Source organism: Actinoplanes sp. NPDC049548, assembly GCF_040676695.1.
Lineage (GTDB): Bacteria > Actinomycetota > Actinomycetes > Mycobacteriales > Micromonosporaceae > Actinoplanes.
In genome coordinates this window covers 1-57,671 of record NZ_JBFAPM010000003.1, presented here as the reverse complement: position 1 = coordinate 57,671, position 57,671 = coordinate 1, and the positions used below count along the sequence as shown (strand labels likewise).

General features: G+C 70.4%; 48 protein-coding genes, 1 tRNA gene and 1 pseudogene (1 of these 50 running past the window's edge). 36 read left to right on the top strand and 14 right to left on the bottom strand.

What is annotated here, in order from left to right:
* Together pyk and AB0J80_RS07430 are read left to right on the top strand one after the other, a co-directional pair.
* Nucleotides 1–829 carry the 3' portion of a pyruvate kinase gene (gene pyk / locus AB0J80_RS07435; protein WP_364701436.1) on the top strand. Its footprint begins 608 nt before the window's first position, so the window shows 829 of its 1,437 coding nt (coding positions 609–1,437); its start codon lies beyond the left edge, outside the window; the stop codon is at nt 827–829.
* On the top strand, nt 826–1,707 hold the full coding sequence (locus AB0J80_RS07430; RefSeq protein ID WP_364701434.1) for an acyl-CoA thioesterase II: 882 nt from the start codon (nt 826–828) through the stop codon (nt 1,705–1,707). The genes pyk and AB0J80_RS07430 overlap by 4 nt, the downstream gene beginning before the upstream one ends.
* A gap of 3 nt (nt 1,708–1,710) precedes the next feature.
* On the opposite strand, the gene AB0J80_RS07425 is transcribed toward AB0J80_RS07430, so the two are convergent.
* The 3 genes from AB0J80_RS07425 to AB0J80_RS07415 all read right to left on the bottom strand — a co-directional run bounded on the left by AB0J80_RS07425 (nt 1,711) and on the right by AB0J80_RS07415 (nt 3,758).
* Complete coding sequence (locus tag AB0J80_RS07425) at nt 1,711–2,964, bottom strand: hypothetical protein (protein ID WP_364701432.1); 1,254 nt, start codon at nt 2,962–2,964, stop codon at nt 1,711–1,713.
* 91 nt (nt 2,965–3,055) lie between these two features.
* Entirely contained in the window at nt 3,056–3,508 is a 453-nt protein-coding gene (locus tag AB0J80_RS07420; RefSeq protein ID WP_364701430.1) for a hypothetical protein, read from the bottom strand.
* A 176-nt stretch (nt 3,509–3,684) separates the two neighbouring features.
* Nucleotides 3,685–3,758: transfer RNA gene (locus AB0J80_RS07415), tRNA-Leu, on the bottom strand.
* A 135-nt stretch (nt 3,759–3,893) separates the two neighbouring features.
* Here AB0J80_RS07415 and AB0J80_RS07410 point away from each other — a divergent pair.
* The 5 genes from AB0J80_RS07410 (at nt 3,894) to AB0J80_RS07390 (ending at nt 8,728) form a co-directional block, all read left to right on the top strand.
* A complete protein-coding gene (locus AB0J80_RS07410; protein ID WP_364701428.1) occupies nt 3,894–4,514 on the top strand; it encodes a response regulator in 621 nt (206 codons plus the stop codon).
* A gap of 160 nt (nt 4,515–4,674) precedes the next feature.
* Nucleotides 4,675–5,958 carry a branched-chain amino acid ABC transporter permease gene (locus AB0J80_RS07405; protein ID WP_364701426.1) on the top strand — a complete coding sequence of 428 codons (1,284 nt, stop codon included), beginning with the start codon at nt 4,675–4,677 and terminating at the stop codon, nt 5,956–5,958.
* A 10-nt stretch (nt 5,959–5,968) separates the two neighbouring features.
* Entirely contained in the window at nt 5,969–6,958 is a 990-nt protein-coding gene (locus AB0J80_RS07400) for a branched-chain amino acid ABC transporter permease (RefSeq protein ID WP_364701424.1), read from the top strand.
* Nucleotides 6,948–7,916 (top strand): ABC transporter ATP-binding protein, encoded by a 969-nt coding sequence (locus tag AB0J80_RS07395; RefSeq protein WP_364701422.1) that lies wholly within the window; start codon nt 6,948–6,950, stop codon nt 7,914–7,916. Before AB0J80_RS07400 ends, AB0J80_RS07395 begins: the two co-directional genes overlap by 11 nt.
* A 2-nt stretch (nt 7,917–7,918) precedes the next feature.
* Nucleotides 7,919–8,728, top strand: coding sequence for an ABC transporter ATP-binding protein (locus AB0J80_RS07390; RefSeq protein ID WP_364701420.1), 810 nt, complete (start codon nt 7,919–7,921; stop codon nt 8,726–8,728).
* 305 nt (nt 8,729–9,033) lie between these two features.
* Here AB0J80_RS07390 and AB0J80_RS07385 read toward each other — a convergent pair whose 3' ends face one another.
* Nucleotides 9,034–10,305, bottom strand: coding sequence for an ABC transporter substrate-binding protein (locus AB0J80_RS07385; RefSeq protein WP_364701418.1), 1,272 nt, complete (start codon nt 10,303–10,305; stop codon nt 9,034–9,036).
* 263 nt (nt 10,306–10,568) lie between these two features.
* Here AB0J80_RS07385 and polA point away from each other — a divergent pair, with 263 nt between their 5' ends.
* The 3 genes from polA (at nt 10,569) to AB0J80_RS07370 (ending at nt 15,467) form a co-directional block, all read left to right on the top strand.
* Nucleotides 10,569–13,259, top strand: coding sequence for a DNA polymerase I (polA, locus tag AB0J80_RS07380; protein WP_364701416.1), 2,691 nt, complete (start codon nt 10,569–10,571; stop codon nt 13,257–13,259).
* 575 nt (nt 13,260–13,834) lie between these two features.
* Complete coding sequence (locus AB0J80_RS07375) at nt 13,835–14,482, top strand: hypothetical protein (protein WP_364701414.1); 648 nt, start codon at nt 13,835–13,837, stop codon at nt 14,480–14,482.
* Nucleotides 14,483–15,101: 619 nt separating this feature from the next.
* Nucleotides 15,102–15,467: a metalloregulator ArsR/SmtB family transcription factor gene (locus AB0J80_RS07370; protein WP_364701412.1), complete on the top strand. Its 366-nt coding sequence runs from the start codon at nt 15,102–15,104 to the stop codon at nt 15,465–15,467.
* Between the two features lie 643 nt (nt 15,468–16,110).
* Here the strand turns inward: AB0J80_RS07370 and AB0J80_RS07365 are convergent.
* The 3 genes from AB0J80_RS07365 to AB0J80_RS07355 are packed head-to-tail and all read right to left on the bottom strand — an operon-like array spanning nt 16,111 to nt 17,469.
* Nucleotides 16,111–16,437: a DUF3140 domain-containing protein gene (locus tag AB0J80_RS07365; protein ID WP_364701410.1), complete on the bottom strand. Its 327-nt coding sequence runs from the start codon at nt 16,435–16,437 to the stop codon at nt 16,111–16,113.
* The gene (locus tag AB0J80_RS07360) at nt 16,427–16,633 is read right to left on the bottom strand and encodes a DUF2945 domain-containing protein (RefSeq protein WP_364701408.1); all 207 of its coding nucleotides are present in this window, start codon (nt 16,631–16,633) and stop codon (nt 16,427–16,429) included. Before AB0J80_RS07360 ends, AB0J80_RS07365 begins: the two co-directional genes overlap by 11 nt.
* A 20-nt stretch (nt 16,634–16,653) precedes the next feature.
* Nucleotides 16,654–17,469 carry a class I SAM-dependent methyltransferase gene (locus AB0J80_RS07355; RefSeq protein ID WP_364701407.1) on the bottom strand — a complete coding sequence of 272 codons (816 nt, stop codon included), beginning with the start codon at nt 17,467–17,469 and terminating at the stop codon, nt 16,654–16,656.
* Between the two features lie 431 nt (nt 17,470–17,900).
* On the opposite strand from AB0J80_RS07355, the gene rpsA reads away from it, so the two are divergent.
* The 5 genes from rpsA to AB0J80_RS07330 all read left to right on the top strand — a co-directional run bounded on the left by rpsA (nt 17,901) and on the right by AB0J80_RS07330 (nt 26,034).
* Complete coding sequence (rpsA, locus tag AB0J80_RS07350) at nt 17,901–19,412, top strand: 30S ribosomal protein S1 (RefSeq protein ID WP_364701405.1); 1,512 nt, start codon at nt 17,901–17,903, stop codon at nt 19,410–19,412.
* Between the two features lie 173 nt (nt 19,413–19,585).
* Complete coding sequence (gene coaE, locus AB0J80_RS07345; protein WP_364701403.1) at nt 19,586–20,794, top strand: dephospho-CoA kinase; 1,209 nt, start codon at nt 19,586–19,588, stop codon at nt 20,792–20,794.
* 282 nt (nt 20,795–21,076) lie between these two features.
* Nucleotides 21,077–23,209 (top strand): excinuclease ABC subunit UvrB, encoded by a 2,133-nt coding sequence (gene uvrB, locus AB0J80_RS07340; protein ID WP_364701401.1) that lies wholly within the window; start codon nt 21,077–21,079, stop codon nt 23,207–23,209.
* An 83-nt stretch (nt 23,210–23,292) separates the two neighbouring features.
* Complete coding sequence (locus tag AB0J80_RS07335) at nt 23,293–24,384, top strand: N-acetyltransferase (RefSeq protein WP_364701399.1); 1,092 nt, start codon at nt 23,293–23,295, stop codon at nt 24,382–24,384.
* A gap of 654 nt (nt 24,385–25,038) precedes the next feature.
* Entirely contained in the window at nt 25,039–26,034 is a 996-nt protein-coding gene (locus AB0J80_RS07330) for a TerC family protein (protein WP_364701397.1), read from the top strand.
* A 37-nt stretch (nt 26,035–26,071) separates the two neighbouring features.
* Here AB0J80_RS07330 and typA read toward each other — a convergent pair whose 3' ends face one another.
* Nucleotides 26,072–27,937, bottom strand: a complete 1,866-nt coding sequence (gene typA / locus AB0J80_RS07325; protein WP_364701395.1) for a translational GTPase TypA — start codon at nt 27,935–27,937, stop codon at nt 26,072–26,074.
* A gap of 162 nt (nt 27,938–28,099) precedes the next feature.
* On the opposite strand from typA, the gene AB0J80_RS07320 reads away from it, so the two are divergent.
* On the top strand, nt 28,100–28,891 hold the full coding sequence (locus tag AB0J80_RS07320) for a lytic transglycosylase domain-containing protein (RefSeq protein ID WP_364701393.1): 792 nt from the start codon (nt 28,100–28,102) through the stop codon (nt 28,889–28,891).
* A gap of 185 nt (nt 28,892–29,076) precedes the next feature.
* Nucleotides 29,077–29,502, top strand: coding sequence for a 50S ribosomal protein L11 (locus tag AB0J80_RS07315; RefSeq protein WP_364701391.1), 426 nt, complete (start codon nt 29,077–29,079; stop codon nt 29,500–29,502).
* Nucleotides 29,503–29,559: 57 nt separating this feature from the next.
* Here AB0J80_RS07315 and AB0J80_RS07310 read toward each other — a convergent pair whose 3' ends face one another.
* Nucleotides 29,560–30,168, bottom strand: a complete 609-nt coding sequence (locus tag AB0J80_RS07310; protein WP_364701389.1) for an ATP-dependent Clp protease proteolytic subunit — start codon at nt 30,166–30,168, stop codon at nt 29,560–29,562.
* Between the two features lie 130 nt (nt 30,169–30,298).
* On the opposite strand from AB0J80_RS07310, the gene AB0J80_RS07305 reads away from it, so the two are divergent.
* The gene (locus AB0J80_RS07305) at nt 30,299–30,919 is read left to right on the top strand and encodes a cysteine hydrolase (protein WP_364701387.1); all 621 of its coding nucleotides are present in this window, start codon (nt 30,299–30,301) and stop codon (nt 30,917–30,919) included.
* A gap of 6 nt (nt 30,920–30,925) precedes the next feature.
* On the opposite strand, the gene AB0J80_RS07300 is transcribed toward AB0J80_RS07305, so the two are convergent.
* Both AB0J80_RS07300 and AB0J80_RS07295 read right to left on the bottom strand, forming a co-directional pair.
* Entirely contained in the window at nt 30,926–31,579 is a 654-nt protein-coding gene (locus AB0J80_RS07300; RefSeq protein ID WP_364701385.1) for an MBL fold metallo-hydrolase, read from the bottom strand.
* Nucleotides 31,580–31,581: 2 nt separating this feature from the next.
* Nucleotides 31,582–32,289, bottom strand: a complete 708-nt coding sequence (locus AB0J80_RS07295; protein ID WP_364701383.1) for a maleylpyruvate isomerase family mycothiol-dependent enzyme — start codon at nt 32,287–32,289, stop codon at nt 31,582–31,584.
* 130 nt (nt 32,290–32,419) lie between these two features.
* Here AB0J80_RS07295 and rsgA point away from each other — a divergent pair, with 130 nt between their 5' ends.
* From rsgA to AB0J80_RS07250, 9 genes and pseudogenes are all read left to right on the top strand, one after another.
* The gene (rsgA, locus tag AB0J80_RS07290) at nt 32,420–33,460 is read left to right on the top strand and encodes a ribosome small subunit-dependent GTPase A (protein WP_364701381.1); all 1,041 of its coding nucleotides are present in this window, start codon (nt 32,420–32,422) and stop codon (nt 33,458–33,460) included.
* 25 nt (nt 33,461–33,485) lie between these two features.
* Entirely contained in the window at nt 33,486–35,270 is a 1,785-nt protein-coding gene (locus AB0J80_RS07285; RefSeq protein WP_364701379.1) for a hypothetical protein, read from the top strand.
* A gap of 109 nt (nt 35,271–35,379) precedes the next feature.
* On the top strand, nt 35,380–38,337 hold the full coding sequence (gene uvrA / locus AB0J80_RS07280) for an excinuclease ABC subunit UvrA (protein WP_364701377.1): 2,958 nt from the start codon (nt 35,380–35,382) through the stop codon (nt 38,335–38,337).
* Nucleotides 38,338–38,862: 525 nt separating this feature from the next.
* Complete coding sequence (locus AB0J80_RS07275; protein ID WP_364701375.1) at nt 38,863–39,417, top strand: Rieske (2Fe-2S) protein; 555 nt, start codon at nt 38,863–38,865, stop codon at nt 39,415–39,417.
* A gap of 415 nt (nt 39,418–39,832) precedes the next feature.
* Nucleotides 39,833–42,025 (top strand): annotated as a pseudogene (gene uvrC / locus AB0J80_RS07270) (excinuclease ABC subunit UvrC); the annotation flags it as partial.
* Between the two features lie 730 nt (nt 42,026–42,755).
* Nucleotides 42,756–43,652 carry an RNase adapter RapZ gene (gene rapZ, locus AB0J80_RS07265; protein WP_364702591.1) on the top strand — a complete coding sequence of 299 codons (897 nt, stop codon included), beginning with the start codon at nt 42,756–42,758 and terminating at the stop codon, nt 43,650–43,652.
* Nucleotides 43,649–44,830: a 2-phospho-L-lactate transferase CofD family protein gene (locus AB0J80_RS07260; protein ID WP_364701373.1), complete on the top strand. Its 1,182-nt coding sequence runs from the start codon at nt 43,649–43,651 to the stop codon at nt 44,828–44,830. Before rapZ ends, AB0J80_RS07260 begins: the two co-directional genes overlap by 4 nt.
* Nucleotides 44,831–44,902: 72 nt before the next feature.
* Entirely contained in the window at nt 44,903–45,883 is a 981-nt protein-coding gene (gene whiA / locus AB0J80_RS07255; RefSeq protein ID WP_130511592.1) for a DNA-binding protein WhiA, read from the top strand.
* 28 nt (nt 45,884–45,911) lie between these two features.
* On the top strand, nt 45,912–46,505 hold the full coding sequence (locus AB0J80_RS07250; protein WP_364701371.1) for a hypothetical protein: 594 nt from the start codon (nt 45,912–45,914) through the stop codon (nt 46,503–46,505).
* Here AB0J80_RS07250 and AB0J80_RS07245 read toward each other — a convergent pair.
* Together AB0J80_RS07245 and AB0J80_RS07240 are read right to left on the bottom strand one after the other, a co-directional pair.
* Nucleotides 46,495–47,676 carry an MFS transporter gene (locus tag AB0J80_RS07245; protein WP_364701369.1) on the bottom strand — a complete coding sequence of 394 codons (1,182 nt, stop codon included), beginning with the start codon at nt 47,674–47,676 and terminating at the stop codon, nt 46,495–46,497. The genes AB0J80_RS07250 and AB0J80_RS07245 overlap by 11 nt on opposite strands.
* Entirely contained in the window at nt 47,673–49,919 is a 2,247-nt protein-coding gene (locus tag AB0J80_RS07240; protein ID WP_364701367.1) for a glycoside hydrolase family 3 C-terminal domain-containing protein, read from the bottom strand. The genes AB0J80_RS07245 and AB0J80_RS07240 overlap by 4 nt, the downstream gene beginning before the upstream one ends.
* Nucleotides 49,920–49,980: 61 nt before the next feature.
* On the opposite strand from AB0J80_RS07240, the gene AB0J80_RS07235 reads away from it, so the two are divergent.
* The 6 genes from AB0J80_RS07235 (at nt 49,981) to AB0J80_RS07210 (ending at nt 54,821) form a co-directional block, all read left to right on the top strand.
* On the top strand, nt 49,981–50,643 hold the full coding sequence (locus AB0J80_RS07235; RefSeq protein ID WP_364701365.1) for a helix-turn-helix domain-containing protein: 663 nt from the start codon (nt 49,981–49,983) through the stop codon (nt 50,641–50,643).
* Nucleotides 50,644–50,936: 293 nt separating this feature from the next.
* On the top strand, nt 50,937–51,932 hold the full coding sequence (gap, locus tag AB0J80_RS07230) for a type I glyceraldehyde-3-phosphate dehydrogenase (protein WP_364701363.1): 996 nt from the start codon (nt 50,937–50,939) through the stop codon (nt 51,930–51,932).
* A gap of 5 nt (nt 51,933–51,937) precedes the next feature.
* Complete coding sequence (locus AB0J80_RS07225; RefSeq protein WP_364701361.1) at nt 51,938–53,143, top strand: phosphoglycerate kinase; 1,206 nt, start codon at nt 51,938–51,940, stop codon at nt 53,141–53,143.
* 2 nt (nt 53,144–53,145) lie between these two features.
* The gene (gene tpiA, locus AB0J80_RS07220; protein ID WP_364701359.1) at nt 53,146–53,937 is read left to right on the top strand and encodes a triose-phosphate isomerase; all 792 of its coding nucleotides are present in this window, start codon (nt 53,146–53,148) and stop codon (nt 53,935–53,937) included.
* Nucleotides 53,938–54,035: 98 nt separating this feature from the next.
* Nucleotides 54,036–54,293, top strand: coding sequence for a preprotein translocase subunit SecG (gene secG, locus AB0J80_RS07215; RefSeq protein ID WP_364701357.1), 258 nt, complete (start codon nt 54,036–54,038; stop codon nt 54,291–54,293).
* A 180-nt stretch (nt 54,294–54,473) separates the two neighbouring features.
* Nucleotides 54,474–54,821 carry an RNA polymerase-binding protein RbpA gene (locus AB0J80_RS07210; RefSeq protein WP_364701355.1) on the top strand — a complete coding sequence of 116 codons (348 nt, stop codon included), beginning with the start codon at nt 54,474–54,476 and terminating at the stop codon, nt 54,819–54,821.
* Here AB0J80_RS07210 and AB0J80_RS07205 read toward each other — a convergent pair.
* Entirely contained in the window at nt 54,818–55,438 is a 621-nt protein-coding gene (locus AB0J80_RS07205) for a GNAT family N-acetyltransferase (protein WP_364701353.1), read from the bottom strand. The genes AB0J80_RS07210 and AB0J80_RS07205 overlap by 4 nt on opposite strands.
* A gap of 519 nt (nt 55,439–55,957) precedes the next feature.
* Here AB0J80_RS07205 and AB0J80_RS07200 point away from each other — a divergent pair.
* Genes AB0J80_RS07200 through AB0J80_RS07190 form a run of 3 tightly spaced genes read left to right on the top strand, consistent with a single transcriptional unit; the run spans nt 55,958 to nt 57,549 of the window.
* The gene (locus AB0J80_RS07200) at nt 55,958–56,545 is read left to right on the top strand and encodes a sigma-70 family RNA polymerase sigma factor (protein WP_364701351.1); all 588 of its coding nucleotides are present in this window, start codon (nt 55,958–55,960) and stop codon (nt 56,543–56,545) included.
* The gene (locus tag AB0J80_RS07195) at nt 56,542–57,102 is read left to right on the top strand and encodes a hypothetical protein (RefSeq protein ID WP_364701349.1); all 561 of its coding nucleotides are present in this window, start codon (nt 56,542–56,544) and stop codon (nt 57,100–57,102) included. Before AB0J80_RS07200 ends, AB0J80_RS07195 begins: the two co-directional genes overlap by 4 nt.
* Before the next feature lie 39 nt (nt 57,103–57,141).
* Nucleotides 57,142–57,549 carry a VOC family protein gene (locus AB0J80_RS07190; RefSeq protein WP_364701347.1) on the top strand — a complete coding sequence of 136 codons (408 nt, stop codon included), beginning with the start codon at nt 57,142–57,144 and terminating at the stop codon, nt 57,547–57,549.
* The last annotated feature ends 122 nt before the right edge of the window (nt 57,550–57,671 follow it).

Genomic DNA, 57,671 nt, shown 5'->3' with positions numbered 1-57,671 from the left:
CGTGCACCAGATCATGGCCGAGGAGGGCAAGCACGTCCCGGTCATCGCCAAGGTCGAGAAGCCGGAGGCGGTCACCCACCTCGAGGCGATCGTGCTGGCCTTCGACGGCGTGATGGTCGCGCGTGGCGACCTCGGCGTCGAGCTTCCGCTGGACGAGGTGCCCCTGGTGCAGAAGCGCGCCGTGCAGCTCTGCCGGGAGAACGCCAAGCCGGTCATCGTGGCCACCCAGATGCTCGACTCGATGATCGAGAATTCGCGCCCGACCCGCGCCGAGGCCTCCGACGTGGCCAACGCGGTCCTCGACGGCGCCGACGCGGTGATGCTCTCCGGCGAGACCTCGGTCGGTAAGTATCCGGTGCTCACCGTCAGCACGATGGCGAAGATCGTGACCACCACGGAGAACGGCGCGCTCGGCGTGCCGGTGCTGCAGCACGACCCGCGTACGCACGGTGGCGCCCTCACCGTCGCGGCCTCGCGCATCGCGCGCAACATCGGTGCCAAGGCGCTCGTCGCGTTCTCGCAGACCGGCGACACCGTGCGCCGCCTCTCCCGGCTGCACTGCGAGCTGCCGCTGCTCGCCTTCACACCGGTGCCCGAGGTCCGCGACCAGCTCGCGCTCTCGTGGGGTGTCGAGACGTTCCTGACGGACTTCGTCGAGCACACCGACGACATGTTCCGCCAGGTCGACCAGGCCATGCTGGGCCTCGGCCTGGCCAAGCCGGGCGACTACGTCGTGGTCGTGGCCGGCAGCCCGCCGAACGCCCCCGGCTCCACCAACACCCTGCGGGTCCACCAGCTCGGCTCGCTCGTCGACCCGAGCACCGTGTGACCTCCGCACCGCTGGAGGGACAGGCCGCCGTCGACCAGCTGCTCGAGGTCCTCGACCTCAAGCAGCTGGACGAGGCCCGGTTCCAGGGGGAGAGCCCGCAGGTCGGCGCGCAGCGCGTCTTCGGCGGGCAGGTAGCGGGCCAGGCCCTGGTCGCCGCCGGCCGCACGGTCGCGCCCGACCGGCACGTGCACTCCCTGCACGGCTACTTCGTGCGCCCGGGCGACCCGACCGTCCCGATCGACTTCACGGTCGAGACGATCCGCGACGGGCGCTCGTTCTCCGTACGCCGCTCCACCGCCCAGCAGCACGGCAAGACCATCTTCTTCATGTCGGCGTCGTTCCAGGTGACCGAGCAGGGCCTCGACCACCACTCGCCGCCGCCGGAGGGCGTTCAGGGGCCCGAAGAGACGCCGACGATGCGCGACTGGCTCGCCAAGTATCCGCAGCGCAAGCGCGCCTTCAACGCCGCGCCGCAGGCCATCGACGTCCGCTACGTCAACACGCCGGGCTGGGTGCCGCCGGGCGACCGGGACGCGGCCGAGCAGCAGCGCGTCTGGATGCGCATCAACGGCAAGCTCCCGGACGACCCGCTGATCCACGCCTGCGCCCTGACGTACGCGTCGGACCTCTCCCTGCTGGACTCGGTGCTCTCGGTCCACGGCGAGGTGTGGGGCCCGGGCGGCGTCATCGGCGCGAGCCTGGACCACGCGCTGTGGTTCCACCGGCCGTTCCGCGCGGACGAGTGGCTGCTGTACGACTGCACCAGCCCGTCGGCCAGCGGGAGCCGTGGGCTCGCGAGCGGGCGCCTGTTCACCCGCGACGGGGTGCACATCGCCAGCGCCGTCCAGGAAGGCCTGCTGCGCCGCGTCGGTGCGTGACGCTCAGTCCCTGTGCGGCATGGCCGCTCGCGCGGCGCGCGCCGCCGGGTCCATCGGCATCGCACCCTGGTCATCCTGCTGCTGCGCAGCGGCGGCCGGGCTTCCAGCGGGGTGCTGCCAGATCGGCATCGCGGCGCCTGTCTGAGCGGCGGTGGGCGCGGTGGCGCTCCCGTTGTCGGGGTGCATCGTCACGCCTTCCGGCCCGTGCGTTGCGGCGCCTTCCGGCCGTACGGGCGCCGCCGAGAGCTGCGCCTGGCCGGGAAGTTCCGCTCCCTCGGCGGTGTCCGGGACCTCGACCTGCGCCGCCTCGGCCGCCTGTGCCGCGGCGCCCGGTGTCGCGGCGCCCGTGACCCCCGCCAGCGCCAGCATGGCGTCCAGGTCCGCGGTGGTACGCAGCACCTCGTCGTGGAAGCTGCCCGACCCGGAGGACCCCGGGTTGGGCGTGGCCGTGGCCAGCGGGGACGCCGACCCCGCACCGGAGAGATCCGTCATCCCCGCGGCCGACCCGCGCGGCACGGCCCGGTGCCGCGGCCGCGACGACCGCGACGGCGCCTCCTCGAAGTCGGTGATGCCCGCCGCGTAGCCGGCCACCCCGACCGCCCGCTCCGGCGGCAGCTCGAGCAGCCGTTCCGCCCGTGCGATGGCCGACGCCTCCCGCAGGCGCAGCGAGGAGACGAGGTCGGCGACACCCCGGATCACGGCGGCACCGCCCAGGATGACGGCGACCGCTTCCGCCGTACGGGCGAAGGAGCCGGCGGCGAAGAATCCCAGGCCGAGCTCCGTCAGGCCGACGACGGTGAGCAGCCCCCACACCCGGTCGGTCTCCCGCGTCCCGTCCAACCGCCCCACCGCCGCCCCTGACCGGACTGAAGGCGGCATCATCGAGATGGCGATGTCGGCGGCGCCGCGCACCAGCAGGTACCAGCCGATGAGCGCGGCGGGCGTGGTCCACGTGTCGGCCCGGTCGGTCATCAGCACCGCGCCGGTCGCGGCGAACAGCAGCGCCATGCCCGCGTTCAGCCACCAGGTCCGGGGACCGGCGACGGCTCGCACGACCTCGGTCGCGGCGGCGAACAGCAGCACCGGCCCGGCCACGTCGGCGATGTCGGCGGGCTCGAGCCGCAGCACACTCCAGCCGATCGCCAGCCACGCCACCCCGGTGAGCAGAAGCAGCCCCCACATGGCGTGACGCACGATGGTCAGGGGCGACGAGCCGGACCACAACATGAAGCCTCCTGGCAGTGCTGGTACTGCCATGACAACACCGACGCGACCGGTGCAGCGGCCTTTCCCGCAAAAACGCCGGACCCGCACATTGATGCGGGCCCGGCGTGTCGTCAGCGGTGGCTCAGCACGTGACGGACGTGATGACCACGTCCTTGGTGGCGCTGTTGATCTTGATCCACAGGTGGTCCTTGCCGCGCCGGTCGTAGGCGTAGGTGGCGCCGTTCTCCTGGACCTTGGTGAAGCAGCCGGCGTCGGCGCGCCACGCGTCCACGTCGTAGTAGTACTTGCCGAGGTTCGTCGACGTCTGGCCCTTGGTGATGAACCACGAGGCGCTGTACTTGTACTGGGAGACGACCTTGACGCAGGGCGGCTGCGCGCCGACGTACGTCGCGGTGGTGCCCCAGCAGTTCGACACCGACACCTGACGGCTGGCCACGTTGCGAATGACGCCGCCACATCCGGCAGTCGTACAGGTGCCCGCCATCGCGGGAGACGCCTGCGCGACGGTGAGGCCACCCACGAGCGCGGCCAGAGCGCCGGCCGATGCCATGAGCTTGCCGAGTTGCTTCCTCATCAACGTTCCTTCCGCCGCCTCCCGGGCGGCCTCAGTCCGCCGGAATGGGGGTATTCCGGCCCGGATCGAGGATGCATTTTTCGGCAAGCCGCCCGGACGCGTCATCGACCATCCCGGCGACAATCCTGGCCAGGAGTGGCGAATCGGACATCGCCACGGCGGTGAGTGATGGTGGGTGTCCCCGGTGGGATTCGAACCCACACTGAATGGATTTTGAGTCCATCGACTCTGCCGATTGGTCTACGGGGACGTGAGCCGGCACGTACCGCGGACCGAGTTGGTCACGGCGCTACGAGCAAGACACACCCTACCCACTACGCTGTCAGGGGTGACACCCAGATACCCGGGTGTCGCGTCTTCACAGAGCGTTGGGGGTAGGGGTTCCGTGGCCGACACGCAGGCGGGTGCCGAGCGCAGGCGGGTTCTGATCGCCGAGGACGAGGCGCTCATCCGGCTGGACCTGGCCGAGATGCTCGTGGAGGAGGGGTACGACGTCGTCGGGGAGGCCGGTGACGGCGAGACCGCCGTGCGGCTGGCCGAGGACCTGACGCCCGACCTCGTCATCCTGGACATCAAGATGCCGATCATGGACGGCCTGGCCGCGGCGGAGCGGATCGCCGGCGGGCGGATCGCGCCCGTGGTCATCCTGACCGCCTTCAGCCAGCGCGACCTGGTGGAGCGGGCGCGGGCCGCCGGCGCGATGGCGTACCTGGTCAAGCCGTTCCAGAAGTCCGACCTCGTGCCGGCCATCGAGATCGCGCTCTCCCGTTACTCGGAGATCGCCGCCCTGGAGTCCGAGGTCGCGGGGCTGACCGACCGGCTGGAGACCCGCAAGTCGGTAGAGCGGGCCAAGGGCGAGCTCATGACGAAGTACTCGATGACCGAGCCGCAGGCGTTCAAGTGGATTCAACGCACCGCGATGGACCACCGCATGACGATGCGTGAGGTCGCCGACCGGATTCTGGCCGAGTCCGAACCACCCGACCCGGCGGCTCAGCCCAGCTGAACGGCGCTTTTCCGGGTCCTACGCCGCTGTCGTCTCGGTTAAAGGCGAATAACGGCTTGGACACAGAACGTTGATGTCGTGTGACGCAGGCTATGATCCGCCAGTCCCGGGGTGCAACATCCCTCGGGGCGACCTGCCATGACGTCAATGAGGAGCAGCGTTGCGTAGAGCCGTGATGATGATCACGGCCTTCCTGGCAAGCATGTTGTTCGTCCTCGGCATCGGTGCCACGAGCGCCTCCGCCGACGGCGAAGGGCTGCGGGGCACCTTGATCAGCCAGAACCAGCCGGTCGCTGGGGTCTCGATCAAGGTTTCCAGCCAGGACGGCCAGTCGATCGGTCAGACCAAGTCGGGAGCGGACGGCAAATGGGCCGTGGCTGTGCCCAGAGCCGGCACCTATAAGGTCGATCTCGACGTCGCGACCCTGCCCCCGGGCATCGTGCTGCTCAACAACCGGCCGAGCCTGACCCTCCAGGTCTTCGAGGGATCGGTCCGGACCGCGCTGTTCCCGGTGGGGCCGCAGTCCACCGGTTCGGAGACGGCGGAGGACAGCAGTCCCGGGACCTTCGAACGCGTGATGGACCTGGCGTACACAGGCATCCACATCGGCCTGATGATCGCCCTCGCGGCGCTCGGCCTGTCGCTCATCTTCGGCACCATGGGCCTGACCAACTTCGCCCACGGCGAGCTGATCACGTTCGGCGCCATGATGGCCTTCATCTTCAACGTCTTCGTCGGCCTGCCCGTCATCGTGGCCGGCGCGATCGCCGTCCTCCTCGGCGCCGCCTTCGGCTGGTTCCAGGACAGGTTCTTCTGGGGCTGGCTCCGGCAGCGCCGGACCGGCCTGATCGGCATGATGATCATCTCGATCGGCCTGGCGCTCTCGCTGCGCTACATCAACCTCTACTGGTTCCGCGGCGAGACCCGGCAGTACTCGGAGTACGTGGCACAGCCGGGCATCGACCTCGGCGTGATCGACGTGGCGCCGAAGAACCTGGTGATGGACCTGATCGCGATCGTGGTGCTGGTCGCCGTCTCCCTCGCCCTGGTGATGACCCGCCTCGGCAAGGCGACCCGCGCGGTGTCCACGAACCCCTCGCTGGCGGCCGCCTCCGGCATCAACGTCGACGCGATCATCCGCCTCGTCTGGACCATCGGTGGAGCCCTCGCCGCGCTCAGCGGCGTCATGCTCGGTGTCTTCCAGGGCATCAACTACCAGATGGGGTTCCAGATCCTGCTCCTGGTCTTCGCCGCCGTCACGCTGGGTGGTCTTGGTACCGCCTTCGGCGCGCTGCTGGGTAGCCTCGTGATCGGTCTCGCCACCCAGCTCTCGACGCTCTGGATCCCCACCGAGCTCAAGAACGTGGGTGCCCTCGCGGTGCTGATCGTCGTCATCCTGGTCCGGCCGCAGGGCATCCTGGGCCGGCGCGAGCGGATCGGTTGAGGGGCGGACGATGAACTGGGACGTCATCTTCAGTGTTTCGCTGGAGTCTCTGGTCGGCGCGACGACGATCGTCTACGCGCTCGCGGCCATCGGGCTCAACGTGCACTTCGGCTACGCCGGTCTGCTCAACTTCGGCCAGTCGGCCTTCCTCGGCGTGGCCGCGTACGGCATGGCGATGACCGTGTCGACCTTCGACCTGCCGTTCTGGCTGGGCATTCTCATCGGCCTCGGCGCGACGGTCGTGCTCGCGCTGCTGCTCGGCATCCCGACGCTGCGGCTGCGCGCCGACTATCTGGCGATCGTGACCATCGCTGCGGCCGAGATCGTCCGGCTCTTCTTCCGCTCGGTGACGCTGAGCAAGTGGACCGGCGGCTCGGACGGCCTCCAGGCGTTCTCGCAGTCGTTCTACGACCTGAACCCGTACTCGAAGGGCATCTCGACGACGCTGATCAGCTTCAGCTCGCGCGAGCTCTGGATCATCACGGTGGGCTGGATCGTCGTCGCCGTCGCGCTGTTCGTGGTGTGGGCGCTCATGCGCAGCCCGTGGGGGCGTGTCATCAAGGCCATCCGTGAGGACGAGGACGCGGTCCGCAGCCTCGGCAAGAGCGTCTTCTCGTACAAGATGCAGGCGCTGATCCTCGGCGGCGTGCTCGGCTCGTTCGGCGGCTACATCTTCGCGCTCAGCCTGGCCGCGATCCAGCCGGACACGTACGGCACCGAGTTCACGTTCTACATGTACACGATCGTCATTCTCGGCGGCGCCGCCCGGGTGCTCGGGCCCGTCGTCGGCTCGATGATCTTCTGGCTGCTCCTGACCTTCATCAACGCGTTGCTGCCGGCAATGGTCAGCGCCGGTGTCATCCCGACGTCGATCATGACGACGAACCAGGCCGGCGCGGTGGGCTACATCCTGGTGGGCATCGGCCTGATCCTGCTGCTCATCTTCCGCCCGCAAGGCATCTTCGGCGACAAGAAGGAGGTCATGCTCGATGCCCGGTGAAACGACCGGCTCCGCGCCCGCGCGCGAGGGCCGCACCGCCCGCGAACGAGCCACCGAGGCCTTGCGCGACGTCGCGCGGGAGCCCGGCGTCGCCAAGCCCGACCCGATCCTGGTCGCCGACAACGTCGTCCGCCGCTTCGGCGGCCTGACCGCGGTGAACGTCAACCACGTCGAGATTCAGAAGGGCGCCATCACCGCCCTGATCGGCCCCAACGGGGCCGGCAAGACGACCTTCTTCAACCTGCTGACCGGCTTCGACCGCCCCGACGAGGGCCAGTGGAGCTTCAAGGGCGACGCGGTGCAGGGCGTACCGCCGCACAAGGTGGCCCGCCGCGGTATGGTCCGCACGTTCCAGCTGACCAAGGTGCTGTCCCGGCTGTCGGTCATCGACAACATGCGGCTCGGCGCCGTCGGGCAGAAGGGCGAGACGTTCTGGCGGGCGCTCGTCCCCAGCCTCTGGAACAAGCAGGAAGAGGAGATCACGGCGCGGGCCGACGAGCTGCTCGCCCGCTTCAAGCTCGACAAGAAGCGCGAGGACTTCGCCGGCAGCCTCTCCGGCGGTCAGCGCAAGCTGCTGGAGATGGCCCGGGCGCTGATGGTCCAGCCCGACATGGTCATGCTCGACGAGCCGATGGCCGGCGTGAACCCGGCCCTCACCCAGTCGCTGCTCGGCCACGTCAAGAACCTCCGCGAGGAGGGCATGACGGTCCTGTTCGTCGAGCACGACATGGACATGGTGCGCGACATCAGCGACTGGGTCATCGTCATGGCGCAGGGACAGGTGATCGCCGAAGGCACGCCCGACTCGGTGATGGCGGACCCGCGGGTGATCGACGCGTACCTGGGTGCGCACCACGACGGCGCCCCCGATCCGTCGGCGTCCGGTGCCGTGGCCGCCTCCAACGATGAGACCGCGGCCGGCCCGGAGGCTTCCGGCGGCCCGGCGGGAAGGGAGTGACGATGGCCGAGAACGAGATCCCCGAGGAACAGGCCGACGACACGGCGGGTGTGGCCGTACTCGATCGGTCCGAACACCTGGCGAGCGCCGAAGGCGCATTGCTGCGCGCGGACGAACTGATCGCGGGTTACCTGCCGGGTGTGAACATCCTCAACGGCAGCGATCTGTACGCGCGTGAAGGCGAGCTGATCGGCATCATCGGCCCGAACGGCGCCGGAAAGTCGACCCTCCTCAAGGCCCTGTTCGGCCTGGTGACCATCCGCTCGGGCACGGTGACGCTGCGCGGCGAGTCGATCACCAACCTGAAGGCGCACGACCTGGTGTCGAAGGGCATCGGCTTCGTCCCGCAGACCAACAACGTCTTCGGCACGCTCACCATCGAGGAGAACCTCGAGATGGGCACCTTCCTGCGCCCCAAGCGGTTCAAGGAGCGCTTCGACTTCGTCTGCGGCCTCTTCCCGGCGCTCGGCACCCGTCGCAAGCAGCGGGCCGGCTCGCTGTCCGGCGGTGAGCGGCAGATGGTCGCCATGGGCCGCGCCCTGATGATGGAGCCCAGCGTCCTGCTGCTCGACGAGCCGTCGGCGGGCCTGTCGCCCGCGATGCAGGACGAGGTCTTCTTCCGCACCAAGCAGATCAACGGTACGGGCGTCACGGTCGTCATGGTGGAGCAGAACGCCCGGCGCTGCCTGGAGATCTGCGACCGCGGGTACGTGCTGGACCAGGGGCGCAACGCGTACACGGCGTCCGGCCGGGACCTGATGGACGACCCGAAGGTCATCGAGCTGTACCTGGGGACGCTGGCTCGCGCCTGATCCCGCACCGACGTCACGGCCGTCAGGGGTTCGCCCCTGGCGGCCGTACTCGTGTCCTCTCCTTTCCTTGCCTGGTGCAGGCTCCTGGCCTGGCCTTCCTTCCAGGCCGCGTCTTCCTTCCGGGCCGCCCTCTCTCCGGGCCGCCCTCTCTCCGGGCCGCCTTCTCTCCGGGGCCGGGTCTTCTTTCCCGGGCCGCCTTTGTTCTGGGGCCTGGCCTTCCTGGGCCTGGCCTTCTTCCGGGGGCCGGGTTTCGGGCATACGAAAGGGGCCCGGTTCGCACCGGGCCCCTCCGTGGTTCGCTGGCGTCAGCCGGCGATGTTACCGGCCTGGTAGGCCACGTTCTTGTAGGTGTTGTCCGCACCGTACTGGTAGATGCCGATCGTCGCCTGCGACGGGTCGCCGGCCTCGTTGAACTCGATCGGACCGCTCACACCGTCGTAGTCGATGTCGGTGCCCTTGTCCAGCAGGTCCTTGCACTCCTTGAACGTCTTGCACTTGGTGCCGCCGGAGGTGACAGCGGTCATCTGCTTCGCCATGGCGGACGGAGCGTCGCTCTTCGCCGCGGTGGCCGCCAGCGCCGCGACCACGGTCGCGTCGTAGGACTCCGGCGCGTAGCTGAAGTCCTTCAGCTTCGGGTCGACGCTGAGCAGGTTCTTCCGGAAGTCATCGGCGGCCTTGGCGCCGGGCAGCGTGCCCTTGGCGGTCTCGAACGTGCCGTTCGGGAACTCCTTGCCGTAGTTGGCGAGGTTGCCGTCGACCAGGTACCACTTCTTGGACTTGCTGGTCAGACCGGCCTCGACCAGCTTCGGCACGATCTTCTTGGTCTCGTCGAAACCGATGAGGACGATCGCGTCCGGGTTGGCCTGCTTGATCTTGCCGACCTCGGCGGAGTAGTCGGCGGCCTTCGGGTCGTAGACCTCCTCGGCGACGACCTGGCCGCCGCCGGACTCGATCGCGGCGCGGGTGCTCTTCGCGAGGCCGGTGCCGTACGAGTCCTGGAGGACGAGCAGGCCGACCTTGGCGTTGCCGTCCTCGGTGACGAGGTTGCCGAGCACGCGGCCCTGCAGCACGTCCGGGGGAGCGGTGCGGAAGTAGAGGCCGTTGTCCTTGTACGTGGTGAAGGCGTCCGACGTGTTGGCCGGCGAGATCTGCATGACACCGGCACCGGTGATCTTGTCGATCACGGACAGGGACACGGAGGACGAGGCCGCGCCGATGATGACGTCGACCTTCTCGGTGAGCAGCTTGTTCACCGACTGCGACGCGATGTCGGTCGAGGTGTCACCCGAGTCCGAGTCGCTCTTGGTGACCGGCTTGCCGAGGACGCCGCCGGCCGCGTTGATGTCCTTGATCGCCAGGTCGACGCCGGCGAACTCCGGCGGGCCGAGGAAGGCGAGAGAACCGGTCTGGGGCAGCAGAGTGCCGACTTTGAACGTGCCGTCTCCGGATGCGGCGGCGGTGGCTGCCGACGACGACCCAGCCGACGGAGTGTCACCGTCGTCGGCGCACGCGGCCAGGGTGAGGCACGCGGCGCCCAGCACGGCGACACTCCGCCATGCGAAGGAAGGGCGATTCATCCATGTCTCCTTAAGGTCAGCGGGCGGAAACCGAAGCGTTTCGCGCCTTCCGCCGATCGGGTCAACCTAGTGAATAGAAGGGGCCACGACCAGGACATTGGCTCTTCCTAGACCGACACGTTGTGCAGTCGTGATGTAGGCAACACGCCACCCCGACCACCGGGCACATCACCGCGACGAAAAGGCTCTATTTACTGGCAAGTTGGAATAACCGGAAGGTCGGTCGGCGGAGTTGTCGTACCCCGGGACTAGAGTTCTCCGACGTGAGCGACGACGCCCAGACCCCCCGCTTGCTGCTGCTCGACGGCCACTCGCTGGCCTACCGGGCCTACTTCGCGCTGCCCGTGGACAACTTCTCCACGCAGACGGGGCAGCCGACCAACGCCGTGTTCGGCTTCACCTCGATGCTGATCAACATGCTGCGCGACGAGAAGCCCACCCACATCGTGGTGGCGTTCGACGTCTCGCGCCAGTCGTTCCGCACCGAGAAGTACGCCGAGTACAAGGCCGGCCGGTCCGAGACCCCGCAGCCGTTCCAGGGCCAGGTGAGCCTGGTCAAGGAGGTGCTCGAGGCCCTGCGCATCCCCGTGGTGGAGAAGCCCGGCTACGAGGCGGACGACGTCATCGGCACGCTCGCCTGCCAGGCCCGCGACGCCGGCTTCGAGGTGGTCATCTCCACCGGCGACCGCGACGCCTTCCAGCTCGCCGGCGAGCACGTCACGATCCTCTACCCGGTCCGCGGCGTCTCCGAGGTCTGGCGGATGACGCCCGACGCCATCGAGGCCAAGTACGGCGTACGCCCCGAGCGCTACCGTGACAAGGCCGCGCTGGTCGGCGAGGCCAGCGACAACCTGCCCGGCGTTCCCGGGGTCGGCGACAAGACCGCGGCGAAGTGGATCAATCAGTACGGCGGGCTGGACGGCATCATCGCCCACGTCGACGAGATCAAGGGCAAGGCGGGGGAGAACCTGCGCGCCCACCTGGCCGACGTCATGCGCAACTATGAGATCAACGCGCTGGTCTGCGACCTCGAGCTGCCGCTGGCACCGCAGGACGTCAAGTGGCAGGGCTGGGACCGCGAGGCGGTGCACCAGGTCTTCGACGCGCTCGAGTTCCGGGTGCTGCGGGAGCGGCTGTATTCGTATCTCGAGGCCGTCGAGCCCGAGGCCGAGTCCGGCTTCGACCTGTCCGGCACCGTGCTGCGCACCGGTCAGGTGGCGGCGTGGCTCACCGAGCACGCCCAGGCCGCTCCGGTCGGTGTCGCGGTCACCGGCCGCTTCGGCCGGGGCACGGGCGCGCTGACCGGCATCGCGGTGGCCACCGGCGACGGCCCGGCCGCCTGGTTCGACCCGGCCGCCCTCGACGAGGCCGACGAGCACGCGGTCGCCGCCTGGCTCGCCGACGCCGACCGGCCGAAGATCATCCACGACGCCAAGCCGGCCATGCTGGCCTTCCGCGCCCACGGCTGGGCCCTCGCCGGAGTCCGCGTCGACACCGCCCTCGCCGCCTACCTCGCCAAACCCGACCAGCGCGCGTACGACCTGACCGATCTCGCCCTGCGCTACCTCAAGCGCGAGCTGCGCGTCGACGCCCCGGACGACGGTCAGCTGACCCTCGACGGCCTGGGCGACGAGGGCGCCGCCGAGCAGAACGTGATGCTCCGTGCCCGCGCCACCCTCGACCTCGCCGACACCCTCATCGAGGAGCTGTCCCGCGACGACGGCGCCTCGCAGCGCCTGCTCGCCGAGGTGGAGCAGCCGCTGGAGATCGTGCTCGGCGAGATGGAGCACGTCGGCATCGCCGCCGACACGCACTACCTCTCCGAGCTCGAGGCCCACTTCGCCGCCGAGGTCAAGGCGGCCCAGCAGGCGGCGCACGAGGTGGTCGGCCGCGAGTTCAACCTCGGCTCGCCCAAGCAGCTGCAGGAAATCCTCTTCGTCGAGCGCAACCTGCCCAAGACCAAGCGCATCAAGTCCGGCTACACCACCGACGCCGACGCGCTGCAGAACCTCTTCGCCCAGACCGGCGACCCGCTCCTCGAGCACCTGCTGCGCCACCGCGACGTCGCCAAGCTGAAGTCCACGGTGGACGGCCTGCTCAAGTCGGTCTCCGATGACGGCCGCATCCACACCACGTTCAACCAGACCGTGGCGGCGACGGGCCGGCTCTCCTCGACCGACCCCAACCTGCAGAACATCCCGATCCGCACGGAGGAGGGCCGGCGCATCCGCCGTGCCTTCGTCGTGGGGGAGGGCTTCGAGTCCCTCATGACCGCCGACTACAGCCAGATCGAGATGCGCATCATGGCGCACCTCTCCGGCGACGAGGCCCTCATCGCGGCCTTCAACTCCGGCGCCGACTTCCACGCGGCCACCGCCTCGTCGGTCTTCCACGTCCCGGTCGACGAGGTGGTCCCCGACCAGCGCCGCAAGATCAAGGCCATGAACTACGGCCTCGCGTACGGCCTGAGCGCCTTCGGCCTGAGCAACCAGCTCAGCATCACCACGGAGGAAGCCCGAGGCCTGATGGCCGAGTACTTCGAACGCTTCGGCGGCGTCCGCGACTACCTCCAGGCCGTCGTCCGCCGAGCGGTCCAGGACGGCTACACAGCCACCATCCTCGGCCGCCGCCGCTACCTCCCGGACCTGAGCAGCGACAACCGCCAGCGCCGCGAGATGGCCGAACGCATGGCCCTGAACGCCCCCATCCAAGGCTCAGCGGCCGACATCATCAAGGTCGCCATGCTCCACGTCGACAGAGCCATCCGCGAGGCCGGCCTCACCTCCCGCATGCTCCTCCAGGTCCACGACGAACTCGTCTTCGACGTCGCCCCCGGCGAACGCGAAACCCTCGAAGCCCTGGTCCGCCGCGAGATGGGCGCCGCCTACCCCCTCTCCGTCCCCCTCGAAGTCTCCGTAGGCCTAGGCCAAGACTGGAACAGCGCCGACCACTAAATCTCAGCCACCCGACCCAGCCTGCCCCCCGACGGCTTCGCGCCCCGCCGATGGCGTCCGGCGGGCCAGGGTCCCGCAGGCGAGTCCCGTCCGCGGTGCTAGTCGCGAGCGGCGGGGCCGCCGGGTTGCCGTGCGGCCGGGGGTACCGTGCGGCTGGCGTGCCGGGTGGCCGGGATGCCGTGCGGCGGGGAGCCTTGCGGCTGAGGTGCGGCTGGGGTGCCTTGCGCTTCCGGGTCCTGCGCCAGAAGGCCTGCTGGCTTACAACTCTTCGCGTGATGCAGTTCGCGGTCAGCGGTTCTCGGGGGTGGCGTTCGGGGCCCTGACCGGTCTCGGGGGCGGCTTCGGGCTCCGACCGGTCATCTCCGCTATCGCCCGGCCAATGCCGTCCCAGCTCCGCGGCGGCCCCGACGGACACCCGCGTGTCGGTCGAGGCCAGCCCTGGGGTGTAGGCGGACGCGGGAGCCGCAGAAGGTACCGGCCTCTCCTCCCGGATCGACGGCGTGGCAATATTCCCGACCGCATGGACCGCACCGCCCAGCCGGCGGCGCGGTGAAGTAAACGGGGAGGAACCAGGCATGCGCCGATACCGCACGAACACGCTCGACAACCACCGGCCTCGGTGGACCGCCGCCCTCACGGGCCTGACCGCAGCGATGGCGATGGCCGTGGCCGGATGTGGAACCGGCGACGATGGCGTCGCGGCGGGCAGTACCCCCGGCGCATCACAGGTCCCGACGGCGGGGTCCGCTCCTGCACCGGCCTCCGCGGGAGTCGACGCCGCACCGAAGACCTACCAGGCGCCGGCAAAAGGCTGCGACGGTGTCGACACCTCCGCACTCGACAAGGTCCTGGGCGCCGTGAAGTCGCGCCGCGAATCGGTCAGCAAGACCAAGGTCCTGGCCAGCGCGATGTGCAGCGTCACGTACGCATCGCACGTCCTCAACGTGCACATCGACATCTCGGAAAACGGCGCCGGCGAGATCATGTACCAGGGTCTGCGCGGCGCTCAGTCGAAACAAAGTCCTGTGACGGACCTGCCCGGTGTCGGCAGCGGCGCATACAGCTACACCGACCCGCTCACCGGCCCGAACGTCGCAGCCTGGGACGGCAACCTGTACATGAACGTAAACCTCGGATCCTTGACGAGCAGCACCGGTGCCGAACAGGCAACAGAGGCGTTGCCGAAGGTCGTCTCGGCAACCCTGGCCAAGATGCGGCCATAACAAGGCGTCGCTGACGCACTCCCTGCTTTGCTGCGGTGGTCCTGCGGCGGGAGTCCCGAAGCGTCAGCTTCCGCCTGCCTCATTTGCGGTTCGAGTTCGGGCGTCGGGTTGGGGCGTGTGGCGGGCGGGGTGGGTCGTCTGGGCGTCGTCACGTCTGGGGTTGGTGTTCGGCGTCGGCTCGGGGCGATTGATGGGCAAGCTGTGTCGTCCGGGCGCCGCCACCTCGCGGGCTGCGGCTGCCTTCGGCGAGTTCGTGCGAGCGGGCGTCCGGTCTCGGAGAGCTATTCGCTGTGCCTCGCCGGGAGTGGCATTCCGGCCACCCGATCGAGTGGCCGGAGAAAGTGTGATCCTTGGCCTATTGGGGCACCGCCGAGGGTCTTTCGGCTACAGATCGACGAAGTTCTCGGCATTGATACCGGGACCGTCCGCGCGCGCCGCCGGACCACCGTCCACCTCGGAATTAACAAGTGCTACATCTCCGCGCGCCGCTCGATGCAGGTGGCCGTGGAAGCGTTGTCGCGGATGCATTCTGGCTCTGCGCAATCGCGATCTAGCGCTGCGGAGCGAGGTGTCGGGATTCCGCCCCCGAAGACTTGCCTGGCTCTGCAAGGGTGGGCGCATGCCGAGCACTTCCATCGAGATGACACCGCTGTCGGGGGCGTGGGCTCCGATCGTGCGCCGGCCCCTCGAGGCCGACCAAGCGCGAGCCTTCGCCCCCATGTTCAAGGCCCTGGGCGACCCGGTCCGCCTCCGCCTCCTCTCCATGATCGCCTCCGCCGGCGGCGGCGAGGTCTGCGTCTGCGACCTCACCGGCTCCTTCAACCTCACCGGCCCGACGATCTCCCACCACCTCAAAGTCCTCCGCGAAGCCGGCCTCGTCGACAGCGATCGCCGCGGCACCTGGGTCTACTACCGCATGGTCCCGGCCGCCCTCGCCCTCCTCGCCGGCCTCCTCGACGTCAGCGCCGTGGCCGCCTCCGTCTGACATCGGCGGCCCCAGCAGTCCGGTAGCCCTCAGCGCCCGCCGGACGCCGAGTCCCGCTCGACCGCAGAGCGATCGTGGCCGCCCCGGAGAGGTTTGTGGCTTGCGAGCCTCCGGAAGACCGGCCGCGGTGCAGCGAACCGCTGCGCGTGACGGTGCCGGCCCGAAGCCGCGCTGGCAGCAACCCGGGGTTGCGATCGCAGCGGCGCGAAGCCGCGATCGCAGTGGTCTGAGGTCCCGATGGCATTGGCCCGCTGGGCGGGACAGCAGTGGCCTGTCGGGCGGGACGGCAGTGGCCCGCTGAGGGCGGGATGGCAGCGCCACGCTGGGCGGGATGACGGTGCCCCACCAGTGGCCCGCTGGGCGTGACGGTTGCGCCCGAGGTCGCGATGGCAGTGGCTCGCTGGGCGGGATGGCAGCGCCCGAGGTCGCGATGGCAGTGGCCCCGAGGGCGATGGCAGCAGCCCAAGGCCGCGACGGTGGTCGGGCTCGCTCATGAAACGCCGCGACTTGCAGCGCCTCGCGCTCACCTCGGCGCCTTCCCGCCCGGGGGCGCCTTCCCGCACCCGCACCCCCATCCCCGGGCCGGACCGCCCCTTGTCGCGGCGCCGGCCCTCCGCCCTCGACCCTTCACGGGGAGGGACGGCTACTTCTTCAGCGGATCATGTCCCCAGTTCATCAGGGAGTACCGCCACTTGGTGTCCTTCACGTCTCCTGAGGGGCGCTGGGCCAGGTGGCGATGGACGTAGCCGACCACCTTTCTCATGTGGGCCTCGTCCGCGTCGCTCAGGTCCGACTTCTTCGTGTGCAGGATGTGGATGATCTTCCGGCCGCTGTCGTGGCCCACCGACTCGCCGCCGGTGGTGGATTTCTGGCCCACCTCCTGCGACTCTTCGGTCTTGAGCCACTTCTCGAGCTCGGAGGCGGTCATGTTCACCGCCTCCTTGAACTCGGTGTAGGTGTCATTTGCCATGCTTCAGCGCTCCGGGCTTGTGGACTGCTGTGCCGCCCGTCTTGTCGCTCTTGACCTTGTACTGCGGTTCGTCCTTGGAGGCTTTCACCGTTCGGCCGGCCTCTTCGGTGCGCGACGTGATCTTCTTCTCGACCGTGCCGTGCACCTGCTGGCCGTGGCTGCTCCAGGTCACTTCGTCGCCCTTTTTCAAGCTCATGATCTGGTGGTACCCGGGGGTCATGGCAAGTAACTGACGAATATCGCGGTGCCCGGGAAAAGCTTGCCGCGCAGGGGGCTCCACTGGCCCCAGATCTGGTCGTGGCCCTCCGGCCATTCCGGTTCGACCAGGTCGGTGAGCACGAAGCCGGCCGCGACCAGCTCTCGGATGCGGTCGCCGAGCGTGCGGTGCTGTTCGACGTATGTCGGGTTGCCGTCGGTGTCCTGCTCCACGTACGGCCGGCGGTCGAAGTAGGGGTGCACCGCGAGCAGGCCGTCCTCGCCCGGGTCGTCGAGGAAGATCCACCGCATGGGGTGTGTGATCGAGAACACCCATCGGCCGCCGGGGCGCAGCACGCGGGCCACCTCGCGCATCACCGCGGCGGAGTCGGCCACGAACGGGACGGCTCCGAATGCCGTGCAGACCACGTCGAACGCCGAGGTCGCGAAGGGCAGGGCCAGGGCGTCTGCCTGCACGAGCGGCACCCGTACCCCCGAGCGGTCCGAGGCCTGCTGCGCATGGCGCAGCATCCCCGCGCTCAGGTCCAGCGCGACCACGTCGGCGCCCTGCCCGTCGAGCCAGCGGGCTGCCGAGGCCGCACCGCAGCCCAGCTCGAGCACCCGTTTGCCCCGCACGTCACCCAGCAGCCGCACGTCGGCCTCGCGCAGGCCCTCCGGGCACCAGACGAAGTCCACGTCGCCGAGGAAAGTGCCGTGTTCCTGCTGGTAGTCGTCCGCGTCCAGGTCCCACCAATGCCGGCTGGCGGCGCGGCTCTCGTCGTCGGTCACCGCCCGGCGGAGCGTCGTGGGGTGGGTGGTGGGCTGAGCTTCGATCACCCGGTCACCGTACGGGGGGAGTACGACACTTCTGCGAAACGGCTGGTCGTAAGTGCTTGTCCAAGATCACGGGGAGGGTGCTCAGGCCGTACCCTCGAGGGGCGGGACGAACGACGCTCCCCGGCGCGGAAATGGCACAAAGCGGACTCGATGGCGGGTTTTGCGAGATCAATGAGGCTCGGTCCGCAGGAGGGCTTGCAACCTGTGGTAATGCGCACGGTAAGCTAGTCGATGCGCTCGCGGATCGTGTGCCTCGGCAGGGAGCAGGTTCCGCAAGACGTCGGTCCCAGCATGATCCTGCTCGTTTGATCGCCCTCGCTTGATCGCCAAGCTCCAGCGTCGTGATCACCGGTTGTTCGTGCTGTGCCCGCCGTCAGTTCCGCGCGGCGCGAGAGACACCACGACACCATCCGTTCGGAGCAACAGTCCACATGACGAGCAGCATCGAGGCCACCTCGAGCGCCAACAAGGTCACCGTCGACGATCTTGGCTCGGAGGAAGCTTTCCTCGCAGCCATCGACGAGACCATCAAGTACTTCAACGACGGCGACATTGTCGAAGGCACCGTCGTCAAGGTCGATCGGGACGAGGTCCTGCTCGACATCGGCTACAAGACCGAGGGCGTCATCCCCTCGCGCGAGTTGTCGATCAAGCATGACGTGGACCCCGCGGAAGTGGTGTCGGTCGGTGACCACATCGAAGCCCTCGTCCTCACCAAGGAGGACAAGGAAGGCCGCCTGATCCTCTCGAAGAAGCGCGCGCAGTACGAGCGGGCGTGGGGCACCATCGAGAAGATCAAGGAGGACGACGGCGTCGTGCGCGGCTCCGTCATCGAGGTCGTCAAGGGCGGCCTCATCCTCGACATCGGTCTCCGCGGCTTCCTGCCGGCCTCGCTGGTGGAGATGCGCCGCGTGCGCGACCTCCAGCCGTACGTCGGCCGTGAGCTCGAGGCGAAGATCATCGAGCTGGACAAGAACCGCAACAACGTGGTCCTGTCCCGCCGCGCCTGGCTCGAGCAGACCCAGTCCGAGGTCCGCACCGAGTTCCTCAACAAGCTCCAGAAGGGCCAGGTCCGCAAGGGCGTCGTGTCCTCCATCGTCAACTTCGGTGCCTTCGTGGACCTGGGTGGCGTGGACGGCCTGGTGCACGTCTCGGAGCTCTCCTGGAAGCACATCGACCACCCGTCCGAGGTCGTCGAGGTGGGCCAGGAGGTCGAGGTCGAGGTGCTCGACGTCGACCTGGACCGCGAGCGCGTCTCCCTGTCGCTGAAGGCGACCCAGGAGGACCCGTGGCGCCAGTTCGCCCGGACCCACGCGATCAACCAGATCGTGCCGGGCAAGGTCACCAAGCTGGTTCCGTTCGGTGCGTTCGTCCGCGTGGACGACGGCATCGAGGGCCTGGTGCACATCTCCGAGCTGGCCGAGCGGCACGTCGAGCTGCCCGAGCAGGTCGTCCAGGTCGGCTCGGACGTCATGGTCAAGGTCATCGACATCGACCTCGAGCGTCGCCGGATCTCGCTCTCGCTGAAGCAGGCGAACGAGAACTTCGTGGAGGGCGAGGAGCACTTCGACCCCACCCTCTACGGCATGGCGGCCACCTACGACAACGAGGGCAACTACATCTACCCGGAGGGCTTCGACCCGGAGACGGGCGAGTGGCTCGAGGGCTTCGACAAGCAGCGCGAGGCGTGGGAGAAGCAGTACGCCGACGCCCGCGAGCGCTGGGAGGCCCACACCAAGCAGGTGCAGGCGTCCCGCGAGGCCGACGCCGAGGCCGCGCTCAACCCGGCTCCGGCCGGCGGCGTGACCACCTCGTCGTCGTCCTCCTCCACCTCCACGAGCACGTCGGCTCCGGCGCGCGCCGCGGAGGAGCCGGCCGGCACCCTGGCCACCGACGAGGCCCTCGCCGCTCTGCGCGAGAAGCTCGCCGGCGGCAAGAGCTGACCACGGCGCCATGGCTCGCCGGTCCCCGGACCGGCGAGCTGTAGCTCCGGCTTCGGAAAACCCCGTCCGTCCCAGGGCGGGGTTTTTTCGTGTACGCCACGAGCGGCGCCCGGTTGTCCACAGGCTGCCGGGCCCGCACTGACACGACCCGGTGGACCCGGGATACTGGTCGCGTGCTCAGGGTGGGATTGACCGGTGGCATCGGCGCCGGCAAAAGTGCCGTCTCGCAACGGCTGCAGCAGCTCGGCGCGGTCATCATCGATGCCGACCGCCTGGCCCGGGAGGTCGTGGCGGCCGGGACCGACGGGCTGGCAGAGGTCGTCGACGCCCTGGGGCCCGAGGTGCTCGGCGCCGACGGCGAGCTCGACCGGCCCGCGCTTGCCGCGCGCGTCTTCGGCGACGAAGCTGCCCGCCGCCGGCTCGAGGGCGTCATCCACCCCCGCGTACGCGCCCGCACCGCTGAGCTCGCCGCCGCGGCGCCGCCCGACGCGATCGTGGTCAACGACGTGCCGCTGCTCGTCGAGGTCGGGCTCGTCCCGACGTACCACCTGGTGATCGTCGTCGACGCGGCCCCCGAGGTGCGGACCGCCCGGCTCGTCACGACGCGGGGGATGACCGAGGCCGAGGCCGCCGCCCGGATCGCCGCCCAGGTCGACGACGCCGACCGGCGCGCCGCCGCCGACGTGGTCATCGACAACAACGCCGGGCTCGACGAGCTGACAAGCCGGGTGACGGGGCTGTGGCGGGAGCGGCTCCTGCCGTACGAGGAGAATCTGCGGCTGCGCCGGCGTGCGCCTTCCGAGACGCGGCTGCGCGTCGTACCCCCGGATCCGACCTGGCCGCGGCAGGCCGGCCGGCTGATCGCCCGGATCAACCATGCCGTACGCCCCCAGCTCGGCCGCGACGCGGACGTGTGGCACATCGGTTCCACGGCCGTTCCAGGGCTCCCGGCCAAGGACGTGATCGACCTGATGCTCGCCGTCCCGACGCTGGAGCAGGCCGACAAGCTCGCCGATGCGCTCGCCGGCGCCGGCCTGCCGCAGCGGGAGGGCGAGTGGTTCGACAATGCCCGCGGCATGCCGGGCAGGACCTGGCCCAAGCGGTTGCACGGTAGCGCGGACCCGGGCCGCTCCGTCCACCTTCATGTCCGGGTGACCGGCTCGCCCGGCTGGCGCTTCGCCCTCCTGATGCGCGACCACCTGCGCGCCGTCCCCGAGGCGCGCGACGGTTACGCGGCGGCCAAGGAGCGATGGGCGTCCGCTCATGCCGAGGTGGAGAGCTACGCAGAAGCGAAAGAGCCCTGGTTCGACGAGGAAGCCGTGGCAGCGCACCAGTGGGCCGAGGAGACCGGCTGGCAGCCGCCACCCGCGGACAGGGCCTGAGACAGTAAGGGGCGCTCGCGGCGGCCGGTCGGCGCTGCTCGCGCCACCTCTCGAGATGCGCTCTCCGGCAGTGCGCCGGGGCTGCAGTCTCCGTCCCGGGCGTGGCGCCTTGTGGTGGCGCCGGGTCGTCCGGGAGGCCGCCGCGAGCGGCCTACCCGGTCAGGGTAGAGGGGACCGGGAAGACCGGACAATGCCTGGTGGCGAGGCGAATGTGCACCCAGCGAACACCCGCTCGACCGAGCCCGCCGAAACTTGTCACACCCCCGACGTACGGTTGTCCCCATGGCGCTCGACATCCCACGACTCGACGGCACCTTCAAGGTCGTCAGCGAATTCCAGCCGGCCGGTGACCAGCCCACGGCCATCGCCGAGCTGGAGCGCCGGGTGCGCCGCGGCGACCGCAGCACCGTTCTTCTCGGCGCCACCGGCACCGGCAAGAGCGCGACCACCGCGTGGCTGATCGAGAAGCTGCAGCGGCCGGCGCTCGTGCTCGCCCCCAACAAGACTCTGTGCGCGCAGCTCGCCAAGGAGTTCCGCGAGCTCATGCCGCACAACGCCGTCGAATACTTCGTCAGCTACTACGACTACTACCAGCCTGAGGCGTACATCGCGCAGACCGACACCTACATCGAGAAGGACTCGTCGGTCAACGAGGAGGTCGAGCGGCTGCGTCACTCGGCGACGATGTCGCTGCTCACCCGCCGCGACGTGGTCGTGGTCGCCACCGTCTCGGCGATCTACGGCCTGGGCACGCCGCAGGAATACCTCGACCGCGCGGTCAAGGTGAAGGTGGGCCAGGAGCTCGACCGCGACAAGCTGCTCCGCCGCCTGGTCGACATCCAGTACTCGCGCAACGACATGGCGTTCCAGCGGGGCACGTTCCGGGTCCGGGGCGACACGCTGGAGATCATCCCGGCGTACGAGGAACTGGCCGTGCGCATCGAGCTGTTCGGTGACGAGATCGAGAAGCTCTACTACCTGCACCCGCTCACCGGCGAGATCGTCCGCGAGGTGGACCAGCTGGTGATCTTCCCGGCGACACACTACGCGGCCGGCCCGGAGCGCATGGAGCGCGCCATCCGCGACATCGAGGCGGAGCTCGCCGAGCGCCTCGCGGAGCTGGAGCGGCAGGGCAAGCTGCTCGAGGCCCAGCGCCTGCGCATGCGCACGACCTACGACATCGAGATGATGCGCCAGGTCGGTTTCTGCAACGGCATCGAGAACTACTCGATGCACATGGACGGCCGGTCGTACGGTGACCCGGCGTACACCCTGCTCGACTACTTCCCCGACGACTTCGTCACCGTCATCGACGAGTCGCACGTGACGATCCCGCAGATCGGCGGCATGTACGAGGGCGACGCCTCCCGCAAGCGCATCCTCATCGAGCACGGCTTCCGCCTGCCCAGCGCCGCCGACAACCGGCCGCTGCGCTTCGACGAGTTCCTCGAGCGTGTGGGCCAGATGGTGTTCCTCTCCGCGACCCCCGGCCCGTGGGAGCTCCAGCAGTCCGGCGGCGAGTACGTGGAACAGGTCATCCGTCCGACCGGCCTGGTCGACCCCCAGGTCGTGGTGAAGCCCACCAAGGGCCAGATCGACGACCTCATGCACGAGATCAAGGAACGCACCGACCGTGACGAGCGGGTTCTGGTCACCACCCTCACCAAGAAGATGGCCGAGGACCTGACCGACTACCTGCTCGAGAACGGCATCCGGGTCCGCTACCTGCACTCCGAGGTCGACACGCTGCGCCGCGTCGAGCTGCTCAAGGAGCTGCGCAAGGGCGACTACGACGTCCTCGTCGGCATCAACCTGCTCCGCGAGGGCCTCGACCTGCCCGAGGTGTCGCTGGTGGCGATCCTCGACGCGGACAAGGAAGGCTTCCTGCGCAGCGGCCGCTCCCTGATCCAGACGATCGGCCGCGCGGCCCGCAACGTCTCCGGCGAAGTCCACATGTACGCCGACAAGATGACCCCCTCGATGCGCGACGCCATCGAGGAGACCGACCGCCGCCGCGCCAAGCAGATCGCCCACAACGAGGCCAACGGCATCAGCCCGGAGCCCCTGCGCAAGAAGATCCACGACATCCTCGACGACATCTACCGCGAAGCCGAGGACACCGACACGGCCATCGGTGGCCACGGTCCCGGCGGCCACGTGGTCGGCGGCGCCGGCCGGCAGATGTCCCGCGGCAAGGGCCCGGTCCCGGAGACCCGTTCCAAGGCCCGCGGCGCGTCCGCCCCGGCCCGTGAGGGCATGGCCCGTGCGGAACTGGCCCAGCTCATCCAGGACCTCAACGACCAGATGCTGGCCGCGGCCCGCGAGCTGCAGTTCGAGCTGGCCGCCCGCATCCGCGACGAGGTCTCCGAACTCAAGAAGGAGCTTCGAGGAATGGACGTCGCCGGCGTGAAGTGAGGAAGCTGCCAACGCCCCGTGGGGCCGGGGCCGGCCGCCAGGCGTTGCGCCGGCGACCTCGGTGAGTCTCGGGGCGGCTGGGTGTGCCGCGCGGCACCGGGATCTGGGACGCGGGGCGGGCCGATTCTCACTACGCTGGCCGCGTGTCGACAGCTGATGCCCTGACGTGGATCGTCGCGCCGCTTGCGGTGGAGGGGGAGCTGCTCCGGCTTGCCGAGAGGTGTCTCGCTGCGGACGGTGGCCTTCCGCTTTCCGCCGAGCCTGGGTTTGTCCGGCGTCGGTGGGTCGGTGACGCGGTGCTGAATGTGCAGGTGCGCACGGCGGATGGCGGGCTCGTCGCCGCTGGCGCGATCCGGCCCACCGACCCGAGCCGGTCTTCGCCGGTCGATCCGGTCGAGGTCGTGCCGGCGGACGGCGCGGCGCCCGTCGTGCTTGAGACGGCGCGACCTACTGACTCAGTAGGTGCAAGCTCGATCTCGGCGTCCCACGGCGCTCCGAGCGGTGTCTGGCGCGGTGGGGCGACGTTTGCGGGGTTGGTGGACCCGGAATTTCGGTCCCGAGGGCTCGGCGGTCGACTGCTGGACTGGGGACTGACCGAGGCGGCGCGGCTCGGCGGGGCCGTCACCGTCGAGACGGAGTCCTTGACCGCGCGGTCACGTCAGCTGTTCGCCGGGCGGGGACTGCGGCAGGTCTTCGCCGAGGATGTGCTGCGGTTCGATCTGGGTGCCCGGGGCGTACCGGAAGTGGCGTGGCCGAGTGGCACCACCGTTCGGGAATGGTCGGATGCTGACGCGGAGCGGTTCTTCCGGGTGTACGACGCGGCTTTCCGGGAGCGGCCCGGCTTCCCGGGGTGGAGTGCGGCTCAGTGGATCGCAGATGTGGTCGATGACGACGAGTTCCGGCCGGGGTGGTCGTTGCTGGCCTCCGTTCCGGGCCTGGGCGATGCGGGGTTCGTGACGGCGGCGGTCGGGTGGATCGTGCAGGTCGGCGTCGTTCCGGCCGCCCGGGGACGGGGGCTGGGTGCGGCTCTCGTGACGGAAGCGCTGCGTCGGATGCGGTCGAACGGCGCCGAGGAGGCCTGGCTTGACGTCAACGTCGACAATCCTGCCGCCGGGCTGTATCGACGGCTGGGCTTCGAGGACCGGGGACGACGAGCCCGATTCCAACTCGCCTGACAACGCAGCACGCGGAGGAACGACGAACTAGCCTCCTAGGACACCTTGCGGGGTGTGCAAGGTCCACCGTTTCGCTTCGCATAGCCGACGGCTTCGCTGCGAGGGGAGAGGCGTGACGTCGAGAGGTGCGACTTCAGAAGGTGGGACTTCGAGAGGTGGGACTTCGAGACGTGGGACGACGGAAGGCAGGCCGCCATCCGCGACACCTCAGCGAACTCAAGCGACAGCCAGCTCGCGAGGCCCCGCGTCGGCATTCTGAGGCGCCTCAGCCTGGGTGCCTGCAGGCCGGCGCGGACCGTACCGAGGAAGCAGAGCCGACCGGCCGGGCGGAGATGATCCTGCGGGCTCGCAGACAGCCAGCTAGCTGCTCTGACGCCGGTTCAGGCCCGATCATCACCTTCCCGCGAGAGACTGGACACGATTGTCCGGGCTGATGTGTCACACCGGCCCGCAATGCGACACAATGGCTAGCGTAGGAGGGGAGTATTCCTCTGCGCCGGTCTCGTCAACACGGTCTGCTCCCGTCAGGGAGAGCCCGGGGCCGGTGGTCTTCGCCCGTCGGGTGGAGGCGGAAGAGACCTCCGACAGTCGCACGTCGCCGAGCCGGACCCCCATTCCGGTACGGCGATGAACCGTGTCTGCCGGAGGTCCTCGTTGAACGTTTCCAGCTGGGTTTGGCTCGTCACTCTGGGCGCCCTCGTCGTCATGCTCGCGGTCGATCTGCTGATCGTCGGGCGGCGGCCGCACGAGCCCTCGATGCGGGAGGCCGGCGGCTGGGTTGCCTTCTACGTCGGGCTGGCACTGGCGTTCGGGGTGGGGTTGTGGGTCACCGCCGGGGGGACGCCTGCGGGGGAGTTCTTCACCGGGTGGCTCACCGAGTATTCGCTGAGCGTCGACAACCTGTTCGTTTTCATGATCATTATGGCGCGGTTCAACGTGCCTCGGCAGTTCCAGCAGAAGGTGCTGCTGATCGGGATCGTGCTGGCGCTGGTCATGCGGGGGGCGTTCATCGCCGCCGGGGCCGCGCTCATTCAGCAGTTCTCGTGGGTGTTCTACATCTTCGGTGTCTTCCTCGTGTACACCGCTGTCACGCTGCTGCGGGGCGGTGAGAACGACGACGAGGACTTCAAGGAGAACATCCTGATCCGCTGGGCCAAGCGGGTCTTCCCGCTGTCCAGCTCCTTCGACAGCGGGAAGATGACCGTGGTGACCGACACCGGGCGGCGGTTGTTCACCCCGCTGCTCATCGTGATGATCGCCATCGGGACCACCGACCTGATCTTCGCGCTCGACTCGATTCCCGCGATCTTCGGGATCACCAAGGAGCCGTACCTGGTCTTCACGGCGAACGTCTTCGCGCTGATGGGGTTGCGGCAGCTCTACTTCCTGCTCGGCGGGCTGCTGGAGCGGCTGGTCTACCTCAACATCGGGCTCGCGTTCGTGCTGGCCTTCATCGGGGTGAAGCTGTTCCTCGAGGCGCTGCACACCAACTCGCTGGGTTTCATCAACGGCGGCGAGGGCGTGCACTGGGCGCCGGAGATCCCGATCTGGCTGTCGCTGCTGGTCATCATCGGGACGCTCGGGGTCGCCACGGCTGCCAGCCTGGCCAAGTCGTCCCGCGACCAGAAGAAGGAACTGCTCAAAACCTGATGCGGGTACGGTGCTCAGCACCGTACCCGCATCGGTTTTACTGCTGGTGCTTGCGCCGTGCCGCAGCCCGGCCGCGGGTCTGCTGGTCGAGCACGACCTTGCGGATCCGCACCGCGGCGGGGGTGACCTCGACGCACTCGTCCTCGCGGCAGAACTCGAGGGCCTGCTCCAGCGACAGCTTGCGCGGCGGGATCAGCTTCTCCGTCTCGTCGGCGGTCGACGAGCGCATGTTGGTGAGCTTCTTCTCCTTGGTGATGTTGACGTCCATGTCGTCCTGGCGGCTGTTCTCGCCGACGATCATGCCCTCGTACACCTCGGTGGTGGGCTCCACGAAGAGCTGGCCGCGCTCCTGCAGGTTGGTCATGGCGAACGCGGTGACCACGCCGGCGCGGTCGGCCACCAGCGAGCCGTTCTGGCGCGTGCGCAGCTCGCCGAACCACGGCTCGTAGTCCTCGAACAGGTGGTGCATGATGCCGGTGCCGCGGGTCTCCGTCAGGAACTCCGTACGGAATCCGATGAGGCCGCGGGCGGGGACCAGCCATTCCATGCGCAGCCAGCCGGTGCCGTGGTTGATCAGCTCTTCCATCCGGCCCTTGCGGGTGGAGAGCAGCTGCGTGATCGCGCCCATGTACTCGTCGGGGGCGTCGATGGTGAGCCGCTCGACCGGCTCGTGCAGCTTGCCGTCGATGGTCTTGGTGACCACCTGCGGCTTGCCGACGGTCAGCTCGTAGGACTCCCGCCGCATCTGCTCGACGAGGATGGCGAGGGCCAGCTCACCACGGCCCTGGACCTCCCAGGCGTCCGGGCGCTCGGTGGGGAGCACGCGCAGCGACACGTTGCCGACCAGCTCCTTGTCGAGCCGGTCCTTGACCATGCGGGCCGTCACCTTGCCGCCCTTGACCTTGCCGACCAGCGGGGACGTGTTGGTGCCGATGACCATCGAGATGGCCGGCTCGTCGACCTGGATCAGCGGCAGCGGCTTCGGGTTCTCCGCGTCGGCGAGCGTCTCACCGATCATGATGTCCGCGATGCCGGCGACCGCCATGATGTCGCCGGGGCCGGCGCTCTCGGCGGGCTTGCGCTCCAGGCCCTCGGTGATCAGCAGCTCGGAGATCCGTACGTTGCTGATCGTGCCGTCGGTCTTGCACCAGGCGACGGTCTGGCCCTTGCGGATCGTGCCCTCGTGCACGCGGCAGAGCGCGAGACGCCCGAGGAACGGCGAGGCGTCGAGGTTGACGACGTGCGCCTGCAGCGGCGCGCCTTCGGTGTACGTCGGGGCCGGGATGGTGTCGAGGATCGTGCTGAACAGGACCTCGAGGTCGGTGCTGTCCTCCGGGACGGTGCCGTCCTTGGGCTGGGTCAGCGAGGCGATGCCGTCGCGCGCGCAGGCGTAGACGATCGGGAACTCGATCTGGTGCTCGTCGGCGTCGAGGTCGAGGAAGAGCTCGTACGTCTCGTCGACGACCTCCTTGATCCGGGCGTCCGGGCGGTCCACCTTGTTGATCACCAGGATGATCGGCAGCTTGGCGTGCAGCGCCTTGCGGAGCACGAAGCGGGTCTGCGGGAGCGGGCCCTCGGAGGCGTCGACGAGCAGCACGACGCCGTCGACCATGGTGAGGCCGCGCTCGACCTCGCCGCCGAAGTCGGCGTGGCCGGGGGTGTCGATGATGTTGATGGTGACGGGCTCGCCGTCGGCGGGGCGGTAGCTGATCGCCGTGTTCTTGGCGAGGATCGTGATGCCCTTCTCCCGCTCCAGGTCCATGGAGTCCATGACGCGGTCGGCCATCTCGCCCCGCGCGTGGGACTGGCTCCCCTGGCGCAGCATGGCGTCGACCAGGGTGGTTTTGCCATGGTCGACGTGGGCGATGATGGCGACGTTGCGTAGGTCGGTGCGGGTCTGCATACCCCCATTGTCCTTGGTCTCGGTTGCCGTCCGGCCCCGGGGCTTCCTCCCGTGGAACCGGTTGCGGGTGTCGTCCCGTACGTCCGGTTTGCCGGGCAGCGGCGCCTTGCCGGCGCTGTTAGCGTTCGGGGTCCGAACGGGGCGACGGGGAGGACCTGAACGATGAAACGGCTGGCCGCTGGGCTTGTGGCGCTGCTCGTGGCGGCCGGCTGCGGCCTCGGAGGCGGCGGATCCGACCCGGAGCCGATCACGGCGGCCCCGGCGGCGGTGGCGCCCTCCGACGAGGTGACCGAGGAGCCGGTTCCGCAGGAGTCGACCCCGCCGTCGAAGGCCCCGGTGTCGCCGAAGTCCAAGCCGAAGCCGAAGAAGCCGAAGAAGCCGAAGCCGACGAAGACCGAGGACCCGAACAACTTCCAGATGCCCGCCTGCGCCACCAAGGAGGGCAAGGCGGTCTCCAAGGCCAAGGCGAAGGCGGCGCTCACCGCGGCGGCCGGCAGGACGTACTGGCCGGGGACGGCGCCGCAGTTGAAGGTGCCGAAGCGGCTCGTGCTGGCCACCGCCTGGCATGAGAGCGGGTGGACTTCCAACTACGTCAACTGCGACGGCGGGCGCGGGCTGATGCAGGTGATGCCCGACACGGAGGCGTTCATCAACCAGCGGTTCGAGAAGGCGTACGACAGCCACGACTACCGCGAGAACGCGACCCTCGGCGCGAACTACCTGGCGTGGCTGACGTATGCGTTCGGGCACGCGTACTTTCACGACAACTTCGACCTGAGCGCCGGGAAGTGCCGGAACCACAGCAGCATGTGCCTGCTCAACATGGTCATCTCCGGCTACAACGTGGGTCGCGGTGCGGTGGATGACGCGTACGCGGACAAGAAGCTGCCCAACCCCGCGTACGTGGACAGCGTCCGCTCGCTGCTGAAGTCGTGCTACTGCGACAGGTACTGAGCCGGTCGAAGGCTTCCTCGAGAGCCGAGATACACTGGCGGGTGGAACCCGAGGCTGCGCCCCCGCATGCGCGTTTTGACCGACGAACGAGCGCGGTAGTAAAGTCTCGGGGTTGTCGTGCGTTGATGATGCTGGCGAGCTCCTGACTTAGGCCCGTGCAGCACACACTAAGGAGCTTTTGCGCAATGCCGCCCAAGAAGAAGACCCATGAGGTGACCCTCGCGCTTGAGGCGGGTAACGCCGCGATGGTGGACCTCGGCAAGATGCTCGGCCCCACCGGCGCCAACATGCGTGCCGTCAAGGTCGAGTACGACGAGGCGACCGCGAAGAACCGTGGCGAGATCATCCCGGTCATCGTCTCGGTCTTCGAGGACCGCAGCCACCAGCTCACCTACAAGACGCCGCCGACGAGCTTCCTGATCCGCAAGGCTCTGGGCATCCAGTCGGGCGCGTCGAACCCGCTGACGCAGACGGTGGGCACGCTCAGCGGCGACCAGATCAAGTCGATCGCCGAGCGCAAGCTCCCCGACCTCAACGCCAACGACCTCGATGCCGCCATCAAGGTCGTGGCCGGCACGGCGCGGTCGATGGGCGTCAAGGTCGCCGAGTAGGTCACCGGCACTTCCCGCGGCGCGGTTCCCCTCACGGGGGCCGCGCCGCGGTGTTTCTCAGGACTTCCCGGCGATCACATCGTCGATCAGGCCGTAGTCCTTCGCCTCCTGGGCGTTGAGGACACGGCCCGCGGACAGGTCGTCCTCGATGCGGCTGCGGGTCTGCCCGGTCGTCTCGACCAGCCGCAGCACCAGCTCCTCCAGCTCCCGCAGGTGCTGCCCGGCCGCCGCCGCGACGGCGTCCGCCGTACCCGTGACTCCGGCCGCACGCGGCTCCACCAGCTTGAACCGGGCGTGCCGGTAGGCCGACCGCCGCTGGGCGGCGGCGAGGACGGCGAGCACGGCCCCGCCCGCCTCCGAGGTGACCACCGCGTGCACCGGGGCAGCCATCGCGTCGATCACGTCGGTGATCGCGTGAGCGGCGTTGAGGTCGCCGCCGTCGCAGGCCACGTGCAGCTGAACCGGCTCGGGGCCGGCCGCGTCGAGGGTGAGCAGGGCGGCGGCGATGCCGGTGGCGGCGTGGCTGTGCAGCGGGCCGCGGACCATGACGATGCGCTGGTCGAAGAGGCGTTCCTCCAGCCAGCCGGGGATCGTCGGACCCGCGCCGGCGCCGGGGAAGGACCACGGCTCGGGAACGGGCGGGTTGGGCTGCCAGCGCAGGTCCATCGGGGCCTCCGGAGCGCTCGAGGGTGTTCGGCGACCCTACGTCCGGGTTGTGTCCGTCCCGGCGTCTTTCAGCCCAGGGCTGACGCGCCTAGGGTGATTGTGACCCAGTGCACAACTGCAGGGAGTGGGCATGTCGGACACACTGCACCTCGATCCCGCGACCACGGCGATCGTGCTCATCGAGTACCAGAACGAGTTCACGTCCGACGGCGGGGTGCTGCACGGTGCCGTCGCTCCCGTGATGGAGAAGACCGGCATGCTGCCCAAGACGGTCGCGCTCGTCGAGGCCGCCCGCGCCGCCGGGGTGACGATCATGCACGCGCCGATCACGTTTGCCCCCGGGTACGGGGAGCTGTCGCGGCACCCGTACGGGATCCTCAAAGGAGTGGTGGACGGCAACGCCTTCGTCAAGGGCACCTGGGGCGCGGCGATCGTCGACGACCTGACCCCCGCGGAGGGCGACATCCTCATCGAGGGCAAGCGCGGCCTGGACACCTTCGCCAGCACGAACCTCGACTTCATCCTGCGCAGCCGCGGCATCGAGACGGTCATCCTCGCCGGCTTCCTGACGAACTGCTGTGTCGAGTCGACGATGCGCAGCGCCTACGAGAACGGCTACCGCGTGATCACCCTGACCGACTGCGTCGCGGCGACCTCGGCGGAGGAACACGACAACGCCATCGCGTACGACTATCCGATGTTCTCGTTGCCGATGGAGTCGCTGGAGGTCACCGCGGCGCTGCGGGAGTGACGGGCGCTACCAGCCGCGGGCGCGCCACTCACCCAGGTGCGGGCGCTCGGCGCCGAGCGTCGAGTCGTTGCCGTGCCCCGGGTAGAACCACGTGTCGTCGGGCAGCCGGTCGAAGAGCTTGTGCTCGACGTCGTCGATGAGCGAGGCGAACTTCTGCTTGTCGCCGCGGGTGGCGCCCACGCCGCCGGGGAAGAGGCTGTCGCCGGTGAACAGGTGCGCGATGCCGTCCGGCTCGCGGTAGAGCAGCACGATCGAGCCCGGGGTGTGCCCGACGACGTGGATCACCTCGAGGGTGCAGTCGCCGACCGCGATGGTGTCGCCGTCGCGGACGGTGTCGGTGACCACGGGGATCTCCGCGGCGTCGTCCGCGCCGGCGATCGAGCGGGCGCCGGTGGCGTTCACGACCTCGGCCAGGGCGCCGTGGTGGTCCCAGTGGCTGTGGGTGGTCACCACCGTCGCGAGGCCGCCGTCGCCGATCAGGTCCAGCAGGGTCTGCGCGTCGTTGGCGGCGTCGATCAGCAGCTGCGTGCCGTCCGACGCGCACCGCAGCAGGTAGGCGTTGTTGTCGCGCGGCCCGACCGACACCTTCGTGACGGTCAGGCCGTGCAGCTCGCGGACCGCGGGCGCCGAACCGCGGCTCACGTTTCCGGTGTAGGTCATCGTCACTTCCACTTCGGGGGAGTGGGGAGGGGGCCGTCCGGGGACACGGTCAGGTCGGCGCCGTCGGCCCGGCCCGCGAGCCAGGCCGCGATCGAGCGGGTGGGGCCGACGACCGCCGGGGTGGCGTCGGTCACCGCGCCGACGGTCAGCGGGTGGTCGAGGCCGTGCGGGCGCAGTACCAGCGCCGCCGCGTCCTCCTTGGCCCCGCCGACGATCTCGCGCAGCAGCCGCAACGCGAACCCGTCCGACCAGTCCTCGGGGGTGTAGCCGCGGCCCAGGTCGACGTGGTGGACCTCCACCTCGCGCAGCCGGGCCCACGGCACGAACGCCGCGGACCGGCCGGTCGAGGGCAGATGGAACGCCCACGCCTCGGCCGGCATCGCCGCGGCCGCGTCCGCGAACCGTTCGTGGGACTCCCGCAGGTCGGCGATCTGCTCGGCGAGCGGCCGGCCGCGGCCCGCCTCGATGCCCTCCTCGCGGGCGGTGGGCGTCGGGTACTGCGGCGTCTCCACGCCGGTGCGGGCCCAGGTCAGCAGGTTCGTGTGCGAGTCGGCGTTGCGCGCCACGTGGGTCAGCACGTGGCCGATCGTCCAGCCCGGCAGCAGCGACGGCGCGGACTCGGCGCCGGGTTCCAGCTCCTCGGCGGTACGGATCAGGCGTTCGGTCGCCTGCTCGACATCGGTCATCAGCACCAGCGGATCGATCGTCACCCACCCAACCTAGTGGGTGGCCCGGGACCGGACCGATCGGAAACTCGCTTTCCCGCCCGTGACGCCGACCGTACCGTCGTCGGCAGACGCGATCGCAGACCGCCGCCTTCCCACACACAAAGGGTTTTCCATGTCCGACCTGCCCGCGCTGGGCTGGGACGCGACGCTCGCGTCCGCCTATCGTCCCTTCGACCGCACCGACGCCCTCGCCGGCCGGGTGCTGCGCGCCGACCGTGGCGTCTGCACCGTGCTCGCCGCTGACGGCGTCCACCGTGCCAGTCTCGCCGGCAGCCTGCTGCTCGGCGCCGCCGCCGACCCCGCCAACCTGCCCTGCGCCGGGGACTGGGTGGTGCTGCGGCGCTGGCCGGACCGCCGTACCACCGTGGAGATCGTGTTGCCGCGGCGCACCGCGCTGATCAGGCGTACCGCGGACAAGGACTCCAGCGGCCAGGTGCTGGCCGCCAACATGGACACCGTCGCGGTCGTCGAGCCGATGCACCCGGAGCCCGACGACGCCCGGGTCGAACGGCTGCTGTCCCTCGCCTGGGAGTCCGGCGCGCAACCGGTCGTCGTGCTCTCCAAGAGCGACACCGCGCGAGATCCGCAGGCGGTCGCGCGCCAGCTCGCCGAGCTGGCCCCACAGGTACGGGTGCTGCCGGTCAGCGTGCGCCGCGGCACGGGGCTGGAGGAGTTGCGCGACCTCGTCACACCCGGGCGCACCCTCGCCCTGCTGGGCCGGTCCGGGGCGGGCAAATCCACGCTGGTCAACGCGCTGGCGGGCGCCGACGTCATGCCCGTGCAGGAGATCCGGCGGGCGGACGGCAAGGGACGGCACACCACCGCGTACCGGAACCTGGTCGTCATTCCCGGGGGTGGCGCCGTGCTCGACACGCCCGGCATCCGCGGGGTGGGCCTGCTGGAGACTGCCACGGGCCTCGACCGGGCCTTCGCCGACGTCGCCGACCTGGCGTCCCGATGCCGCTTCGGTGACTGTCATCACGACGGTGAGCCCGGGTGCGCCGTCGAAGCGGCGCTCGCCGACGGCACGCTGCTGCCACGGCGACTCGAGAGCTGGCGCAAACTGCACCGCGAGGTCGCCGTCGAGAGTGGCCGGCGGGCCGAACGGCTCGCCGGGGCGGCCGGCCCCGGGCGGCGCAGACCACGGCGGTGACCCCGCGCTCTGGCAGAATGCACCGGTGCCCGCGGTAGAGGAAATCGTCGCTGACCAGCCGGATCTTGCCGCTCCTGAGGCGTCCGGCGGCCGCGTGCGCCGCTACGGCCCGTGGGCGTTGCTGAGCTATCTGGCGCTCGGCGTGCTCGTCCTGCTGCAGCTCTGGCGCGACCCGTCCGGGCGGGTGCTCTCGGCCAACGACGATGACCACGGCTTCTTCCTGTTCGTGCTGGCGCACGGCGAACGGGTGCTGTTCCACGGCGAGAACCCGTTCTTCACCGACCGGCTGAACGTTCCCGACGGCGTCAACATCATGGCGAACACCACGGTGCTCGCGCTGAGCGTGCCGTTCGCGCCGGTGACCCACTTCCTCGGCGTGGGCGTCACGATGGTGCTGCTGCTCACACTCGGGCTCGCCGGCACGGCGGCGGCCTGGTGGTGGGTGCTTTCCCGGCATCTCGTACGCGGTCCGCTGGCGGCCTGGGTCGGCGGCCTCTGGTGCGGGTTCGCGCCCGCGATGGTGTCGCACGCCAACGGGCACATCAACTTCGTCTCGCAGTTCGTGGTGCCCTTCATCGTCCGGCAGGTGGTGCGGCTGCGCGAGCCCGGCCGGGTGCTGCGCGGCGGGGTGATCCTCGGGCTGCTCATCGTGCTGCAGGTCTTCATCAACGAGGAGACGCTGCTCTTCACCGCCATCACGATGTTCGTGGTCGTGGTGGCGTGGGCCTGTTCCGCCCGGCAGGCCGCGCTCGAGGCCGCGCGGCGGTTCGTGCTCGGGCTCGGCGTCGCGGCCGGCACCGCGCTGGTGCTGCTCGCGTACCCGCTGTGGGTGCAGTTCGCGGGGCCGCAGAGCTACAGCGGGCAGCCGTTCGAGCCGGGCAAGTTCGTGACGGATCTGCTGTCGCTGGGTGCGTACGCGCGTCAGTCGCTGGGTGGCAACGGGGTGGTGGCGCGGGCGCTGAGTCCGAGCCCGACCGAGGACAACGCGTTCTGGGGCGTACCGATGCTGGTGATGCTGGTCGTCGCCGGCCGGATGCTGTGGCACCACCTCGCCGCCCGCGCGGCGATGATCGCCGGGCTGGTACTGCTCGTCATGTCGCTGGGCCCGCAGCTGCGCGTCGCCGGGCACGACACCGGCGTCCCGCTGCCGTTCGCGTTGATCGCGCACGTGCCGGTCATCGACCTGATCAGCGTGACCCGGTTCGCCATGGTGCCCGCCACGATCATCGGCGTGCTGCTCGCGCTCGCGGCCGACCGGGCGGTGCTGCTGCCGTCGCGGCGGCGGATCGCTTTCTGGGTGGGGCTGGCGGTGGCGGTCGTGCCGGTGCTGCCCAAGCCGCTGCCGGTGATCGGGGCGCCGGTGACGCCGCCGTTCATCGCCCAGCGCATGTGGGAGCAGTACGTGCCCGAGGGCCGGACGCTGGTGACGGTGCCGGTGCCGGAGGTGACGACCGGGCGTACCGGAATGCGGTGGTTCGCCCTCTCAGGGCTGGACTATCGGATTCCGCGCGGCTACTTCATGGTTCCCGCGAACCCGCCGGCCAACCGCACCGGCTCCTGGAACGCGGCCCCCCGGCCCACCTCCGACCTGCTGCGCTGGGCGGGGGCGTACGGTCGGATGCCGGTGGTCACGGACGCCGACCGGCGTGCCGCGATCGACGACCTCACGTACTGGCGGGCCGCGGTGGTGGTGCTCGTACCCGACACCCCGCACCGCGACCTGCTGCAGAACCTCCTCACCGATCTGCTCGGCGCCGCCCCGCAGCAGGTCGGAGGGGTGCAGCTGTGGGTGATTCACCCGACGGGGTGATGGGAATTCCCGGTGTTTTCCCGGCGCTGTACTCGGGCGGTCCAAAAATGTCGTACCCCGCGGCTAGGGTGGCGGCGCCCATTGAACTGACGTAACGGAGTGGCTGGCTGTGGCCGACCGACTGATCATCCGCGGCGCGCGGGAGCACAACCTGCGCGACGTCAACCTCGACCTGCCTCGCGACGCCATGATCGTGTTCACCGGGCTGAGCGGCTCGGGCAAGTCCAGCCTCGCGTTCGACACGATCTTCGCCGAGGGGCAGCGGCGGTACGTGGAGTCGCTGTCGTCGTACGCCCGGCAGTTCCTCGGCCAGATGGACAAGCCGGACGTCGACTTCATCGAGGGCCTGTCGCCGGCCGTCTCCATCGACCAGAAGTCGACGTCTCGCAACCCCCGCTCGACCGTGGGCACGATCACCGAGGTCTACGACTACCTGCGCCTGCTCTTCGCGCGTACGGGTATCCCGCACTGCCCGGTCTGCGGTGAGCGGATCAGCAAGCAGAGCCCCCAGCAGATCGTCGACCGCGTCCTCACGATGCCCGAGGGCACCCGGTTCATGGTCCTCGCCCCGGTCGTGCGCGGGCGCAAGGGCGAGTACGTCGACCTCTTCGCCGAGTTGCAGTCGAAGGGCTACGCGCGCGCCCGCGTCGACGGCGTGGTCCACCCGCTCTCCGAGCCGCCCAAGCTGAAGAAGCAGGAGAAGCACACCATCGAGGTGGTGGTCGACCGGCTCAGCGTCAAGGCGAGCAGCAAGCAGCGGCTGACCGACTCGGTGGAGTCCGCGCTCGGGCTGGCCGGCGGCATCGTCCTGCTCGACTTCGTCGACCTGCCCGAGGACGACCCGGCCCGCGAGCGCCGCTTCTCCGAGCACCTGGCCTGCCCCAACGACCACCCGCTCGCGATCGAGGACCTCGAGCCGCGGGTCTTCTCCTTCAACGCCCCGTACGGCGCCTGCCCCGAGTGCAGCGGCCTGGGCACGAAGAAGGAGGTCGACCCGGAGCTGATCATCCCGGACGAGGAGCGCAGCATCCGCGAGGGCGCCATCCAGCCCTGGTCCGGCGGCTCGACCCTGGAGTACTTCCTGCGCCTGCTCGAGGCGCTGGCCAAGGCCGAGGGCTTCAGCGTCGACACCCCGTGGCGCGCGCTGCCCAGCCGCGCGCAGAAGACCATCCTCTACGGCTCCGAGGACCAGGTCCACGTCCGCTACCGCAACAAGTACGGCCGTGAGCGCTCCTACTACACCGGCTTCGAGGGCGTGGTGCAGTGGATCGAGCGCCGGCACAACGACACCGAGAGTGACTGGTCGCGCGACAAGTACGAGGGCTACATGCGCGACATCCCCTGCCCGACCTGCGGCGGCGCCCGGCTCAAGCCCGAGGTGCTGGCGGTCACGGTGGCGGGCAAGAGCATCGCGGAGGTCTGCAACCTGTCGGTGGGCGAGTGCGCCGAGCTGCTCGCCACCATCGAGCTCGACGACCGGCAGAAGATGATCGCCGAGCGGGTGCTCAAGGAGATCAACGCCCGGCTCCGCTTCCTGGTCGACGTAGGCCTCGACTACCTGTCGCTCGACCGCGGCGCCGGCACCCTCTCCGGCGGCGAGGCGCAGCGCATCCGGCTCGCCACCCAGATCGGCTCCGGCCTGGTCGGCGTGCTGTACGTGCTGGACGAGCCGTCGATCGGCCTGCACCAGCGGGACAACCACCGGTTGATCGAGACGCTGGTCCGCCTCAAGAACCTCGGCAACACGCTGATCGTGGTCGAGCACGACGAGGACACCATCCGCACCGCCGACTGGATCGTCGACATCGGCCCGGGTGCCGGCGAGCACGGCGGGCAGATCGTGCACAGCGGGTCGGTGAAGGGGCTGCTGGCCAACAAGCAGTCGCCGACGGGGGCGTACCTGTCGGGCCGCAAGAAGATCCCCACGCCGGCCACCCGCCGCCCGCAGACGCCGGGACGCGAGCTGGTCGTGCAGGGCGCGCGCGAGCACAACCTGCGCAACCTGACCGTGAACTTCCCGCTCGGGCAGTTCATCGCCGTGACCGGAGTCAGCGGCTCGGGCAAGTCCACGCTGGTCAACGACATTCTCTACACCGTGCTGGCCAACCAGATCAACGGCGCCCGGATGGTCCCCGGCCGGCACACCCGCATCACCGGCCTCGACCACGTCGACAAGGTCGTCGGCGTCGACCAGTCGCCGATCGGGCGCACCCCGCGCTCCAACCCGGCGACCTACACCGGCGTCTTCGACAACGTCCGCAAGCTCTTCGCCGAGACCACGGAGGCCAAGGTCCGGGGCTACGGCCCCGGCCGCTTCTCGTTCAACGTCAAGGGCGGCCGCTGCGAGAACTGCTCCGGCGACGGCACGATCAAGATCGAGATGAACTTCCTCCCGGACGTGTACGTGCCGTGCGAGGTCTGCAAGGGCGCGCGCTACAACCGGGAGACCCTCGAGGTCCACTACAAGGGCAAGACCATCTCCGAGGTGCTGGAGATGCCGATCGAGGAGGCCGCGGACTTCTTCCAGGCCATCCCGGCCATCCACCGCCACCTCAGGACCCTGGTCGACGTCGGCCTCGGCTACGTCCGCCTCGGCCAGCCCGCCCCGACCCTCTCCGGCGGCGAGGCGCAGCGCGTGAAGCTCGCCTCCGAGCTGCAGAAGCGCTCCACCGGCCGCACGGTGTACGTGCTCGACGAGCCGACCACCGGCCTGCACTTCGAGGACATCCGCAAGCTGCTGCTGGTGCTCAACGGCCTCGTCGACAAGGGCAACACGGTGATCACCATCGAGCACAACCTGGACGTCATCAAGACCGCCGACTGGCTGATCGACATGGGTCCGGAGGGCGGCAACAAGGGCGGCCTGGTCCTCGCCACCGGCACGCCCGAGGAGGTCGCCGAGGTGCCCGGCAGCCACACGGGCCACTTCCTGCGCCCGATGCTCGGCCTGACCGGCGAGCCGGCCGGGGCGGACGCAGCGGTCGAACGGGCCGCCAAGGCGAACGGGGCGGGCAAGCCTGCGGCCAAGCCGCGGACCACGCGGTCGCGGGCCAAGGCGGCCGTCTGACCGTTCCCGCTGGGGCGGGCGGCGGCTGAAGCGTCGACGAACGGGGGCGGGTCACCGGTTGGCCGCGGGGGATCACCCCGGTCGCCGGGACCCGCCGGCCGATTCGGCGTGGTTGCGGGCTTGTGGTGGGCGGGCCGCCGGGCCGTGAGGGTTGCCGCGGTCGGCTGGCCGGCGCTCGTCATGGGGTGCTGCGAGGCCTGTTGAGGCGCCGGCGCGGCTCCGGCGGGCTAACTGGGTCGAGGCCGTCGACCCGACGGGGGCGGGTTGCCGTGGGGCGGCCGCCGTGGGCGGGGCAGTTCGCCGGATTGGTTGAAGACACAGATAACTCACAGCTACGACGCTTTGGCCCGCTCCGTCCTGGGGAAACGGGACGAGTGTCGCGCTGTCGCCTGGATAAAAGGGTCTTTCCGGACTCATAATTTCCCGGCGCCCATGAACCACTCCGGTGGAGCACGCGTATATGGAAGCAATGCCGCGTGACCCAAGCGCGCGGATCAGCGGTTCTCGGAAGGGTTTGGCGAACAGATGACTGACGTGCAGACGAGTCCGGACGCCGGGACCACGGGCACCGGCGAGAAGGCCGCCACCGGCACGGTCGCCTCGCGGCGCGTCGTGCTCGTGGGGGCGGGTGCGCTCGGCGCCGGGTGCCTCCTCGCCGCCTGCGGTACGGACACCAGTGGCACCGGCACCACCGCCGGCGCCAACGGCGGCGACTTCAGCAACAACCCGGTCCCCGCCGGCAGCAAGGGCGCCAACGCGGGCGGCACCGGCTCGGACTCCGGTGACTCCTCCGGCGGTGGCGAGACGCTCGTGGCGGTCGCCGACGTCCCCGAGGGTGGCGGCATCATCAAGGGCGACTACGTCATCACCCAGCCCGAGAAGGGCACGTTCAAGGCGTTCAGCAAGGTGTGCACGCACCAGGGCTGCCCGGTGAACAAGGTCGACGGCGGCAACATCCTCTGCCCGTGCCACGGCAGCTCGTTCTCCATCACCGACGGCTCGCCGACGGCCGGCCCGGCGAAGAAGCCGCTGCCGGAGACCAAGGTCAAGGTGGACGGCGACAACATCGTCGCCGCGTGAGGTCGTGGGGCCGGCCCGTGGTGGCCGCCGCGGGCTCGTGACGCGCGGTCACACCCCTGCCGACACGGCCGGCCCCATCACACGTGTGATCTTCGCGGCGCGCGCCCTTCGTCGAGCGGCCGCCTTCCTGACGGGCTCGCGCGGCGCCTCGGTCCGACACCGGGCGCCCTGGCCGGGCCCGGCGTTGCGGGTGCTCTTTCCGGGTCCGGCGCCGCGGGTGCTCTTTCCGGGTCCGGCGTCGATCGCGGGTCGATGGGCGTTCTTTTCGAGCTGAGCGCCGATCGCGGGCCCCCGGGCGCTCTTTCCGGGCGCCGGCGCCGATCGCGGGTTTCCGGCCGGAGGCCCGACGCCGTGGCGGCGGCAACGGACCTCCGGTCGGGTAATCATGTCAGGGGTCGGGATTAGTGTTGAGCCCGTGCCTGACCCGTCCAGCTACCGGCCGGCGCCCGGGACCATTCCGGACGCTCCCGGTGTCTACCGCTTCCGCGACCCGACCGGCCGCGTCATCTACGTCGGCAAGGCGAAGAGCCTGCGCAACCGGCTGAACTCCTACTTCGCCGACACGTGGAGCCTGCACGCGCGCACCCAGCAGATGGTCACCACGGCGGCCGCTGTCGACTGGGTCACCGTCAGCAGCGAGGTGGAGGCGCTGCAGCTGGAGTTCTCCTGGATCAAGGAGTTCGACCCGCGGTTCAACGTCAAGTATCGCGACGACAAGTCGTACCCGTTCCTGGCCGTCACCCTCAACGAGGAGTACCCCCGGCTGCAGGTCATGCGGGGTGCCAAGCGCAAAGGGGTGCGCTACTTCGGGCCGTACAGTCATGCCTGGGCCATCCGTGAGACGCTCGACCTGCTGTTGCGAGTCTTCCCTGCGCGCACCTGCTCCGCGGGAGTCTTCAAGCGGGCGGGTCAGATCGGCCGCCCCTGTCTGCTCGGCTACATCGGCAAGTGCTCCGCGCCATGTGTGGGCTCCGTCACCGCCGAGGAACACCGGGCGATCGTCGACGACTTCTGCGACTTCATGGCCGGCCGCACCGACACGTTCGTCAAGCGGCTCGAGCGCGACATGCTCGACGCCTCCGAGCAGCTCGAGTTCGAGAAAGCCGCCCGGCTTCGCGACGACATCACCGCACTGCGCAAGGCCATGGAGAAGCAGACGGTCGTGCTCGGCGACGGCACCGACGCCGACGTCGTGGCCTTCGCCGAGGACCCGCTCGAGGCGGCGGTCCAGGTCTTCCACGTCCGCGACGGCCGCGTGCGCGGCCAGCGCGGCTGGGTCGTGGAGAAGGTCGAGGACCTGACGACCGGAGACCTCGTGCACCACTTCTGCAGCCAGGTGTACGGCGATGAGCACGGCGAAAGCGACGTCCCCCGCGAGCTCCTGGTGCCCGCCCTCCCGCCTGATGCCGCCGCGCTCGAGCACTGGTTGTCCGAGCACCGGGGCAGCAGGGTGACATTGCGCGTACCGCAGCGGGGCGACAAGCGCGCCCTCCTCGAGACCGTGGCGCGCAACGCAGGCGAATCCCTGGCCCGCCACAAGCTGCGCCGCGCCGGCGACCTGACGACCCGCAGCAAGGCCCTCGACGAGATCGCCGAGGCGCTGGGCATGGACACGGCCCCGCTGCGCATCGAATGCTTCGACGTCTCCCAGATCCAGGGCACCGACGTGGTGGCCAGCATGGTCGTCTTCGAGGACGGCCTGGCCCGCAAGAGCGAATACCGCCGCTTCGCGGTGCGCGGCAACCCGGACGGCAGCGGCACGGACGACCTGGCGGCGATGAGCGAGGTGATGCGGCGACGGTTCGCGCGCTACCGCGCCCAGGCCACCGAGGATGCCGCCGCAGCGGACGCGGCCGTGGCGCAAGCCGGCGCAGCGGCCGCGGGTGTAGCGCAAGCCGGCGGAGCGGGCGCGGGTGTGGCGCAAGCCGCCACAGCGGACGCGGCCTTTGCGGGAGCCGGTGCCGCGGCCGTAGCGGAAGCCGCCGTCTCGGCCGGGGCCGCGTCAGCCGCGGGGCTTGAGCCGGCGGGGTCCCTCCCGGGATCCGCTGTGGACGGCGGCTTCGGCGAAGAGGCCGCGGATGGCTCCGACCCGGCTGACGTCGGCGGCGGGCAGGACGCCGGGGAGCCGGTGACCAACGACCTGCCGGGCATCGATCCGCTCACGGGTCGGCCGCGCCGGTTCGCGTACCCGCCACAACTGGTCGTCGTCGACGGCGGCCAGCCGCAGGTGAACGCGGTCGCGGCGGTGCTGTCCGACCTGGGCATCACCGACGTGGCGCTGTGCGGGCTGGCGAAGCGGCTCGAGGAGGTCTGGCTGCCCGGCGAGGACTTCCCGGTGATCCTGCCCCGCACCTCCGAGGCCCTCTACCTGCTTCAGCGGGTGCGCGACGAGGCGCACCGGTTCGCGATCACGTTCCACCGCCAGCGGCGCTCGAAGCGGATGACGGCGTCCGCCCTGGACAACATCCCGGGCCTGGGGGAGACGCGGCGAAAGGCACTGCTGCGGCACTTCGGGTCCCTGAAGCGGCTGGGGCAGGCGAGCCCCGAGGAGATCACCGAGGTCCCCGGCATCGGACGGCGGACGGCCGAGGCCGTTCTCGCAGCACTGGCGGGCTCGGCCACGAAGGACGGCGCGGCGGAGGATCGAGCCGGCTCAGCCGCCGATGAGGACGGTGCTGCAGCCGCTGTGGATACCGCGGGAGCGAGCCCGGTTCCAGCGGGGGGCGCGGGCCGGACCAAGGCCGGCGCCAACCGGTCGCGGGTGGCACGGCCTCTGCCTCCACCGACCGGCTCAGAGAACGACGGTGATGCGGAAGGGGGCGGATTCGACCGGGGAAGTGCGGCCGATGAGCGTGTCCCTGGCGGCGCGCATGAACCCGGGTAGGCCTCCGCCGGTAGGGGCCGCGGTGAGTGCTCGCGGGTTCGGTTGGAGTGCGCCGGTAGCGGCTGGACGTTTCCACGGGGGTCCGGCAGGCGTGCGCCCGTAGCGGCCGGCAGGACCGGGCCGGGTGAGTGCTCGCAGGGTGGGTCGACCGGAGCCGGTAGCTGGAGGCGCGCGGCCCGGCGGAGCGGGTGAGTTCGTCGTGCGGGGGTGCCGGGCGGCTTGCGCAAAGGGGCGGTGACCGGGTGTGAGCTGCGAGAAGGGTGGAATACCGCCGACCGGGTGCGCTGTTGCGGCAGACGGGTGAATTCCGGCTGCCCGGGAGCACCCGGACGGCCGGATCGGGTAGCGGACATGGTGTCCGGCGGATTCCGGCGGCCCTGTCGGCCTAGGATGCAGTGTCCGCCCGGACGGGTGGGGCGGCTGTGCGGTGCAGGAGGAGTGCGTGACCGAGTCGATGCCGGAGTTCGCTCCGGAGCCGTCTCCCGACGAGGCCGGTACCGACCTCGTGGTGGTGACCGGGGTGTCCGGTGGTGGCCGCAGCACGGTCGCCCGCGCCCTGGAGAACGTCGGCTTCTATGTCGTCGACAATCTGCCTCAGGCGTTGATGCTCGACATGGCTCAGCTCGCGTTCGAGGCGGGGGGTGCTGCCCGGCGTACGGCGATGGTTCTGGACGTGCGGAGCCGGGCCTTCTCGACCGACCTGGCCGGGGCGGTCCGCGCGCTGAAGGAGCGGGGCTTCTCGCCGCGGGTCGTTTTCGTCGATGCCGACGACGAGGTGCTCATCCGGCGCTTCGAATCGGTACGCCGTTCGCACCCGCTGCAGGGTGACGGCCGCCTCGCGGACGGGATCGCGGCCGAGCGCAAGCTGCTCGAGGAGGCGCGCGAGCAGGCGGACGTCATCATCGACACCAGCCACCTCAACGTCAACCAGCTCCGGCGCCGGGTCGAGGAGCTGTTCGGCGGGGAGGATGCGCGCAAGCTGCGGATCACCGTGCTGTCGTTCGGCTTCAAGTACGGCCTGCCGCCCGACGCCGACTACGTGATGGACGCCCGGTTCCTGCCGAACCCGTTCTGGGTGCCGGAGCTGCGCGACCACACCGGGCTCGAGGAGGGCGTCAGCACGTACGTCCTCGGCCAGGAGGGCGCGAGCGACTTCGTGGGCACGTACGCGAACCTGATCGCGGCGACCGCGCCCGGGTTCGAGCGGGAGGGCAAGCGGTACCTTACGGTTGCGGTCGGCTGCACGGGTGGCAAGCATCGCAGTGTGGCGATCGCGGAGGAGTTGACCACCCGGCTGCGCGACATCCGGCTCTCCGCCCACTCATCGCACCGCGACCTGGGCCGGGAGTGACCGGGGAGGCCGCCGGACCGTCCCGGGACGCGAGCCGGCCCATCAAGGTCGTCGCCTTCGGGGGCGGGCATGGGCTGGCCGCGTCGCTGAAGGCCCTCCGGCGCTGCACGCCCGAGCTGGATCTCGACATCGCCGCGGTCGTCACGGTCGGCGACAACGGCGGGTCGAGCGGCCGCCTGCGCGCCGAACGGGACGCCCAGCTGCCGCCCGGCGACCTGCGCATGGCCCTGGCGGCGCTCGCCGACGACGAGCCCGCCCACCAGCTCATGGTCCGGCTCATGCAGCACCGCTTCGCCCCCGTGGGCAACCCGGACCGTCGCGCCGCGGGAACACGCCCGGAGCCCGGCGTTTCCGAACCCGAGCTCGTGGCAGAACCCGAAGACGCGGCGGCGGACCAGGTGGGTGCGCAAGGGAGGGCCGGAGCGGCCCCGGCGAAGGCGGGCTGGGGGAACGTCGACCGGCGGATCGCCTCCCTCGGCGGCAAGCACGACCCGCTGGCCGGGCACGCCGTCGGCAACCTGCTGCTGCTCGGCCTGATGGAGCTCATGCCCGACCCGGTCGAGGCCCTCGAGCACGCCGGCCGCATGGTCGGTGCCCGCGGGCGGGTGCTGCCCATGGCGTGTCATGCCGTCGGGATCGAGGCTGATGTCCGCGGCGCCGATCCGGGCCGGCCCGGCGAGGTGACCACGGTACGTGGCCAGCACGCGGTGGCCGTGGCCAGTGGGCATGTGGAGGCCGTGCGGATCGTGCCGTCGTCGCCGCCCGCCTGCCCGGCTGCCCTGGAGGCGATCCGGGATGCCGACTGGATGATCTTCGGGCCGGGGAGCTGGTACACCAGCGTGCTGCCGCATCTGATGGTGCCGGAGCTGGCCGCTGCGATCGTGGCGAGTCCGGCGCGGCGGCTGGTCACGTTGAACCTTGCCGCCGACAACGAGACGCTCGGGCTTTCCGTTGCCGATCATCTGGCTGCGCTGCACTGGTATCTGCCCGAGCTGCGCATCGACGTCGTGCTCGCCGACGCGAAGTGGGTCGGTGAGCCCGATCCGGTGCACCGGGCGGCTCAGGCGCTCGGGGCCCGCCTGGTCCTTGCCCCGTTGGCAGTTGCGGACGGCAGTCCCAAGCATGATCCTGAGTCGTTGGGCACTGCGTTGGTGCCGGTCCTCGGCTCCGATCGTTAAGCAACTGGCGATGGGCCAGCACGACACAGACCGCGGAACAAGAGCGCGAAAACAGCATGAGGTGACTTCGAGATGGCGATGACGGCAGCGGTCAAGGACGAGCTGAGCCGGGTCGACGTACCCAAGCCGTGCTGCCGCCGTGCGGAGATGGCCGCCCTTCTGCGCTTCGCGGGCGGGCTGCACATCGTCTCCGGGCGGGTGGTCGTCGAGGCCGAGCTCGACACCGGCGCGGTCGCGCGGCGGCTGCGGCGCGAGATCGCGGACGTGTACGGGTACCCGAGCGAGGTGCACGTGCTCGCCTCCGGTGGCCTGCGCAAGGGCAGCCACTACATCGTCCGCATCGTCAAGGACGGGGAGGCGCTCGCCCGGCAGACCGGCCTGCTCGACGTCCGGGGCCGTCCGGTGCGGGGCCTGCCCCCGCACGTCGTCTCCGCGAACGTGTGCTGTGCGGTGGCCGCCTGGCGCGGCGCGTTCATGGCGCACGGTTCGCTGACCGAGCCGGGCCGCTCGAGCGCGCTGGAGATCACCTGCCCGGGACCGGAGGCGGCCCTGGCGCTGCGGGGTGCCGCCCGTCGCATCGGTATCACCGCCAAGGAGCGGGAGGTGCGCGGCGTCGACCGGGTCGTGATCAAGGACGGGGACGCGATCGCCGCGCTGCTCACCCGCATCGGGGCGCACGCGAGCGTGCTCGCCTGGGAAGAGCGACGGGTACGACGGGAGGTGCGCGCGACGGCCAACCGGCTCGCCAACTTCGACGACGCCAACCTGCGCCGCTCGGCCCGCGCGGCCGTGGCGGCGGCGGCGCGGGTGACCCGGGCGCTGGAGATTCTCGCCGACGAGGCGCCGAACCACCTGACGTCGGCGGGCCGGCTGCGGCTCGAGCACCGCCAGGCCAGCCTCGAGGAGCTGGGCGCCCTCGCCGACCCGCCGTTGACCAAGGACGCGATCGCCGGTCGTATAAGGCGTCTGCTCGCCCTGGCCGACAAGCGCGCCCGCGACCTCGGCATCCCGGACACCGAGGCGGCCGTCACGCCGGAGATGATGGCTTGCTGACGACGATTGCCCCGCCCCCTCGACGATCGTGAGAGCGCTGCGATCGCGGGTTCGCCTGGTATCGCTGCTGAGCCTGGTCGCGGTGCTCGCTTCGGTGGCGTGGGTGGCGTACCGGCATTGGCGTGACAGGCCGCCGTTCTCGGTGTCCGCTGTGCACGCCACCGCAACCGTCAGGTTCACCGAATGGTCGCGGTTCGAGCAGGATGCCCGGGCGATCGGCGCGGAGGACCTGGGTGCCCGCCCCGCCGGCCGGCCGGATGACCGGCTTTTCGTGGGCCGGCTGGAGCACCGCACGCCGACGGGGGCCGGCGACCAGGACGTCTTTCACGTCCTTGTCGTCGACAAACGCAACGAGCGGTTCGCCGGCGTCGGAAACCTCACGCAGGGGCCGCCGAGCTACCTTGCCGGTCTGTCGCAGCGGTACCCGTGGTTGCCGGCGCCGAGGGGCGCGGAGGACGGTCAGGCCTGGTCCGTGGCGGTTCCGGCGAACCGGCCGGGTCCGATCTCGTTCGCCGGCGGCCTGCCGGCGTCGCAGGGCTTGACCGAGGCGGATCTCATGGTGGTGTTGGTTCTCGTCGGGCAGGACGGGACCGCGTACTGGGCCGCGCGGGTCAGCGGTTGAGCAGCACACGCCCGAAGAGCACAGTGCCGGCTCCGGCGATCACGACGCTCAGCAGTCCGACTCGCAGGCTGCTGTGGTCGGCGACCAGGCCGACCAGCGGCGGTGAGGCGAGGAAGCCGACGCGCAGCACCCAGCTCACCGCCGCCAGTCCCACGCCCGGCGGCAGGCCGGGCAGCTCGTCGGCCGTGTGCATCGCCGCCGGGACCAGCGTCGCCGTGCCCAGGCCGGCCAGCGCGAACCCGGCCAGGGCGCTGCCCACGGACGGGAAGGCCAGCGCGTATCCCATGCCCGCCGCGGCCAGTGCGCCGCCGAAGCGGGTGACGGTGCGCTGGCCGAAGCGGTCCACCGCGCGGTCGCCGAGGAGCCGGCCGGCGGTCATGGCGACCTGCAGGGCCACGAAGGCCAGGCCGGCGGTTGCCGCCGCCGCCCCGACGTCCTCGGTCAGGAAGAGCGCACCCCAGGACGCTCCGGCGTCCTCCACCAGGGAACCGAAGACCGCCAGCAGGCCCAGCGCCGCGAGCATCCAGACGGCCGCGCCGGGGACGGCACGCCGTCCGCCCGGGGTGGTGGGCCGGTCCGCGTGGTCCGGTCCCGGCAGCATGAACCGGTACGCGACCAGCGCGGTCCCGCTGAACAGCGCCCCGGAGACCGCCAGGTGCACCCCCAGCGGCAGGCCCAGCCCGGCCGCCGCCGCGCCCATCAGGCCACCGAGGACCGCGCCGATGCTCCAGACGCCGTGGAACGAGTTGACGATGGAGCGCTCGTACAGGCGTTGGACGCGCAGGCCGTGGGCGTTCTGGGCGACGTCGACGATGGCGTCCGCCGCGCCCGCCAGGAACAGCGCCGCCGCCAGCGCCCACCAGGTCGGCGCCACCGCGACGAGGAGGAAGCCGAGCGCGACCACGGAGATGCCGAACGCGCCCGTGCGGGAGGATCGGAACAGCCGGATCGCCGCCGAGGCGAAGAGGCCTCCGGTGAGCGCGCCGAGCGGGCCCGCCGCCAGGGCCGTGCCGAGCAGGGCGTTGCTGAGGTCGAGGCTCTCCTTGAGCTCCGGGTAGCGCGGCACGACGTTGGCGAAGAGGGCGCCGTTGGTGAGGAACACGGCGGCGACGGCGACCCGGGCGCGCCGGGCCTGGACGCCGGGCCCGGCGGACGTGGCGGTGACGGTCACGAGAAGCGTTTCACCGCGTCGAGGACCTGCGGCTCCGTCACGGGGAAGCCCGGGAAGCGGGACAGCCGCTGCAGCGGGATGGCCCGCATCATCTGGCCGTGCTGGGGGTCGAAGAGCATCGCGTGGAACGCGCCGTCGCCCAGCTGGGCGCGCATCCAGTCGCCGGCCTGCGGGTGCGCCAGCCAGGCGTCGACGCTCGACTCCGGGGTCAGCGGGGTCGTGACCTGGTCGCCGGCCAGCTCGACCGTGGTCTCCAGGCGGATGTCGCGGGAGGACGCGCCCACCCGGATGCCGAACGTGCCGCCCTCGACGGTCCAGCGCCGCAGCGCCGGGTGCCAGTAGGCGAACGCCCGGCGGTCCAGCTCGACGGTGACCCGCTTGCTCTCGCCGGGTTCCAGTGTGACCCGGGCGAAGCCGCGCAGCTCCTGCTCGGGCCGGTAGACCGCGGCCTGCGGGTCGGTCACGTACACCTGGACGATCTCCGTGCCGGGCCGGGCGCCGGTGTTGGTCACGGTGAGGGTGACCTCCACCCGGTCGCCGTCGGTGGTCGTCGCCAGGCCGGCGTATCCGAACGTCGTGTACGACAAGCCGTGGCCGAAGGGGTACGCGACCGGGAGCCGGTGCGCGTCGTACCAGCGGTAGCCGATGAGCAGGCCCTCGCCGTAGCGGACGTGGCCGTGCTCGCCGGGGAAGTTGCCGATCGTCGGGTTGTCCTCGTAGCGCAGCGGGATCGTCTCGGCGAGCTTGCCGGCCGGTGTGGCGGCGCCGAGCAGCAGGTCGGCCGTGGCGGTGCCCCCGGCCTGGCCGAGGAGCCAGCCTTCGAGCACGGCGGCGGCCCGGTCCTGCCACGGTGCCACGGTCACGGCGGAGCCGTTCGAGAGCACCACGACGACCCGCGGGTTGGCGTCGGCGACGGCGTGCAGCAGGTCGATCTGGTGCGCCGGGAGGTTCATGTGGTCGCGGTCGTAGCCCTCCGACTCGTACGCGGGCGGCAGGCCGAGGAACAGCACGGCCACGTCGGCGCCCGTGGCGGCTCGCACGGCCTCCTCGACCAGGGCCGGGTCGGCGGTGTCGGCGTCGATGGTGAAGCCGGGGGCGAAGCGCACCTCACGCTCGCCGGCACGCAGCGCGTCCAGCGCGGTGTCCACCCGGGTCGGGTTGACCTGCGAGGATCCGGCGCCCTGGAAGCGGGGCGTGCGCGCGAACTCCCCGATCACCGCGATCGGTCCACCGGTGGCGCTCAGCGGCAGGATGCCGTCCTCGTTCTTGAGCAGCACCGCGCTGGCGGCGGCCGCCTCGCGGGCGAGGGCGTGGTGGGCGTCGGCGTCGAACGTCTGTCCCGCCCGGAGCGCCGGCAGCGCGCGGTTGAGCAGCTCGAGCAGGCGGGTGACCGCCAGGTCGACGTCCTTCTCGCTGAGGGTGCCGGCCTGGACCGCGTCCAGGACGACCCGGGTGCCCGCGCCGCCCGAGGCCGGCATCTCCAGGTCGAGGCCGGCGGCGACGGCCGCGTCGCGGCGGTTGACCGCGCCCCAGTCGGACATCACCAGGCCGGTGAAGCCCCACTCGTCGCGCAGCACCTCGGTGAGCAGCCAGGGGTCCTCGCTCGCGTACGTGCCGTTGATCCGGTTGTAGGAGCACATCACCGTCCACGGCTGCGACTTGGTGACGACCCGCTCGAACGCCGGCAGGTAGATCTCGCGCAGCGTGCGCTCGTCCACGTCGGCGGAGACCGTCATCCGCTCGGTCTCCTGGTTGTTGGCGGCGAAGTGCTTGAGCGACGTGCCCACGCCCTGGCTCTGGATGCCGTCGACCAGAGCGGCGCCCAGCTCGCCGGCGAGCAGCGGGTCCTCGGAGAAGTACTCGAAGTTGCGGCCGCACAGCGGCGAGCGCTTCATGTTGATGCCGGGCCCGAGCAGCACCGCGACCTCCTCGGCGCGGCACTCGCGGCCCAGCGCTTCGCCGATGCGGGCGAGCAACTCGGTGTCCCACGTGGAGGCGAGGCCGGCGGCGGGCGGGAAGCAGGTGGCCGGGACGCTCTCGTTGAGGCCGATGTGGTCCGAGTCGCCGGCCTGCTTGCGCAGGCCGTGCGGGCCGTCGGTGACCATCACCGACGGGATGCCGAGGCGCTCGATGCCCTGGGTACGCCAGAAGTCGGCGCCGTCGAGCAGGGCGGCCTTCTCCTCGAGCGTCAGGGCGGCGAGCAGGGCGGGGATGTCGAGGGTGGGGGCGGGGTGGGAGGTCATACCGGACAGCGTAACAATGAAAACCTCCACGTGGAAGTTTTCGTTCTTCTAGGATGGCGCGATGACCGAGGCCACAGTCGGCACCGAGACGAACCGGCGCGGGGCGTACGAGAAGGGGGTGCGGCGCCGGCGCGAGATCCTCGACCGGGCCATCGAGGTGTTCGCCGAGCGGGGCGCCCAGGGGACCTCGCTGCGGGCCATCGGTGAGGCGATCGGGGTGTCGCACGCGGCGCTGAAGCACTACTTCGCGTCCCGCGAGGAGCTGCTCATCGAGGTGTACCGGGCCGCGGAGGAGCGCTCGATCGTCGAGAACCCCGCGCCGGAGGGCAGCTCGGTGGTGGGGCTGATGACCCACGCGGCCCGCCGCAACTCCGGGGTTCCCGGGCTGGTGCAGCTCTACTCGACGCTGGTGGCGAGCGCCCTGGAGAGCGGCCACGACGACGCCCGGACGTTCTTCTCCGCGCGCTTCGAGGGGCTGCGCCGGCTGCTCGCCGCGCTGGTGCGGGACGAGCAGACGGCCGGTCGCATCCGCCCCGACATCGACCCGGAGGCGGCGGCGGCGCTGGTCATCGCGGCCTCCGACGGCCTGCAGACGCAGTGGCTGCTCGACCCCGCGGTCGGCATCGAGAAGTCACTCGAACTGCTGGAAAGCCTCCTGGAGCAGCCCGCGACGCAAGCCCGGCAGCGGGGTACGGCCGCGGGTCACGACGGCCCGTCCGCGTGAGGGCGGTGGCTGGTGTTGCGTTTGTGAACTCGTGTGGGCGTACTCGAAAAATGTCCACCTGAAGTAACGATAAGGTCGCGGCCCCGACGCAAGGGCGACCGACCTCCTCGGCTAGGGTCTTGGGAGACGGCGACGGTGCCGGCAGCTACGGCCGAACGCGCCGGGACGCCGCGATCGACAGACGCGGCGTCGCACGGCAGCGCGGCCCAGTTCCAGCCGGCCCCGAGCAAAGGTCGGCACGAATACCTCCGCCGGTCGCAGAATCCGGCGGACCGAAACGAGGAGATCGACCTGTGACCATCCGGGTTGGCATCAACGGCTTCGGCCGTATCGGCCGTAACTTCTTCCGGGCGGTGCTCGCCTCCGGTGCGGACATCGAGATCGTGGGTGTGAACGACCTCACCGACAACGCCACGCTCGCCCACCTGCTGAAGTACGACAGCATCCTGGGCCGGCTGCCGCACGAGGTGAAGGCCACCTCCGACGAGATCACCGTGGCCGGCAAGACCTTCAAGGCCTTCGCCGAGCGCGACCCGCAGAACCTGGCGTGGGGCGACCTGGGCGCCGACGTCGTCATCGAGTCGACCGGCTTCTTCACCGACGCCACCAAGGCCAAGGCGCACGTCGACAACGGCGCGAAGAAGGTCATCATCTCGGCGCCGGCCAAGAACGAGGACATCACCATCGTCATCGGCGTCAACGACAACCTGTACGACGCCGCGCAGCACACGGTCATCTCGAACGCGTCCTGCACCACCAACTGCCTCGCGCCGATGGCCAAGGTGCTGAACGACACGATCGGCATCGAGCGTGGCCTGATGACCACGATCCACGCCTACACGCAGGACCAGAACCTGCAGGACGGCCCGCACAAGGACCTGCGCCGCGCCCGCGCCGCCGCCCTCAACGTGGTGCCGACCTCGACCGGTGCCGCCAAGGCCGTCAGCCTGGTGCTGCCGGAGCTCAAGGGCAAGCTGGACGGCTTCGCGATGCGCGTGCCGATCCCGACCGGCTCGGCGACCGACCTGACCTTCCAGGCCGGCAAGGAGACCTCGGTGGACGAGGTCAACGCCGCCATCAAGGCCGCCGCGGACGGCCCGCTCAAGGGCATCCTCACCTACACCGAGGACCCGATCGTGTCGGCCGACATCGTCACCGACCCGGCGTCCTGCATCTTCGACGCCGGCCTCACCAAGGTCATCGGCAACCAGGTCAAGGTCGTCGGCTGGTACGACAACGAGTGGGGCTACTCGAACCGCCTCGTCGACCTGGTCAAGCTGGTCGGCTGAGCTTCGTGAAGGCTCTCGACGACCTGCTCGGCGAGGGTGTCTCGGGTCGGCGCGTGCTCGTGCGCGCCGACCTGAACGTCCCGTTCGACAAGAGTGACCCCACGGTCATCAGCGACGACGGCCGCATCCGCGCGGTGCTGCCGACGCTGGTGGCGCTGCGCGACGCGGGCGCCCGCGTCATCGTGTGCTCGCACCTCGGCCGTCCGAAGGGCGCGCCGGACCCCAAGTACACGCTGGCGCCGGTGGCCACACGCCTCGGCGAGCTGCTCGGCAACCCGGTGGTCTTCGCTGAGGACACCGTGGGTGCGTCGGCCTCGGACGCCGTGGACGCGCTGCAGGACGGCCAGGTGCTGCTCCTGGAGAACCTGCGCTTCAACGAGGGCGAGACCTCGAAGGACGACGCCGTGCGCGGCGCGTTCGCCGACCAGCTGGCCGCCTTCGCGGAGTACTACGTCGACGACGCGTTCGGCGCGGTGCACCGCAAGCACGCCTCGGTGTACGACGTCCCGGCACGGCTGCCGCACTACGCCGGTGGGCTGGTGCTGCGCGAGGTCGAGGTGCTGCGACGCGTGACGGAGAGCCCGGAGCAGCCGTACGTGGTGGTGCTCGGCGGCTCCAAGGTGTCCGACAAGCTGGCCGTGATCCAGGCGCTGCTGCCGAAGGTCGACAAACTGCTCGTCGGCGGCGGTATGTGCTTCACCTTCCTCAAGGCCCAGGGGCACGAGGTCGGTAAGTCGCTGCTCGAGACCGAGATGATCTCCACCTGCGCCGATCTGCTGGAGCAGGCGCAGGGGCGCATCGTGCTGCCCGTCGACGTGGTGGCGGCTTCGGCCTTCGCCGCCGACGCGGACCATGACGTTGTGGATGTTTCGGACATTCCGGGCGACCGACTCGGGTTGGACATCGGGCCGCAGTCGGTGGCGTTGTTCGCCGAGGCGATCTCGTCGGCGAAGACGGTGTTCTGGAACGGGCCGATGGGCGTGTTCGAGCTGGCGCCGTTCGCGGCCGGCACCCGGGGCGTGGCCGAGGCGATCACCAAGATCGACGGCTTCTCCGTGGTGGGCGGCGGCGACTCGGCCGCGGCCGTGCGCACGCTGGGCATCGACGAGTCCGGCTTCGGGCACATCTCGACCGGCGGCGGCGCGTCGCTGGAATACCTCGAGGGCAAGACCCTGCCGGGTCTTTCCGCCCTTTCGGCGTCGGAGAGCTGAGCATGACGGACGTGACCCGCCGGCCGATCATGGCCGGCAACTGGAAGATGAACCTCAACCACTTCGAGGCCATCCTCCTGGTGCAGAAGCTCGCCGCCAGCCTCACCGAGCAGCAGCTCACCGACGTCGAGGCCGTCGTCCTGCCGGCGTTCACCTCGCTGCGCAGCGTGCAGACGGCGATCGACGGCGACAAGGTCCGCATCGGGTACGGCGCGCAGGACCTCTCGCCCCACAAGGGCGGGGCGTACACCGGCGACATCTCCGGCGCGATGCTGGCCAAGCTCGGCTGCTCGTACGTGGTGGTCGGGCACTCCGAGCGCCGCGAGTACCACGGCGAGGACGACGCCACGGTCAACGCGAAGGTGAAGGCGGCGCTCGCCAACGAGCTCAGCCCGATCCTCTGCGTCGGCGAGGGGCTGGAGATCCGCGAGGCGGGCGGGCAGGTCGAGCACGTCCGCACCCAGCTCGAGGGTGCGCTCGAGGGGCTCAAGGACGCGGACGTCAAGAAGATCGTCATCGCGTACGAGCCGGTCTGGGCGATCGGCACCGGCAAGACCGCGACGCCCGACGACGCCCAGGAGGTGTGCGGTGCCATCCGGGCACAGCTCGCCGAGAAGTACGGCGCCGAGACGGCCGACGCGGTGCGCATCCAGTACGGCGGCTCCGTGAAGGCGGCGAACATCGCGGCGATCATGGCGCAGCCGGACGTCGACGGCGCGCTGATCGGCGGGGCCAGCCTGGACGCCGACGAGTTCGTCTCGATCGTCCGGTTCCGCGAGCACGTGCAGCGCTAGAGTTCCGACCGGGAACCGGCCGCCCCAGGGCGGTCGGTTCCTTGCGCGCCCGCTATTGTGAGTGCGCTGCTGTGCCCTTCGAGAGGAATGACCCCACCATGCCGATCGCGTTCGCGTACACGTTGATCGTGTTGCTGATTATCACCAGCATCCTGCTGACCCTGCTGATCCTGCTGCACCGCGGTAAGGGTGGCGGCATGTCCAGCATGTTCGGCGGTGGCGTCACCTCCAGCCTGGCCGGCTCCTCGGTGGCGGAGAAGAACCTCGACCGTTACACCGTGCTGGTGGGCATCGTGTGGTTCGCCTGCATCGTGGGCCTCGGCCTCTGGCTGAAGACCACCCAGGGCGGCTCCTGAACCAGATTGTCGGCGGGCGCTTCGTTACCGTTCGTCAGCAACTCTTCCACCAGGCGCTCCGAGAGTCGTAGACTCTGCCGCGCGGTCCGGTCCGTCCGGACCGCGCGGTTGTTTTTCCACCGCTCACCACCGCCGAATCTCTCCCGGCGATGACGCCCCTGAAAGACAGGAGTCACATCCGTGTCCAGTGGCAGTGCGATCCGTGGCAGTCGCATCGGCTCCAGCCCGATGCGCCCCGATGAGCGCAGCGAGCCCGCACCCCGGCGGGAGGTGACGTACTGGTGCGCGGCGGGCCACGAGGTGGAGGTCCGCTTCGCTGCCGACGTCGCCCCGCCCGAGACGTGGGACTGCACCCGCTGCGGCCAGCCGGCCGGCCTCGATCGGGCCAACCCGCCGGGCCGCTCGCGCGTCGAGCCGTACAAGTCGCACCTGGCGTATGTGAAGGAGCGTCGCTCGGACGCCGACGGCGAGGCGATTCTGGCCGAGGCGCTCGCCAAGGTCCGCCAGCGGCGGGGCCGGGGCGACTAGCTGAGCGGGGTCGTCTCCCGGCCCAGGTAGATCACCGAGCCGGCGTCCGGCACGGTCAGCTCGACGAAGCCGACGCGGTCGTAGAAGGCCCTCGCCGCGGTGTTCCGCTCCGCCATGCCCAGGTGCACCCGCGCCACGCCGGCGGCGCGGAGCCCGTCCAGGAACGCCGCGATCAGGGCGCGTCCCCAGCCCTTGCCCTGCCACTCCGGCAGCAGGTCGATGTGCAGGTGCGCCGGGTAGTCCGCCAGTTCGGGAACGAGCATGCGCTCCGGGCGGTAGTGCAGCGCGAGCATGCCCTCCTCGGCGTTCCGCGGCGGATCGGCCGGCTCCGGGTAGCGATCCGCGGTCGAGGGCAGCCATTCCTCGCGGTAACGCCGGACGAAGCGTGCGGTGTCGGCGGTGCCCAGGACGTACCCGACGGGCGTGCCGGTGCCGTCGTCGAGGACGTGCGCGTGTTCCGGCTCCAGGATCACGTACGGCGCGGCGAAGATGTCGCCCATGAGCCGGTCCGAGGAGTACTGGCCACGGGCGTCACCCCCGGCATCGGCGGTACGGACACAGATGTCGTAGACGGCGTCGAGATCATCGGATCGGTAAGCGCGGATTGAAGGCTGCACGACCAGAGTCTAGGGAGCGACCGGATGTGACCGGCGTCACGATCACATCGCCAACCTTCCGGGGCGTCGCGCGTCCCTTATCTGCGAGAGCACGTACCCGACCTCGCAGGAGTTCCGCCGATGCGCCTCACCGCCCGCGCCGCCATGATCACCGCTGCCGCGACGACCGCTGTCGTCCTGGGCGGGGGATACGCCGCCACCGCGTTCGCCGATTCGAGTAACCCTCGGCCGGTTCCCGCGCCCTCGCCCGTGACCGACGAGGATGCGACACCCGTACCGCTGCCGACGCGTTCTGAAGAGACGACGCCCGTGCCGCTGCCTACGCGTTCCGAGGCCGCCACGCCTGTTCCGGTGCCCTCGCGTTCCCAACAGGCGACGGCTGCCCCGGCGCCTTCCACGGCACGGCCGGTGCCTTCTCCCACACGATCGGACGACGCCGGGCCGGTTCCGGCCCCGACACCCTCTTCCCCCGGCGCGGTACCGTCACCCACCCGGTCCCGCTGATCCAGGTCGTCGCCCATGATCCTCGCGCTCCCGCTGCCGCGGCCCCTGCTGCGGTGGCTGCGTGTGACCGTGTCCGGATCCTCGGCGCCGGTCCGCGAGCCCGGCACGCCGGACCGGCCGCCGGCGATCAACGAGCTCTACCACGCACGCCGGCTGCACCTGGTGCGGCTGGCGGTGCTCATGGTCGACGACCTGGGCACGGCCGAGGACATCGTCCAGGACGTGTTCGCGGCCCTCTATCGGCGGCACGGCGCCGACCTGCGGTCCGTCGCAGACCCGGACGCCTACCTGACCTGCGGCGTCATGAACGCGGCGCGCTCGGCGCTGCGCCGCCGCCGGACCGCCCGCGCCTATGTGCCGCCCCCACCCGGCGCGGCGCCGGCCGCCGAGGACCAGATGCTGAAGGGGGAAGGGGACCGCGAGGTGCTGGCGGCGCTGGAGAGGCTGACGGTACGGCAGCGCCAGGTGATGGTGCTGCGCTACTGGTCGGACCTGTCGGAACAGGAGATCGCGGACGTTCTCCACGTGTCGCGGGGAACGGTGAAGTCGACGGCACACCGGGCGCTGGCGTTGTTGCGCGGTCTGCTGGGGGACCGGCCGTGAGCGCCGGTAACGGCGCGTCGTCGCGGTCAGCTGGAGGGCTCGCGGTGAGCGCCGTCGAGCGGCGGTTGCGGGCGGCGCTGGCGGCCCGGGCTTCGGCCGTCACCGCGCATGACCTGCAACCCGCCCTGCCGCCGACCGCGATGGGCCGGCGGCGGCCGGTGCCATCCGCGTGGCGGATCCCGGGATGGCGTCGCCTGCTGGCGGCGGGTGCGGCGCTGGCCGTGGCCGCCGGCGCGGTCGCCATATCGTCGGACGAATCCGGTCCCCGCCGGACACCGGAGGCGCCGGCCGCCACCGTGCCGGCCCCGAGCGACCGTCCCACGACCGTTCCGGTGCCCGCTCCCAGCCCCACGCTGACCCCCACGGCGCCCGGGCCGGAACCGACGCCGAGCGGGTCCCAGGTCTCCGCACCGAAGGGCACACCGCCGGAGACGGCGTCGGGCGAGGTGCCTGCGCCGGCGACGCCCGGCGCGGCGTCGAGGCCGGCGGGATCGCCCGGAGCGACGTCGGAGCCGGTCGGCGCCCCGGTGCCGACACCACCGGGATCCTTCGGGTGATCGCTCTTCCGGCGGCGGCGTACCTGTCAGGATGAGCCGGTGAACTGGACCCTGGAAGTAGTGATCGTCCCGGTCTCGGACATCGACCGGGCCAAGGAGTTCTACGCCGACAAGCTCGGCTTCCACGTCGACCACGACGTCGTCATGGGCGAGGACGCCCGCATCGTGCAGCTGACGCCCCCGGGCTCCGGCTGCTCGATCGTCATCGGCAAGGGCGCGGTGCCCGAGATGACGCCCGGCTCGCTCAAGGGACTCCAGCTGGTGGTGCCGGACATCAACCGGGCCCACGCCGAGCTGGTGGAGCGCGGGGTCGCCGTCAGCGACGTGCAGAAGCTGGGCGAGAACCCGTCGCCGACCCCTGACCCGCTGGACAACGTCGGCTTCGTCTTCTTCAGCGACCCGGACGGCAACGGCTGGGGGGTGCAGCAGATCTCGTCCCGCGCCTGAGTTCTCGGCCCACTTGAGGATTCCGGCGGCCTGAACCGAACGGCAACCGTCGTACGCCCGTGGTGCACTCCCCGGTCCCGGCGGGGGCCCGAAGAGGATGGCATGACGGACACGCAGATCGT

Excerpts from the sequence above, each read along its gene's own strand:
- AB0J80_RS07425 (WP_364701432.1), bottom strand. The coding sequence starts at position 2,964 with ATGGCAGTACCAGCACTGCCAGGAGGCTTCATGTTGTGGTCCGGCTCG.
- AB0J80_RS07420 (WP_364701430.1), bottom strand. The coding sequence starts at position 3,508 with ATGAGGAAGCAACTCGGCAAGCTCATGGCATCGGCCGGCGCTCTGGCC.
- AB0J80_RS07400 (WP_364701424.1), top strand. The coding sequence starts at position 5,969 with ATGAACTGGGACGTCATCTTCAGTGTTTCGCTGGAGTCTCTGGTCGGC.
- AB0J80_RS07395 (WP_364701422.1), top strand. The coding sequence starts at position 6,948 with ATGCCCGGTGAAACGACCGGCTCCGCGCCCGCGCGCGAGGGCCGCACC.
- AB0J80_RS07390 (WP_364701420.1), top strand. The coding sequence starts at position 7,919 with ATGGCCGAGAACGAGATCCCCGAGGAACAGGCCGACGACACGGCGGGT.
- AB0J80_RS07385 (WP_364701418.1), bottom strand. The coding sequence starts at position 10,305 with ATGAATCGCCCTTCCTTCGCATGGCGGAGTGTCGCCGTGCTGGGCGCC.
- AB0J80_RS07375 (WP_364701414.1), top strand. The coding sequence starts at position 13,835 with ATGCGCCGATACCGCACGAACACGCTCGACAACCACCGGCCTCGGTGG.
- AB0J80_RS07370 (WP_364701412.1), top strand. The coding sequence starts at position 15,102 with ATGCCGAGCACTTCCATCGAGATGACACCGCTGTCGGGGGCGTGGGCT.
- AB0J80_RS07365 (WP_364701410.1), bottom strand. The coding sequence starts at position 16,437 with ATGGCAAATGACACCTACACCGAGTTCAAGGAGGCGGTGAACATGACC.
- AB0J80_RS07360 (WP_364701408.1), bottom strand. The coding sequence starts at position 16,633 with ATGAGCTTGAAAAAGGGCGACGAAGTGACCTGGAGCAGCCACGGCCAG.
- rpsA (WP_364701405.1), top strand. The coding sequence starts at position 17,901 with ATGACGAGCAGCATCGAGGCCACCTCGAGCGCCAACAAGGTCACCGTC.
- uvrB (WP_364701401.1), top strand. The coding sequence starts at position 21,077 with ATGGCGCTCGACATCCCACGACTCGACGGCACCTTCAAGGTCGTCAGC.
- typA (WP_364701395.1), bottom strand. The coding sequence starts at position 27,937 with ATGCAGACCCGCACCGACCTACGCAACGTCGCCATCATCGCCCACGTC.
- AB0J80_RS07320 (WP_364701393.1), top strand. The coding sequence starts at position 28,100 with ATGAAACGGCTGGCCGCTGGGCTTGTGGCGCTGCTCGTGGCGGCCGGC.
- AB0J80_RS07315 (WP_364701391.1), top strand. The coding sequence starts at position 29,077 with ATGCCGCCCAAGAAGAAGACCCATGAGGTGACCCTCGCGCTTGAGGCG.
- AB0J80_RS07310 (WP_364701389.1), bottom strand. The coding sequence starts at position 30,168 with ATGGACCTGCGCTGGCAGCCCAACCCGCCCGTTCCCGAGCCGTGGTCC.
- AB0J80_RS07305 (WP_364701387.1), top strand. The coding sequence starts at position 30,299 with ATGTCGGACACACTGCACCTCGATCCCGCGACCACGGCGATCGTGCTC.
- AB0J80_RS07300 (WP_364701385.1), bottom strand. The coding sequence starts at position 31,579 with ATGACCTACACCGGAAACGTGAGCCGCGGTTCGGCGCCCGCGGTCCGC.
- rsgA (WP_364701381.1), top strand. The coding sequence starts at position 32,420 with ATGTCCGACCTGCCCGCGCTGGGCTGGGACGCGACGCTCGCGTCCGCC.
- AB0J80_RS07275 (WP_364701375.1), top strand. The coding sequence starts at position 38,863 with ATGACTGACGTGCAGACGAGTCCGGACGCCGGGACCACGGGCACCGGC.
- rapZ (WP_364702591.1), top strand. The coding sequence starts at position 42,756 with ATGCCGGAGTTCGCTCCGGAGCCGTCTCCCGACGAGGCCGGTACCGAC.
- whiA (WP_130511592.1), top strand. The coding sequence starts at position 44,903 with ATGGCGATGACGGCAGCGGTCAAGGACGAGCTGAGCCGGGTCGACGTA.
- AB0J80_RS07240 (WP_364701367.1), bottom strand. The coding sequence starts at position 49,919 with ATGACCTCCCACCCCGCCCCCACCCTCGACATCCCCGCCCTGCTCGCC.
- AB0J80_RS07235 (WP_364701365.1), top strand. The coding sequence starts at position 49,981 with ATGACCGAGGCCACAGTCGGCACCGAGACGAACCGGCGCGGGGCGTAC.
- tpiA (WP_364701359.1), top strand. The coding sequence starts at position 53,146 with ATGACGGACGTGACCCGCCGGCCGATCATGGCCGGCAACTGGAAGATG.
- secG (WP_364701357.1), top strand. The coding sequence starts at position 54,036 with ATGCCGATCGCGTTCGCGTACACGTTGATCGTGTTGCTGATTATCACC.
- AB0J80_RS07200 (WP_364701351.1), top strand. The coding sequence starts at position 55,958 with ATGATCCTCGCGCTCCCGCTGCCGCGGCCCCTGCTGCGGTGGCTGCGT.